Source organism: Burkholderia sp. L27(2015) (assembly GCF_009765705.1).
GTDB lineage: Bacteria > Pseudomonadota > Gammaproteobacteria > Burkholderiales > Burkholderiaceae > LMUX01.
Map to the genome: position 1 here is coordinate 27,607 of NZ_LMUX01000021.1, position 57,671 is coordinate 85,277.

Sequence of the window (57,671 nt, forward strand, 5' to 3'; positions counted from 1 at the left end):
ATGGAAGGGCTGTTCTTCTACGTCGGTTTCACCCAGATTTTGGCGTTGGGTCGCCAGAACAAGATGACCGGCGCCGCGGAACAATACCAATACATCCTGCGCGACGAATCGATGCACTGCAATTTCGGCATCGACCTGATCAACCAGATCAAGTTGGAGAATCCGCATTTGTGGACCTCGGAGTTCCGTGCCGAAATCCGCGAAATTTTCCAGCAAGCTGTAGAACTCGAATATCGTTACGCCGAAGATACAATGCCGCGCGGCGTGTTGGGTCTTAACGCTTCGATGTTCAAATCGTATTTGCGCTTCATCTGTAATCGGCGCTGCCAGCAGATCGGTCTCGATCCGCTGTACCCGAATGAGGAAAATCCATTTCCATGGATGAGCGAGATGATCGACTTGAAGAAAGAACGTAATTTCTTCGAGACGCGAGTGATCGAATATCAGACAGGCGGCGCGCTCAGTTGGGAATAACGTGCGTCGTTAATGCATGCAGTGGTGATGATGCATTTGACAAGTAGAGGAGTCTGACAGGTCGGATGGCCGGCATCGAAATGATGCCGCACATATAGAGTGGGAGAGCGGGTCGCCTGATGCACAGCACGCTGATGAATTGCGAGCCCAAAACGAAAAGCACTTTGCGAGCCCTGTTGCAGGGCTGGGTAACTACTCTTCCAAAAAAACCGACACACCTTATCGACGTATGCCTCCCTGCCGTTATCGGCAGGCTGGCGCGTAACCCGGGCAGAGCGCGCAAGGCGTGCTCTGCCGCGCAGGGAAACGTCGATGTTTCGACCAAACGACTACCGGTTCGATTGCCTGAGCGGTTGCAATCGCCGGCGAATTTTTTCGGCGCGTGCGCTCCATTTAGAGGGGTGCGCGCGCCTTGCCGTATTCATTAGCGTAAGCAAGCAGGAACCGCGTACGCCGATGAATGGCCCGCTTTGTACCGGATTGCTGGCAACAGCTTCCGGGGAAAGCGGGTTTTGACGAAAAGGTGTTGTTCGGTTCGACTCTCATCTGAAACCTGAAGGAGAATATGATGGCAACTGCCACGAAGAAACCCGTAGCAAAAAAAGCAGCCGCTAAACCGGCAGCAAAAAAGGCCGCTCCGGCCAAGAAAGTCGTAGCTAAGAAAGTCGTAGCGAAGAAAGCTCCGGCCAAGAAAGCGGCTCCGGCAAAGAAAGTTGCTGCCAAGAAAGTTGTAGCCAAGAAAGTCGTAGCGAAGAAAGCTCCGGCCAAGAAAGCGGCTCCGGCAAAGAAAGTAGCAGCGAAGAAAGTCGCCGCGAAGAAAGTGGTAGCCAAGAAGGCAGTCGCCAAGAAGGCTCCGGCAAAAAAGGCAGCACCGGCTAAGAAAGCGGCAGCCAAGAAAGCCGTAGCAAAAAAGGCCCCGGCCAAGAAAGCAGCCCCTGCTAAGAAAGCGGCCGCCAAGAAAGCTGCGCCTGCAAAGAAAGCCGCCCCGGCTAAGAAAGCAGCGCCTGCGAAGAAAGCCGTAGCTAAGAAGGCTGCACCGGCCAAGAAGGCCGCTGCACCTGCGAAAAAGGCTGTCCAAAAAAAAGTGGTAGCACCGGCACCTAAAGCTGCGCCGCAAGCTGCTCCGAAGAAAGCTGCGCCGAAGAAGGCTGCACCGAAGAAAGCTGCAGCACCCGCTGCAGCACCTGCGACGACCGCCGCTTCGGTAGCCCCGGCCGCTGGCGTCAAGACGGCGCTGAACCCGGCAGCTGCATGGCCGTTCCCGACCGGCAGCCGCCCGTAATCGTCGAGCCGCCAGTACTGCAGCCAGACGTACGGCCGCAGGGCGAGCAGGCGCTTTTGCGCGTTGCTTTGCCGGCAGCATCTTGACGGGCTTTAGCCGGCATCCGCCGGGCTGTCGCAGCTAGCAGTACTCGAAGCAGTAGTTGGAAATCCCGCCACCGGACCTTCGCTGGCGGGATTTTTTTTGAGCTTTTTTTTGCGAAGGGACAAAAAAACGGCCACTGAAGGGCCGTTCATTTCCTACACTCGGATGGGCATGATCGCAAAACGATCAGCGGTGTTTCTCGTCGAGCTAGTGAGTCACGCGGGTGCTGCCATCGCCAGACAACACACGTACCCGGTCGCCGGCTTGAAACGTTTCGCCGTTGGCGAGCTGGTCGATAGCGCTCAACTCGCCGCTGTCGAGGCGCACCGTAATTTCCAGACCGTCTCGGATGGCGACGCCGTTTTCGACCGCGTTGCCGGCGACGGCGCCAGCGATGTTACCGACCTCTCCGGTTACGAGCGCAGTCCGCCCCGCACTGATCGGACCGCCTGCGAGCCCGTTTTCGGAGCCTGTGGCGCTCGAACCGAAGCCGCTGGACTGCGTGCCGTTCGCACTGATCTGCGTGGGCCTGGCGTTTTGCACGACGCCCAGGCGCACGATCACCTGCTGCTGCGGCTGGGCAGGCGTGCTGCCGCTGGACGCCTGCGACGGCGAACTGCTCGTGCTCATGTTGCTACTCATGCTGCTACCTACACAGCCTTGCAAACCCAGTGCGAGAAGTAACGTTGCCGCCGCAACCGGTAACGTTGCCGCCGCGACTGGCAAACGCACCGCCGCTGTCCTAGCCGCTGCGTTAGCCACCGCATTAGCCGAACCCTCAGCCGATCTCTTAGCCATGACCGCTCCCGTTACTGGAGTTTAAAACCGAACGCCTGACTAAACTTCTCGTCGATTTGCGCACGCGTGAGCACGTAGTTTTGGGGACCCTGTTCCGCTATTTTCAGCGAACCGAGCAGGCTGGCAAGACGCCCGGTAGTTGCCCAGTCGAGCCCGTTTTCGAGGCCGTACAGCAGGCCTGCACGGAATGCATCGCCGCAGCCGGTGGGGTCCATGATGCGTTGCGGGGGTACTGCCGGAATCTCCTCCACACCGGTGCGCGTGTGGATCTCGGCACCGTGCTCGCCGCGTGTGACGATCACGGCTTGCACTCGCTCAAGCATCTGAGCAAGCGACCAGCCCGTTTTGTTCTCAAGCAATTTCGCTTCGTAATCGTTGACCGCGACGTACTGGGAGAGTTCTATCATGCGCTGCAGTGCCGGACCGTCGAACAGCGGCAGGCCCTGGCCCGGATCGAACACGAACGGGATATCCGCCTGCGCGAACTGCTCGCAGTGTTCGCGCATGCCGACCGGACCATCGGGTGCCACGATGCCCAAGGTGATTCCGGAGGCGTCCGCTACGCGGTTCTGATGCGATTCCGACATGGCGCCCGGATGAAACGCCGTGATCTGGTTATTGTCGAGATCGGTCGTGATCATCGCCTGCGCCGTATAGGTGTCGGGCAGCACGCGCACGTTCGCATTCGAAATACCCAGCGCCGCCAGCCGGTCCAGATAGACCTGGGCATCGACCGCACCCAGTGTCGCCATGATGCGCGGATCGCCGCCGAGTAGTTTCAGACCGTAGGCGATGTTACCCGCGCAGCCACCGAATTCCCGGCGCATGGTCGGCACCAGAAAACTCACGTTCAGGATATGAACCTGGTCCGCAAGGATGTGCTCGCGAAACCGCCCTTCGAACGTCATGATGTTGTCGTATGCAAGTGAACCGCAAATCAGCGTAGCCAAAAGAATGTTCCTCGTTCAAAAGTGAAATCCGGACCTACAAATAGAATGGGACCGAAGCATACGGTTTCAACCAGGTCCTGAGCTCCATGAGCATGGACTGCATGAGGCCTGCATTGCAATCGTATGAGCCGGTAGTGTGGCAAAACGCCGTGCCACTCCTGTACCGAACGCATCCTGCTGCGGCCTATGCGACGGTCGCGACAGGATCGCTTGGGACTCACCTTGGGACTCGCATACTCGCAAGTCCCAAGCGCGCCAACTTACTTGACTGCAGCCAACGCCGCGTCGTAATTCGGTTCGTTTTTGATTTCCGTCACCAGCTCCGCATGTACCACCTTGTTGTCGGCATCCAGAACCACCACGGCGCGGGCGGTCAGGCCGGCCAACGGGCCACTGGTGATATCCACGCCATAGCTGCGCGCGAACTCGCGACCGCGGAACGTCGACAACGACACCACGTTCTCCAGCCCTTCCGTCGTGCAGAAACGCGACGCCGCGAACGGCAGATCGCCTGAGATCACCAGCACAACCGTATCTTTCAGCGCGCTGGCAGCTTGGTTGAATTTGCGTGTCGACGTCGCGCAAGTCGGCGTATCGAGGCTAGGAACGATGTTGAGCACTTTGCGTTTGCCGGCGAAATCGGCGAGCGACACCTCCGCCAGCTTGCTATTGACCAACTTGAAATCGCTGCCCGGCTGACCGACGGCCGGGAACGAACCTTCTACATTGATCGGATTTCCACCCAGGGTAACTTGAGTCATATCATCTCCAGACAGGCGTCGCATTGCGACAGGTGAGTGAGGGGTAGCGGATGCGGGCTACCCGGTGAGCTGTGTCAAATGCGTGTTGCAACGAAGACTGCAAAGCGAAGGCTGTAAAACGCAGGGATCAAAATGAAGCCTGCCAGATGCAGATTGCCAAATGAAGGCGGTGAATCGAAAAGGCCGTCACGGATAGAAGATTTTGACACGGTAATTGCTGGCGGGTACGGTCGTGGTGTCAACGCGAATACCGACTAACACCTGCGCACGTGGGCCGATGCCATTGTCCTGCAGCGACGGATCGCTTAGATATTGGGCGGGCGCTATCACTTTGCGGATTGCCGCCTGGTTGTGATTGTCCGTCAAGGTCAGCTCGACAGACGGGTAGGCGAGCGTGAGGCCGACACGGTTGCGTATCGTCAGCGCCAACGCAAGGTGGTGCGGGTCGTCGATTTCGCGCAGCGACATGTCGGCGATTTGCAGCAGGTCGATATCGTGCACCGGCGTGAGCTTGCAACCGCTTATCCGGCAGACCGCCTCATAGGCCACCTGGCTGGGTGGCCAGACCACGCGAAAATACTCGCGTTGCCACCAGGCATACTGAAGCGCCGCGCCCAGCAGCAAAATAATAAGCAGCAGGCCAAGTAGCGAGCTGCGCACTGCGCGCCCGCGCGAGGCCGGTTTGCGATCGGATGCTGCAACCGGGGTGTGCGACGGAGGTATTGCTGCAGATCGCGCAGCCGTGCCCTCCCGAAGGGCGGATTGGGGGTTGGACAACGGGTCGGACAACTTCCGCAATGGCGGTTCAGCGGGGCTCAGCGCTGGATTAAGCGCCGGCTCGCGAGCGTTGCGCCTGGCCAGCAACGAGCGACGGGCGTCGGCCGCGTCATCCGCGGTTGAAACACTCGCCGGCGCTTTACCGGCGCTCGGCTCAACGGGGAGATCAATCTGGTTGCGGTTGCCGTCGAACACGGCGTTGCAGTGCCCGCAGCGCACCTGACCGCCGCTGACGGCGAGCTGATCGGGCGCGAGGCGAAACACAGTCAGACAATTCGGACAACGGGTAGCGAGCACGATAGCAGGGCAGAGTCGAGCGAATAAGGTGAAAGTACGGTTAAGCACGCCGCCTGTGCGCAACGCTGATTGCGTCAAGCATGACCTGGCACTGGCGCGCCATTCGGTTGACCCCGGCTAGACTCGGGGCAGACCCTGTTGACCGCGCTCGACCTGGGCTGTCCTGCGTTGCCAGCATCATCCCAGGTTGGCCGGGGTTGAGCTCCCATCAGTTCCCATAGGCTCTCAGCCGCCCGAACGAGTCCCGGACAGGCAGACCCAGCCATCGTGCTCGCGCCAGACCGACATCGGGATCCAGGGTTGATACGCGCGTGCGACTTCTTCCGCTTGCCGTGCAAGGATACCCGATAAAGCCAGTTTCCCACCGGGCCGTACCCGTGCGCACAGCATCGCGGCCATCAGTTTAAGCGGATTCGACAGAATATTGGCGACCACGATATCAAATTCGCCCGCCGGACAAGCATCGGGCAAACCATAACTCACGTCCGCCTGGTTGCGCAGGCTGTTCTGGCGCGCCGATTCGACCGCTTGCGGATCGATATCGATGCCTATCACGGGCTGCGCGCCGCATTTGTGCGCGAGTATGGCCAGGATGCCCGAGCCGCAACCGTAATCGAGTACGGACGCATGGGGCCAAACATTCTGTTCGAGCCATTCCATGCAAAGACGTGTGGTCGGATGGCTACCCGTGCCAAACGCGAGGCCCGGGTCGAGCTCCAGAATCAGGGCATCCGGGTCCGGCGCGTCGTGCCAGGAGGGCACCACCCAGATACGCTCGCCGACCTGGATCGGATCGAATTGCGATTGCGTCAGGCGTACCCAATCCTGATCCTCGACTTCGCGAGTCCGGCTGCTCGGCACCTCGGGCAACGCCAATTGGTTGGTCGCCGCCGCCAGCAACAATGCCGGATCATGCTCGGCCCCGAGCAGCGCGATCACTCGCGAGCGTTGCCAAGCGGAGCGTTCCGGCGTCAGCCCCGGCTCGCCGAACAAAGGCTGTTCATCCGGCGTGTCGGCATCGGCATCTTCCACCGAAACCGACAGCGCGCCGAGATCCATCAAGGCGTCGGAAAGCGGCTCCGCGTACTCGCGGTCGATTTCAACGATCAGTTCGCGAAAGCTCATGGTGACGGTGTCGATGCGCTCAAGCCTTGCTCGGAGCCGATTGCTGCTTGGCTGCCAGTCGGTTCTCGAGATAGTGAATACTGGTGCCGCCCTCGACGAATTTCGCATCCAGCATCAATTCGCGGTGCAGCGGGATATTGGTCAGAATGCCCTCGACCACCATTTCCGACAGCGCAATGCGCATGCGCTTGATAGCCTGCTCACGGGTTGCGCCATAAGCAATCAATTTGCCGATCATCGAATCGTACGTAGGCGGGACGAAATAACCATTATAGGCGTGTGAATCGACGCGAATTCCCGGGCCGCCCGGCGCATGCCACGACGTAATCCGGCCTGGCGAGGGCGTGAATTTGAACGGATCTTCGGCATTGATTCGACATTCGATCGCATGACCGCGGAATTCGACGTCGCGCTGGCGCAGCAGCAATTTTTCGCCGGCGGCGATCTTGATCTGTTCCTGCACGATATCGACACCGGTAATGAGCTCGGTGACCGGATGCTCGACCTGCACCCGCGTATTCATCTCGATAAAGTAGAACTCGCCATTTTCGTACAGGAATTCAAACGTACCTGCGCCGTGATAGCCCATTTTTTTGCAGGCGTCAGCGCAGCGATCGCCGATCCGATCGATCAGGCGGCGCGCAATATGCGGTGCCGGCGCTTCCTCTATGACTTTCTGATGGCGGCGTTGCATCGAGCAATCGCGCTCGCCCAACCAGATCGCGTTCTTATAGTGATCGGCCAGGATCTGAATTTCGATGTGCCGCGGGTTCTCAAGGAATTTCTCCATGTAAACCTGCGAGTTGCCGAATGCCCGGCCGGCTTCTTCGCGCGTCATATTGACGGCGTTGACCAGGGCGGCCTCGGTATGTACCACCCGCATGCCGCGCCCACCACCGCCGCCAGCCGCCTTGATGATGACCGGATACCCGATCTGGCGTGCAATCCGCACGATCTCCTTGGGATCGTCCTCGGGCAGCGCGCCTTCCGAGCCGGGTACGCACGGCACGTTCGCCTTGATCATGGTCTGTTTGGCAGAAACCTTATCGCCCATCAGGCGTATGGTATCGGGCCGCGGGCCGATGAAGGTGAAGCCGGATTGCTCGACGCGCTCCGCGAAATCGGCGTTTTCGGACAGGAAGCCGTAGCCGGGGTGGATCGCCTCGGCGTCGGTGACTTCCGCGGCGCTGATAATCGCCGGCATATTCAAATAACTCAGATTCGAAGGTGCCGGGCCGATACAGACCGCTTCGTCCGCCAGCCTCACGTATTTGGCTTCCTTGTCGGCTTCGGAATAAATGACGACAGTTTTAACGCCGAGCTCACGGCAGGCGCGCTGAATCCGCAGGGCGATTTCACCGCGGTTGGCAATCAGGATTTTTTCAAACATATTGAATTCGAACCATCGAGAGTGCGCGCCCGTGCGTTAATACATTGCGTGGCGCGATCTGAATCACTGTGGCAGGAGCGCCGGTTCATTGCACAAAACAGTGCACAGAACCGACAGCCAGTTTGGGCCGCAAGCCGAACCTCGGGGTGCGCTGCGGCCATACCTTCGCTGAGTTTGGGCGTGCGGCGCACTCAGCATCGCGCTAGATCAGCCGACGATGAACAGGGGCTGGCCGTATTCGACCGCCTGGCCGTTTTCAACCAAGATTTCTTTGACCATGCCGTCCATATCGCATTCGATTTCGTTGAGCAATTTCATCGCTTCGATAATGCAAATGGTCTGGCCTTCCTTGACGGAGTCGCCGACTTGCACGAATGCCTCGGCGCCCGGGGACGGTGCGCGATAGAACGTACCGACCATCGGCGATTTGACGACGTGGCCGGCGACGACTGCCGGGGCCAGTGCCGCGGCGGGCACGTCTGCGCCGGCGAGGGGTGCCGCCGCCGGAGCCATTCCCATGGGCGGCTGCGCGTATTGCGTCGGAGCCTGCTGCACATAAACTGGCGGCGCGTTTTTGACGATCCGAACCTTCCCTTCACCCTCGGTCACTTCAAGTTCGGAGATGCCCGACTCGGAAACGAGGTCGATCAAGGTTTTCAGCTTACGTAGATCCATCGGAAACTCCCTTTAATTCGGAAAACAGCGGGCTCTGGCTTCAGCACTGGCTTTAAAGCGCATCGCCCGCGGAGAAAAGTCAATAAATGGGGTACTGCGGCCGTCGTGCTCGGTTGTTATGCTCGGGCGGTGGTGCCCAGCACGTAGTCCACGGCGTACAAATAACCTTGCGCGCCGAATCCGCACACGACTGCCTGCGCGAGATCTGAAAAATACGAGGTATGACGAAACGCCTCGCGACGGTGGACATTGGACAAATGTACCTCGATGAACGGGATATCCACACCCGCCAATGCGTCCCGTAATGCCACGCTGGTATGGGTAAACGCGGCGGGATTGATGACGATGAAATCCGTTTGTTCATCGCGCGCCGCGTGTATCCGGTCAATCAACGCGCCTTCATGGTTGCTTTGGAACGTCGCCAGCACAGCACCTGCTGCGGTGGCTCGCTCGATCAGCATTTGGTCGATTTCCGCCAATGTCGTGTGTCCGTACACAGCCGGTTCCCGCGTGCCGAGCAGGTTCAGGTTGGGTCCGTGCAGCACTAGCAGTCTTTGAGTCATGAGAGCGTGATTTCCGCGAATTTGAGCGAACTTTAACGCTGATTACGCGCATGTGTCCAGTTGGACAATAGTTTTAGCGTGGTACCACCATCGCAGCGAACCTTATTTTTCGTCTATTTTACGGATACTTCGCTGAATCCCGCGCGAATTTATCTCGAATGTCGGGTAATTGGCTTTCTTCGAAAAGCCCGGGATCGGCTCTTTACGCCATATTTACGAGTTTTGCCCCTGATTTTTTTATCGTCATTTCGGCGGCTGTGGTGGCCTCTCGCGGCGGCGTCGGCGGTCTATAAGCGCGCTAGAACTTGCTTTAATTCGGCTTCATCAACCTTACCCAACTTGCTGTAACGGACAACCCCGGCGCGGTCTATCACAACCGTATACGGCAGACCGCCCGCGGCGTCACCCAGATTGCGGCTGATGTCGGCACCGCCGAAGCCGGCCACGTAGACCGGGTATTTGACAGGAACCTTACTCAAGAACGTAGCAATGTTGCCCGCCGTATCTACGCCGATACCGATAAATTGGATGTTTTTGGGAGCATATTGTTGACTCATCGCCGAGAGCGCCGGCATCTCCTGTACGCAGGGCGCGCACCAGGAGGCCCAAAAATTCACGACGACGGGCTTGCCTCGATAGCGGGCCAGTGCCTGATTGGTGCCGGTCGCGTCCGGTAGCGAGCTGGCCCATAGCCTCTGCACAGCGGCAATCGGATCGGTACTTTGCGCAAAGGCGCTTGGTGCCGGCCCCGCCAGCAAAAAGGTGGTCAGTAGCAGCCTTGATAACGGCGAGCGGCAAAGCTCAAGAGCTAAGCGGCGGCTCAACGGCGCCCACGCGGCACAACGGAGAAGCGACATGAATATCCTCATGATGAAAACGGCCCGTTAATTTTGCATACCCGTTACATACCCGTTTGCAGATCCGCGCGGGCTGCCCCGCTTGGCCTGTTCCGCTGGTCTGCGTTTACACGCCCGAAGGCGCCGCCTCGGCAAGCAAAACTTGCAACGCCGCCACGTTTGCCCGCGGCGTGCGGCCGCGCAAGTCAGTGCGCAAAGCGCCACGCAAATCGTTAGCGTCATAAAGCGCCAGATGTATGCCCACGCGCATGGACAGCCGATCATCGCGCGTCAGAAAGCTCAACGTTTCGACCGGCCCGCGCCCCGCAAAGTGCCGGGTCTCGTGAACTTCATACTGGATACCGGTATTTAGCAGGAAAATGGCGACATCTTTCGAATTATCGTTGAATAATTGCAGGTGAATGTCCGAGTGCTCTCCTGCCGTCCCGTTCAATACCGCGCCCGTGAGAAACGGCTGAAAATCGGCCAGTTTCTGCATCCAGTCGAGGGCGATGGTCCGCAAGGTGTGCAATAACGCCGGCTGAGTATCGCTTTGGAAGATCGCCTGGTATTGGCGTATTTCCTCTTCGAGCTGATCGTTGTCGGGCAGCCACTCGCCGGCAATGCGCACATCGCCGACCACCTGTTTGGCGGCCTTGCGTTTCGCATTGGCATAGTCGAGGCCATCTTCGGCGATCAGCCGGGCCGCCGCGATCGCGATTTCTTCGCGAATCCGCTGGGGATCTAAAGATAGTTTTCGAGACATGATGGAATGATACCTGAACCGATCAGCCGACCCCGACGCCCGGGCGTCGTCGCCGACCTCGAACGGGCGTCGCCACCGACCTGGCACGGGCGTCGCCGCCGACGTGATCGATTACGAGGCCGGCCGACGCGCGACGTCCTTCACAGCACCGGATGCGGCACGGTGCTCGGGTACAATGTGACAATTCTACGATGCGGTTTTATCACGTACGGTCCGGCTCTCCAGCACGACACAACGGCGGGCGAGTCGCGCAGTGATACGTTAGGCGCTTATGCATATTCACATACTTGGTATCTGCGGTACTTTCATGGGCGGTCTGGCGGTGCTGGCGCGCGAAAGCGGTCATCGGGTAACCGGCTGCGACGCGGGCGTCTATCCCCCGATGAGCACGCAGCTCCAGGCCCAGGGTATCGAGTTGATCGAGGGCTATGATGTCGACCAACTCGATTTGAAGCCTGACCTGTTCGTGATCGGCAACGTGATCAGCCGCGGCAATCCGCTGATGGAAGCGATTCTCGATCGGGGCCAGCCTTACACCTCCGGGCCTCAGTGGCTGGGGGAGCACGTGCTGGCGGGGAAATGGGTGCTGGCCGTGGCCGGAACCCATGGCAAAACCACCACTTCGGCCATGCTCGCGTGGCTGCTGGAAGATGCGGGTCTCAATCCCGGCTTCTTGATCGGCGGCGTACCGCTGAACTTCGGCGTGTCGGCGCGTCTGACCGATTCCAGTTTTTTTGTAATCGAAGCGGATGAGTACGACACCGCTTTCTTCGACAAACGCTCGAAATTCGTTCATTACCGACCGCGCACGGCCGTGCTGAATAATCTCGAGTTCGATCACGCGGACATCTTTCCGGATTTAGCCGCGATCGAAACCCAGTTTCACCACTTGGTGCGTACGGTGCCGCATGTGGGGCGTTTGCTGGTCAACGGCCGCGAAACGGCGCTGGAACGTGTGTTGGCGCGGGGCTGCTGGAGCGAGGTGGAACACTTCGGTGTGGCGACCGGCTGGCATGCGAGCGCACAAGGCGAGCAGTCGTTGGAAGGGCGTTTTGATGTAGCTTGGCAGAACCAAGTTGTCGGCTGCGTGGATTGGGACGTACAGGGCGAGCATAACCGGCTCAATGCGCTGGCCGCGTTGGCTGCCGCCCGCCATGTCGGCGTGCCGCCCGAGCAGGCCGCCGCCGCGTTGGGCCGTTTTCGCAACGTCAAACGCCGCATGGAAGTGCGCGGGCGGGTCAACGACATCACGGTCTACGACGATTTCGCGCATCATCCGACCGCCATCAAAACCACGCTCGATGGCCTACGCGCGCGATTGCGCGACGCGGCCGATGCGCCGTCCACGGCGTCCAAGGTTGACGCGCAGCAGTCGAATGCTCGAGCGCCACGCATTCTAGCGGTACTCGAGCCACGCTCGAACACCATGAAGCTGGGGGTCATGAAGGCGGCCCTTTCGGACAGCCTGAGCGGCGCGGACCTGATTTTCGGTTACGGTGCGGCGAGCGGGCGCGACGCGCTGGGCTGGAACCTGAGCGAAACCCTGTCGCCGCTGGGTCAGCGCGCAGCAGCATTCGACGATCTCGATACCTTGGTTAGCGCGGTATGCGCCGCGGCGCGTCCGGGCGATCAGATTCTAGTCATGAGCAACGGTGGTTTCGGCGGCGTCCATCAGAAGTTGCTCGACGCGCTCGCCGGGTCGGCTGCCGTATCGGCTGCAGTTCGGGCGCATCCCGCATGATTCTCTATTTGCACGGGTTTCGTTCGTCGCCGCAGTCGTTTAAATCGCGTCTGCTGGCGGCCAAGCTTGAGGCGCTCGGGCTGGCCCGCGATTGGTGCTGCCCGGCGTTGCCCGTGGCGCCCCTCGCGGCCATCGCGCTTGCCGAACAAACGGTCGCAGAGGCGCTCGCGCGATCGGGGCCGCAGCCCGTCACCGTGATCGGTAGTTCGCTGGGCGGCTATTACGCCACGTGGCTTGCGCAGCGGCATGGCTGGCGTGCGGTGCTGCTGAACCCGGCGACCATGCCGCAAGACGATTTGCATCAATATCTGGGCGAGCAACCGCTATGGCATGGCGGAGGGTCTATCGTGGTCGAGCAGGTGCATCTGGATCAGTTGCGTACGCTGGCGGTACCGACGATCACGCAGCCGCAACGCTATTACCTGATCGCCGCGACCGGTGACGAGGTGCTCGACTATCGCGATATGCTGGCGAAGTACGCGGGTGCGCAAACCGTCCTGATCGACGGCGGCGACCATGGCTTGAGCGACTTTGCACGATATATGGACGGGGTGCTGGAATTTTGCGGCGTGAGCGACGAAACTGTGGCCACGACCGATCAGAGACCAAGTAGGGGCATGGCCCACGACACGTAATTGAAACCTGCGCCGATTTCCGTTGCGCGGCCCGGTGGGTGATCCGGGTAAGCGTGCAGGCGGAGGGGCAGGCAAGACGAGACCGGCGGTAACGGAAACCTTTCGATGCGCCGGGCTTCAAATCATTAACACCAAGCAGCATTTTGAGTCGAGTGACGCGTGAACGTTTTTTTTGAGGAATCGGGTAGTTTCAAGGCGGGGACCGTACTGTCCCGCCAGACTGACGCTTTGCAGGTCGAGTTGCCGGGCGGGCGGCGCGTGAAAGTAAAGGGCCGCGATGTCCTGATTGAATTTGAGAAACCGTTGCCTGCAGAACTCATGCAGCAGGCCGACGCGCAAGGTCAGGAAATCGACCTCGGTTTTCTGTGGGAGTGCGCCTCCGATGAGGAGTTTGCGTTCGCCACGTTAGCGACCGAATATTTCGGTGCGAACCCGGGCGCCGTCGAGCGTGCTGCGCTGGTGTTACGCATGCATGGGTCGCCGGTCTACTTCCGGCGCAAGGGGCGCGGTCAGTATCAGCGCGCGCCAGCCGAACAGTTGCAGGCCGCGCTGGCCGGGCTCGAACGCCGTCGCCAGCAGGCGCTGGTGCAAAGCACGTACGAAGAAGAACTGAAACAGAAAAAACTGCCGGCGGCGCTTGCCGGGCGCGCGCTCGCGTTGCTGACCAAACCGGATAAAAATTCGATCGAATACAAGGCGCTGGAAGCTGCGGCTGCCGCACTCGGCATTTCGATGCAGCAATTGATGCTCGATTGCGGCGGGATCGAATCCGCGCGGGCGCTGCACGAAGCCCGCTTCCTGTCCGAACATTTTCCGCATGGGACCGGTTTCCCGCCCGTGAGCCTGCAAGTCGCATTCGACGATTTGCCGCAAGCCGAGGGCGAAGCGTTCTCGATCGATGACATTACCACTACGGAAATCGACGACGCCATTTCGGTGCAATGGCTCGATGACAATCGCTTGCGAGTCGGTATCCACATCGCGGCGCCGGCACTGGGCATCAAGCCGGGCGACGCGGTCGATACGATCGCGCGCGACCGCCTGTCGACCGTGTACATGCCTGGCGACAAGATCACCATGCTGCCCGGCGAGGTCGTCGATATCTTTACGCTGCAAGAGGGCAGCTTGCGCCCGGCGCTATCGCTCTACATCATCGTCGACGCCACTACGTACGAGATCGTAGCCACTGAAACGCGGGTTGAGCGGGTTTTTATCAAAAGCAATCTGCGCAACAATCTGCTCGACGCGGTCGTCACCGAAGAGGCGCTGGCCGAAGGCAGCGGCGAATATGCGCACAAGGCCGAAATTGCAGCGCTCTGGCCGTTGGCCCAGGCGCTCTTCGAAAAGCGCCAGCAAACGCGACAGAGCTACGGCTTGAAGCGCGAAGTGCAGCGCAACCTCGACTACAACTTTTATCTCGACGGCGATCACATCACGATCCAGCCACGCCGACGCGGCTCGCCGCTCGATCTGATCGTGGCGGAACTCGCGATTCTCGCCAACAGCAGTTGGGGCGGCCTGCTCGCCGAATATGGCGTGCCCGGCATTTATCGCGCGCAGCGGGCGTTCGGACCGGTGGCCGGCCCCAAACGGACTCGCATGCAAACCACGCCGGCCCCGCACGAAGGGCTGGGTGTCGCTCAATACGCGTGGAGCACTTCGCCGTTGCGCCGCTACGTCGATCTGGTGAACCAATGGCAGTTGCTCGCCTGTTGCCAACACGGTGTGGCCGCCAAACTGGTTGCGCCATTCAAGCCCAAGGACGCCGACCTGTATGCCGTGGTGCAGGGCTTCGACGATACCTATTCCGCCTACGCCGATCATCAAAATCGGATGGAGCGTTTTTGGTGTCTGCGCTGGCTGCAACAGGAGAAGCGCGAACGCGCCGTGGCTTCGGTGATCAAGGGAGATCTGGTACGGCTCGACGAAATTCCGCTGATGATGCATGTGCCGGGGCTGGGCGTGCACGCGCGCGGCACCAAGCTGCTGCTGGCCATCGCCGACTTCGACGAGCTGATGATCGAAGCGTCCTGCCGCGTGGTGCAAGTGCTCGATGCGCCGGCTGCGACGAACGAGGCGCTTGAGGAGGCAGCTGAAGAAGCACTTGAGGAGGAGGCGCAAGAAGAAGCACAAGAGGGCGATCGCGATGGGGCAGACGCCGAAGGCGATATCGCCACCGATGCCGATGCAACAGCGCTGGAGCCCCTGGAAGGCGGGCACGGCGCCGATGCTCCGCAGGCCTGTAGCGGTGACGGCATTAACGCCGCAGACGGTGCTCAGGGCGCGTCCGGTGCGTCGGGCGCGTCGGATTCCTCGGCAGACGAGCCAGTGGCACAAGCGTGAAGCCCGCTGCGGATCGTTACGCCGTCATCGGCAACCCGGTTGCGCACAGCAAATCGCCGGGCATCCACGCCCGCTTCGCGGCGCAGACCGGCGAGCGGCTCACCTATGACAGGCTGCTGGCACCGATCGAAGGCTTCGAAGCGACGGTGCGCGCATTTATCGCCGCAGGCGGCCGCGGCTTGAACGTGACGGTTCCGTTCAAGCTCGAAGCCTTCAGGCTGGCGGACACGCTGTCTCCCCGAGCCCAGGCCGCGGGTGCAGTCAATACGCTGGTGTTCAGCGAATCGGGTATTCATGGCGATAACACCGACGGCTATGGCCTGGTGCGCGATCTCGAACATAATCTGGCGACTGCGTTGGCCGGTCGCCGTATCTTGCTCTTGGGCGCGGGGGGAGCCGCCCGAGGCGTGATGCTGCCCTTGCTTGAGCGCAAGCCGACCGAGCTTGCGATCGTCAACCGCAGCGCTGCCCGAGCCACCGAATTGGCTGCGGGATTTGCCGCGGCGGCGCAGATCGCCGGATGCGCGCTGTCGGGAGGGGCGAGCGATATCGCGCATGGCAGGTACGACGTGGTGATCAACGCCACAGCGGGCAGCCTCGACGAGCAACTGCCGCAATTCGATGCAAGCGCACTGGGTCAGTCCACGCTTGCTTATGACATGATGTATGCCGCGCAGCCGACGATCTTCATGCGGCATGCCGCGCAACACGGTGCGCGCTGCGCGGATGGCCTGGGCATGCTCGTCGAGCAGGCCGCGGAATCGTTCTACGTATGGCGTGGCGTACGCCCGGACAGTGCGAGCGTGCTAGCCGAGTTGCGTGCGCAGTTGTGACAAAAAACACGATGTTCCCGATGCCGACGTGAACAAGGTCAGAGCATGATCAAATGGATTAAATCGAGTCGGCTAGCCTATTTCGTGGCGCTGCTGATCATCGCGTGGCTTGCGACACAGCTGTTTTATTTGCTGCAAATTGGCGTGTGGACCTTTGTCAATCCGTCCGACACTGCGTATATGCGCACCACCGAGTGGCGGCTGCGCGGCGAGCAACCCACGATCGCACTACAGCACATCTGGGTGCCTTACGACCAAATTTCGCGCAACCTGAAGCGCGCGATTATCGCCTCGGAAGACGCCGACTTCGCCAATAATAATGGCGTTGAGGTCGACGCCATTTTGCAGGCTTGGGAAAAAGACAAGCGTCGCGGACGTCCCGTGGCAGGGGGCTCGACCATTTCTCAGCAACTGGCGCGCAATCTGTTTCTATCGACGGAAAAATCGTATATCCGCAAAGGGCAAGAGCTGATCATCACGCTCATGCTCGAAATGGTGATGAGTAAGGAACGCATCTTCGAGATTTACCTCAATTCCGTCGAATGGGGCAACGGCATTTACGGCGCGCAGGCGGCAGCGCAACACTACTATCGAACCAACGCGAACAACCTCAGTGTGGGGCAGGCGGCGCGCTTGGCGGTCATGTTGCCGCGGCCGCGCTACTACGATCAGAATCGCAATTCAGCTTATCTGGCGCAGCGCTCGAGCGTGATCGCCGGGCGCATGGGTGGCGCCGAATTGCCCAAGGCCAAATAAGATCATCATCCTCTTCAGGAAATCATGTCCTTTATCCAGACTCTCAACGCCGCATGGCAGAAAAGCAATTCCCTGTTATGCGTCGGCCTCGACCCCGAGCCCGCGCGTTTTCCCGCCGGGCTGGCCAATCGCGCCGACGCGATTTTCGATTTCTGTCGTGCCATTGTCGATGCGACCGCGCCTTACGCATGCGCCTTCAAACCGCAGATCGCTTACTTCGCCGCGCACCGAGCCGAGGCGCAGCTCGAGCAATTGATTGCTCACATACACGATGCCCACCCGGGTATTCCCGTGGTGCTGGACGCCAAGCGCGGCGATATCGGCAGCACCGCGGAGCAATATGCGCGGGAGGCTTTCGAACGCTATAACGCCGATGCTGTCACGGTAAATCCGTATATGGGCTTCGATTCAATCGAACCCTATCTCGAGCATGCAGGTCGCGGCGTTATCGTGCTGTGCCGCACTTCGAATCCGGGTGGCTCCGACCTGCAGTTTTTGCAGACCGGCGATCGGCCGCTCTATCAGGTCGTGGCGCAATTGGCCGCCGAGAAATGGAATGCCAGCGGGCAGTTGTCGCTCGTGGTCGGCGCTACTTTCCCGAATGAAATCGCGCAAGTGCGCGCTATCGTGGGCGACATGCCGCTGCTGATTCCCGGCGTGGGCGCGCAAGGCGGGGATATCGAAGCCACCGTAAGGGCCGGACGCACCGATAGCGGCGCCGGCATGATGATCAATTCGTCGCGCGCGATTATTTTTGCCGGCAAGGGCGACGACTTCGCTGAAGCCGCGGCCCAGGCAGCGCGGCAAACGCGCGATGCGATTAATGCGTTCAGATGATGCGTGCATGAGCTTCGTATTGAGCTCTTGTTTGTAGCTGATGTACTTGGCTCATGTGTGTAGCAGATGCACCTGCACCTGGCTCATGTGTGTCGCTGATGCACATAGCTCATGCCGCTACCTCATGCAACCTGATGCAACCGCCTGATGCAGCCAACTCACGCTTTCAGTTTTCGTTTTCGTTTTCTTCCAGCATGGTCAGCACGCCGCGTAACGCGTGGGCACTGGCCTGCAACCGGATTTGGCGGCGATCGCCCTTGAATACGCGGGTTTGACACAGCGTATGCACCCGATTCGACCACGCAAAACACACGGTGCCGACTGGTTTTTGCGGGGTGCCACCGCCCGGTCCGGCGATGCCTGTAATGCTCAGCGACAACTGCGCACGGCTGTTGCGCAGCGCGCCTTCGGCCATTTCGCGGGCGATCGACTCGCTGACCGCGCCATGCTTTTCAAGCATATCCGCCGGTACACCGATCATCTCGGTCTTGGCCTGATTCGAATATGTCACGAAGCCGCGCTCGAACCAGCCGCTACTGCCTGATATATCGGTGATCGCGCTGGCGACCATGCCGCCCGTGCATGACTCGGCCGTGGTGATCAGCAGCCGTTGTTCGCGTAGCCGGTTGCCGAGCCGGATCGCCAACTGCTGCAGTGTATTTTCTGAATCCATGACAAGAACGTAACGATGATGAAAAGCGATTGATGAAAAGGATGAGTGGGTTCGACCGCGCACACGCGCACAGGTTCAGGCATTGCGCCAAAGCGCGATCACAATCAGCGTAAAAAATGCCGCGATCATGTCGTCGACCATGATACCCATGCCGCCCTTGAGTGGACGATCGTAAAAGTCTAGCGGTGGCGGCGTCACCATGTCGAAGAAGCGGAACAATGCGAACGCCGCGAATTGCGCCGAAAACGAAGCCGGGGTCACCATCAGCAATACCACCCAGAATGCGACGATCTTGTCCCAGACGACGAGGCGTGTATCGGCAAGCCTGAGCGTGCGTGCGGTGAAATCGGTCGCCACGAGGCCCACGAAAAAACCGATCGCGATGAGCAGGCCCCATGCCACCGGATTCAGATAACGGTCCAGCAACGTGAACGCCAGCCATGCGAACAGCGTGCCCATCGTGCCGGGCATCATGGGCGACAGTCCGCAGCCCGCGCCTAGCGATATCGCATGCAGAGGATGCGACCACATGAAGCGCGCATCGAGCCGAGTTGGGGCCGCAGCGATAGCGAAAAAGGACGGGGAGCGCTGCTGGCTCGGTTGCGATGTCTGGCTCAGATCAGGGTCGGTCTGCATTGAAATGATCGAATCCGTGGAAGGTGCCGGCAAGGGGCCGACCGTCTGCGTCGGTCCAATGTTGCTGGGGTTGCGGGGCGGTGAGGGCTACTATTGTACCGATATGCGTCAAAGGAAGCGCTAACTGTTCGGCGATTGTGGCGATGCGTTGGCGCATGGCCGGGGCCGCGGTAAAACATAGCTCGTAGTCGTCGCCGCCGGCAATCGTGCACTGGCGTTGAATGGCGAGCGGCTGCTCGCGCAGCGTCGCCGACCTGGGCAATGCGTCGGCATCCAGTCGTGCGCTGCAGCCCGAACGTTGCAGGATATGCATCAGGTCGCCGGCCAATCCATCGGAAAGATCGAGCGCTGCGCGGGCTACGCCGAGTAACGCCTGGCCAAGTGCGATGCGCGGCTCGGGGCGTTCGAGTGCTGATCGCAGCTCGGGCAGCGCCGCAGCGCTCACCGTCCACTCGCCGCGCAGCGCGCCTAACGCGAGACGCGCGTCACCTAGCACGCCCGAAACCCAGATGTCGTCGCCCGGTTGTGCACTCGCTCGGGTCAGTGCCTGGCCCGGAGCGATCTCGCCGAGCACGGTAATGCTGATGTTCAACGGGCCGCCGGTTGTGTCGCCGCCGATCAGCTCGCATCCGTAGCGGTCGGCGAGCGCGAACAGGCCGCCGCTGAATTGCTCTAGCCAGTCGGGATCAGCTTGCGGCAGCGCCAGCGAGAGCGTGAAGGCACGTGGCGTGGCGCCCATCGCTGCGAGGTCCGAGAGGTTGACCGCGAGCGCTTTATGGCCGAGTGCGTCGGCTGCGACATCGTCGAAAAAATGGCGCCCTGCAACCAGCATGTCAGTCGAGATCGCCAACTGCATGCCGGGTGCGGGCGCAATCAGCGCGCAATCGTCGCCGATGCCGAGCACGGCGCGCGAGGGCGCGTGGGGACGTGTAAAGTACTGGGTGATCAGGCTAAATTCGGTCAACATGCTGCAAACCCAAAAATCCCATTGTAGCTGCGGGACCGACTCGGGATGATCTCGACGTAATCGGCCAAACGATTAGCGCTACAATATACGAATAGGCTTTTTCTTAAAACGTGTCTCGATAGTGCCCAACCAGGGTGCCTAGCCAGCACGACGAGCCGCGCGTTACCTTGCGCGCGTTTCCTTGCACGCATTTCTTTGTGCGCATTTCCTTGCGCTCATTTCCTTGTATTTTCGCAACCACCGCCAATCACCCGCAGACAAGACAAATATGTCCACTCCAGTCAACACCAAACTACGCGAAGCCGCTCTCGATTATCACGAGTTCCCCGTACCGGGAAAAATTTCGATTGCTGCGACCAAACAAATGATCAACCAGCGCGATCTCGCGCTCGCGTATTCACCCGGTGTTGCGTTTGCTTGCGAGGCCATCGTTGAAGACCCGCTCAACGCCGCTCGTTTCACCGCGCGCAGCAACCTGGTCGGCGTCGTGACCAATGGCACGGCGGTACTCGGGCTGGGCAATATCGGGCCGCTCGCTTCCAAACCTGTGATGGAAGGCAAGGCCGTTCTATTCAAGAAATTCGCCGGCATCGATGTGTTCGATATCGAACTCAACGAAAGCGATCCCATGAAGCTGGTCGATGTGATCGCGGCGCTCGAGCCGACCTTCGGTGGCATCAACCTCGAAGACATCAAGGCGCCCGACTGCTTCGTGGTGGAACGCGAATGTCGCAAGCGCATGAAGATTCCCGTGTTTCACGACGATCAACACGGTACCGCGATCGTGGTGGCCGCGGCGATCACCAATGGATTGAAAGTTGTTGGTAAGGATATCGGCAAGGTCAAGCTGGTGGCGTCCGGTGCGGGTGCGGCGTCGCTGGCGTGCCTGGATCTATTGGTCGATCTGGGCCTGAAGCTGGAAAATATTTTCGTCACCGACTTGGCTGGCGTGGTCTATAAAGGCCGCGTCGAATTGATGGACCCGGATAAAGAACGCTTCGCGCAAGAAACCCCTGCGCGCAAGCTGGCCGACGTGATGCCGGGCACCGATATTTTCCTCGGCCTGTCTGCTGGCGGCGTGCTCAAGCAAGAGATGCTGGCGCAAATGGCCGAGCGCCCGTTGATTATGGCGCTGGCCAACCCCACGCCTGAAATCCTGCCGGAGTTGGCACTCTCGGTGCGTCCCGACGCGATTATCGCGACCGGCCGTACCGACTATCCCAACCAGGTCAACAACGTTCTGGTGTTCCCGTTTATTTTCCGCGGTGCGCTCGATGCGGGCGCGAGCACCATTACGCGCGAGATGGAAATTGCCGCAGTGCACGCCATCGCCGATCTGGCGCGTCAGGAACAAAGCGATGTGGTGGCGACAGCCTACGGCATCCAGGATTTGTCGTTCGGCCCGGAGTATTTGATTCCCAAGCCTTTCGATCCGCGCCTCATCGTCCAGGTCGCGCCGGCCGTTGCACAGGCCGCGATGGATTCCGGCGTCGCCACGCGCCCGATCGAAGACATGGAAGCGTATCGCCAGCACCTGCAACAATTTGTCTATCGCAGCGGCACCATCATGAAGCCGATCTTCACGGCTGCACGTGCGTGCGATGCATCGCGCAAGCGCATCGTGTTCGCCGAGGGCGAGGAAGAACGCATCTTGCGTGCGGTTCAGATCATCGTTGACGAAAAACTGGCGCGACCGATCCTGATCGGGCGCCCTGAAGTGATCCAGGCGCGTATCGCCAAATTCGGCCTGCGTCTGACGGCCGAAGTCGATTTCACGATGGTCAATACCGAACATGATCCGCGCTATCGCGATTACTGGCAGACCTACCACACGATGATGTCGCGCAAGGGCATCACCGAGCAACTGGCCAAACTGGAAATGCGCCGCCGCTCGACGCTGATCGCGGCGATGCTGCTGGAAAAGGGCGAAGCGGACGGGATGATCTGCGGCACGATCAGCACCACGCACCGTCACCTGCATTTCCTCGATCAGGTGATCGGCAAGCGCGAAGGGCGCTGCGTTTATGCCGCGATGAACGGCCTGATTTTGCCGGGCCGACAGATTTTCCTGGTCGACACGCACGTCAATTCGGATCCGAATCCCAATGAGCTCGCCGAAATTACGATCATGGCGGCTGAGGAAATGCGGCGTTTCGGGATCGAACCCAAGATTGCGCTGCTGTCGCATTCGAACTTCGGTTCGAGCAACGTCGCGTCAGCGCAGAAGATGCGCGATACGCTCGCCCTGCTGCGCGAACGCGCTCCTGAGCTGGAAGTCGACGGCGAAATGCACGGCGATCTTGCGCTCGATGCGAAGTTGCGCGCGGAAATCCTGCCCGATTCGACGCTCACGGGCGAGGCCAACCTGCTGGTACTACCCAATATCGACGCCGCCAACATTGCGTACAACCTGCTGAAGGTCGCGGCTGGCGATGGTGTCGCGATCGGGCCGATCCTGCTGGGCGCGGCCAAGCCGGTGCACATTCTGACCCCATCTGCGACCGTGCGTCGCATTGTCAATATGACGGCATTGACCGTAGCGGATGTCTGCGCGACGCGCTAAGGTGTGCGCTTGAGAATGACCGCTTGAGCGCCTACGGTCGGGCCTCGCAGGCCGATCGAGACAACTGAAAAGCACCCCACCATGGTTGGAAAGCTAGCCATTGTGGGGTCGCACCCATTTCATATACCGAAACGAGGATTGATTCGTGGGCGGTATAGCGATAACCTTACATCTTTGGTGATTCCGGGAAAACCGGGGACCGACGTATCGAATCAAGGCTGTAACCATGGCTTTTGGCGTGATGCGTAAGCCGCCGCAATGCGGTGCCACCGTGTTTTGGCTCGCTGCACTGGTCGTCGCGGCGGCCAGCGGCTTTTCGGCGCCGGCACAGCCTGCGCAAGCCGAGGAGCGTACCGGCGGTGCAGAAATTCCGGTGGTTTTGGCGGCGACGTTGCCGTTGGAGGCGAGTCGTACCTTGGCGCTGATTCGTCGGGGCGGCCCCTTTCCTTACGACAAAGATGGGATAGTGTTCCGTAACCGCGAGCGCCTTCTGCCTTTGGCGCCTAACGGTTTTTACCACGAATATACGGTGCCCCCGTCCTATGGCGCCGGCGAAGAACCCGAGCGCGATCGCGAGTCATTGCGCTCACGTGACCGGGACTCGGGACACGACCGTGGGGCGCGCCGCATCGTCTGCGGCAGTAATTCGGCTGGCGGGGTGTGCTATTACACGCCCGACCATTACTCCAGTTTTCAACGCATTGTGGGATGACTACGGTATGAGCGGTAATGTTTACGCACAAGACGCCGGGGTCGCAGGTGATCCGTTCGCAAGCGGCGAAGGTAACGTATTTCAAAGAGTGGTGCTGATGCAGAGCGAATCTCGCAAGGCGGCACAGGCACGCGCATCGGCCAAGAGCGCGGGCGAATCTCAGGCTGCGCCGGCGAGTGGGCCAACTGACGGGCCACCGCATGCGGCACCTCATGGGCCAACTACCGCGCCAACTGATGAGCTATTGAGTGGCCCAGTCGCGGGTGCGCTCGCCGGCTCAGTTGCCAGTGCCACTGCTGGTGCGGCCGATGAGCCCGGAGCCGCGACGACTGGGAGCGCAGCCGACCCCGGACAACAAGACCGACCGGCCGCTGCCGTAGAACCTGCGCTTCAACCGACGGGTCTGTCGGCCAAACACGAGGCGAACATGAATCTGTTCAAGACGGTACGACCGAACATCGTGCAGTCGATTCGTGCTTTTCGAGTGGTCGATCTCGCTGACGAGGCGGCTCGCCTCGGGCAGCATTTCCTGTACGCAAGTTGCGGCCACGCCCAGACCAAGGGCGAGGTGCTGGAAATTATTGCGAACTCGTTCTTATTTCCGCGCCACTTCGGCAAGAATTTCGACGCCTTGTTCGACTGCCTGACCGATCTGGTGGCCAAGGCCGGACCTCAGCCTGGTTTCGTGGTGGTGCTGGAAGCGCTGCCTGTGGTGACGAAATTCGACAAGGATGCGCGCGAAACCCTGCTCGACGTGTTTCGTGAAGCGGCGGAGTTCTGGGCTGAGCGTAAGGTGACATTCCGCGTTTTCTATTCGTTCGCCTGATTCGATTGCCTGAGCCGTCTGGCTGAATCGATCGGGCCGTGCTCGTTCGTGGCTTATCGGTCGCTTATCCGTCGCTTCGTCGCTTATTTGTTTTTGCCCGTCTTCCCCCATCGCTTACCAGCCCCCCCAGCGCGCGGCCAGCGCTGCCAGCAAAGCGATTCCCGCCGTTTCAGTTCTCAGAATGCGCGCGCCCAGTCCGAGCGGCGTAAAGCCGTAAGTTGTGGCGAGCGCTTCCTCGCTGTCCGACAGGCCGCCCTCCGGTCCTATCAATATCGTTATCGGCGCTTCGGGAGCGGTCAGCGGCAGTGTATCGAAGCGCTGCCCACCTCGCGGCGACAACATCAGACGCAAGCCGTGCTGCTCTTCCAACCCCGACAACCAGCCTGCAAGATCCGAGACCGGATCGACCGGCGGTACGCGGTTGCGTCCGCACTGTTCGCACGCAGCCTCAGTCAGCGCTTGCCAGTGGTCGCGACGCTTTTGAGCGCGTTCACCTTGAAGCCGCACCACGCTTTTTAGCGCGGTGAGCGGCGCGATTCGGGTCACGCCGAGTTCAACGGCTTTCTCGATCAGCCAGTCCATTTTGTCGCCACCGGCAATGCCCTGCGCAAGCGTCAAGCGATAGGGCGTCTCGAGTTCACGAGCGACGAAAGTGTCGAGTTGAGCGAACGCGTGTTTTTTACCTAGCTCCAGGAGCGTCGCGTTGTATTCGCCGCCTTCGCCGTTAAACAGTGTGATGGGGTCGCCGCTTTGCAGGCGCAGCACTTGAATATGGCGCGCGACCGGCTCGGGAAGCGAGCAAGAGGTGCCGGCGATTAGCGGCATCGAAACGAAAAAACGCGGCATCGGAGTCGTCAAAGAGATCTGGTGAGCAGGTGCAGCAGTGTCAGGAGCCGGCGACCTTATACACGCACTGATGCACGCAGCTTCGCGTGCACCTTCGTATGCAGCTAGACATTGAGCAGATCCTGAATATACTGCGGCAGCGAAAAAAGCGCGGCGTGCAGTGCGGGGTGATAGTAACGCAGGTCGTGCAGGCGACGTTCGGCAAACCGACCGGCGAGCAAGCACAACGGCAATGCTCTGGGGTCGCACGCATCGCTGGCCACGGCCATCGCCCATAGACCGCCGTACAACGGTATGGCGGCAGTCGATATGGCGACGTGTCGAAATGCGAGACGCAAAACGTCGACGAGTTGGCGGACCCGTGCCTGTTGAAAAAACGGCGCGCCCAAGTGCAGAGAAATCAACGCCTGCGGTGTAAGGATCTGCTTGAGCTGGGCAAAAAACGCGGGTGTGAACAGTCCGCGCGCCGGCGAATCGGGCGGTGTCAAATCGAATATCACGAGATCGAAGCGCGCAGGTTCGCGCAGTGCCAGTTGTTCGGCGACGAAATCGGCCGCGTCGCCGATGACAAGGCTCACACGCGGATCGTCGAGCGCGCCGCGATGCACTTGCGGCAGGCATTGGCGCGCCAGCGCAACCACCGCCGCATCCAGTTCGGCGACGACGACTTCCTCGATACCCGGATGCTTGAGCAATTCGCGTGCGGCGGCGCCATCGCCGCCGCCCAAGACGAGCGCACGGCGTGGTGCCGGATGAGTCAGCGCGCACGGATGAACCATGCACTCGTGATAGATAAACTCGTCGCCGGTTGCCGTCATCGGACGGCCGTCGAGCAGCAGGACGCGTCCCAGTGCGGGCGTGTCCACGATTTCGATGCGTTGATGGCGGGATTGGATTTGAATAACCCTGCGGCTGATCGATAGACCGTAGGCTGCGGTCTCGTTAAGCCAGTGCTGCAGGGCGAGGTCTTTCATAGGCGCTCCGGGGCGTGTCGACGATGGCAAGTCCAAGGCCCGGGTCTAAGGCCCGAATCTAAGGCCCGGGTGATCGGCCGCGGTCATAGACCCATTGCGCAAGCCCCATCTCCCGTGGCGCGGCACCGTCGCTGCGTTTTGCTCAAGGCCATTATGCCACTCGGGACGAGGCCCGCAGCGCGTCGCGCGTCTCATAGTGCCGAGCTTGGCGAGAGGCTATGACAGAGGCAATCGTCCTATTCTGTTAGAATATCGACCTTCGCCGCCCTGGCGTCGCGGGATCAAAACCGGCTTCCTCAGTCAGGGTTTCGGGTTCGAGGCGCCGGCTGAGCTGGTGCCGAGCGAGCCCGGTCGATACTCATTCGTTGCTGCTTCGGGGGCCGCTTTGGTGGCTAGCGGGGCGGCTTCCATGACGGTTAATGCAGCCGCTGTATTGTTAAGCGCTGCTACACAGAACGCATGCCTTCGGATTCATATGACGACCCCGCCTATCAGTCAAACTGCGAATGAAACTGTGACCCAAACTGTGACCCAACCCGCGAGTCAAACCGCGCTCATGGCCAATGCAATCCGCGCGCTCGCGATGGATGCGGTCCAGCAAGCCAATTCCGGCCACCCCGGTATGCCCATGGGCATGGCTGAAATTGCTGTTGCGCTTTGGCACCGCCATCTCAAGCATAATCCGGTCGATCCGCACTGGCCCGATCGCGATCGGTTCGTTTTGTCCAATGGTCACGGTTCGATGCTGTTGTACTCGTTGCTGCACCTGACGGGCTACGATCTGCCGCTCGACGAGTTGAAGAATTTCCGCCAGATGCATTCCAAAACGCCGGGGCATCCGGAGTTTGGCATGACGCCGGGCGTGGAAACCACCACCGGGCCGCTGGGCCAGGGGCTGGCGAACGCGGTCGGGATGGCGCTTGCGGAGGCGCTGCTGGCCAAGGAGTTCAATACCGAGCGCCTGAAGATCGTCGACCACCACACCTATGTCTTTCTCGGCGATGGTTGCCTGATGGAAGGCATTTCGCACGAAGCGTGTTCGCTGGCCGGCACGCTCAAGCTCGACAAACTCATCGCGCTGTACGACGACAACGGCATTTCGATCGACGGCCACGTCGAGCACTGGTTTGCCGACAACACCCCCCAGCGGTTCGAAGCCTATGGCTGGCATGTCATCGCGAACGTCGATGGCCACGATGTCGAGGCGCTGGACGCCGCGATTGCCGCCGCGAAATGCGCGGGCAAGCCGACGCTGATTTGTTGCAAGACGGTTATCGGTAAAGGTTCGCCCAATAAGGCCGGCACTCACGATGTGCACGGTGCTGCGCTGGGCGCCGCGGAAATTGCCGCAACGCGCGCGGCACTGGGCTGGAGCGCCGAGCCGTTCGTGATCCCGGCCGAAGTCTATCAAGCATGGGATGCCAAAGCCGCAGGGGCCACGGCCCAGGCGAGCTGGCAAAAAACGTTCGACCAGTACCGCGAAGCGCACGCCGAGAAGGCCGCGGAATTCGAACGCAGGATCGCCGGAAAGCTGCCGCAGCGCTGGTCGCAGGCCGCGGCCGAGATCATTGAAAGCGTCAACCTGAAGGCCGAGACGGTCGCTACACGCAAGGCCTCGCAACAAGCGATCGAAGCGATTGCCGCGGTGCTGCCCGAGTTGCTCGGCGGCTCGGCCGATCTGACCGGCTCGAACCTGACCAACTGGAAAGCATCCAAGCCCGTGCGCGCAGGCCAGGACAGCCTCGAGTGGGGCAATCACATCAACTTCGGCGTGCGTGAGTTCGGCATGAGTGCGGCGCTGAACGGAATCGCACTGCATGGCGGCTACATCCCGTTTGGCGGCACGTTTTTGACCTTCTCCGATTACAGTCGCAATGCGTTGCGCATGGCCGCGCTGATGAAAATCCGCTCGCTGTTCGTGTTCACGCACGACTCGATCGGACTGGGCGAAGACGGCCCGACGCACCAGTCGGTAGAGCATGTTTCCAGCTTGCGCCTGATTCCGCATCTCGACGTCTGGCGTCCGGCCGACACGGTCGAGTCGGCGGTGGCCTGGACCGAAGCCGTGGGGCGTCAAGGTCCGAGCTGCCTGATCTTCAGTCGCCAGAATTTGCCGTTCGTGCCGCGTAGCGACGCGCAGATTGCGGGTATCAAGCGTGGCGGCTACGTGGTGCGCGACTGGAATGACGACATCCCGGCTCGCAAGATCATCCTGATCGCCACCGGTTCCGAATTGGAGTTGGCGATGGCCTCGATCGAGCCGCTGGCTCGCGTGGGAATCGGCGCACGCGTCGTGTCGATGCCGGCCACCACCGTATTCGATCGGCAGGACGCGGATTGGCGCGAACGGGTATTGCCGCGCGGCGTGGCTCGCGTCGCGATCGAAGCGGGTGTAAGCAGCTTCTGGCACAAATATGTAGGTCTGGACGGTGGCCTGGTTTGCCTCGATACATTTGGCGAATCGGCGCCGGCTGGCACCCTGTTCAAGCATTTCGGCTTCACCGTCGAACACGTGGTAGCGACGGCCAAGAAGACGCTCGGCTAATTTAGGTAACGGTTCTACTGAGTTAATACTGGAGATGACATCATGACGGTACGCATTGCAATCAACGGCTATGGCCGGATCGGACGTAACACGCTGCGCGCGCTTTACGAAGGCGGCAAAAAGCACGATATCGAAATCGTCGCAATCAACGATCTGGGCGATGCGTCAACCAATGCTCATCTGACGCAATACGACACGGCGCATGGCCGTTTCCCCGGCACGGTGACCGTCGACGGCGATTATATGGTGGTCAACGGCGACAAGATCCGCGTGCTGGCCAACCGCAACCCGGCCGAACTGCCGTGGGGTGAACTCAAGGTCGACGTGGTGCTTGAGTGCACCGGCTTTTTCACCACCAAGGAAAAGGCCAGCGCCCATTTGAAAGGCGGCGCAAAGAAAGTACTGATTTCGGCCCCCGGCGGCAAGGATGTCGACGCGACCATCGTGTACGGTGTCAATCACCACATCCTGAAAGCCAGCGATACGGTGGTTTCGAACGCATCGTGCACCACCAACTGTCTGGCGCCGCTGGTCAAGCCGCTGAGTGACAAACTGGGCATCGTCAACGGGCTGATGACCACCATCCATTCCTATACCAACGACCAGGTTTTGACCGACGTTTATCATGAAGACTTGCGCCGCGCTCGCTCGGCCACGCACAACATGATCCCGGCCAAAACCGGTGCCGCGGCGGCGATTGGCCTGGTGTTGCCGGAACTGAACGGCAAGCTCGACGGTTTTGCGATTCGCGTGCCGACGATCAATGTGTCGTTGGTCGACCTGTCGTTTATCGCTGAACGCGACACCACGGTCGACGAAGTGAACGCCATCATGAAAGAAGCCGCGGACGGCTCGCTCAAAGGCATCCTCGCTTACAATACCGCGCCGCTGGTTTCGGTCGACTTCAACCACAATCCGGCTTCGTCGAGCTTTGACGCGACCCTGACCAAAGTGTCGGGCCGCCTGGTCAAGGTGTCGAGCTGGTACGACAATGAGTGGGGCTTCTCGAACCGGATGCTCGATACGGCGGTGGCGCTGGCGACAGCCAAGTAAGCTCGGCCAAGTAGAGGGGGCAAGGTAAAGCTGGCGAAGTAACGCCGGCCAAGTAGAGCGCGGTCAGCGAAACGCAGCAAAACGCAGCAGGCGCAAAAAAGCCGCGAGCGGGGGCCATCCCCACTCGCGGCTTTTTAATGATCTCGATTCTGCTTGGCCGCTTAGTGCTTGCGATTGGGACAGTTTTCCCGGCGGCATGAGCCATACAGTGCGAGCGCGTGCTCATGCAGTTCGAACCCGCGTTCTTTCGCGATCGACTGCTGGCGTCGTTCGATTTCGGCGTCGTAAAATTCTTCGACCACACCACAATCCAGGCACACCAAGTGATCGTGGTGGGTTCCTTCGTTGAGTTCGAACACGGCCTTGCCCGATTCGAAGTTGCTGCGGCTGAGCAGGCCCGCTTGCTCGAACTGAGTCAGAACCCGGTAAACGGTGGCGAGCCCGATGTCGAGTTCCTCCTGCAGCAAGTGACGATAGACGTCTTCGGCTGTCAGATGCCGGACACTGCTGTTCTGGAAAATCTCGAGGATTTTCAGTCTGGGCAAGGTCGCCTTTAGACCAATATTTTTCAGATCCGAGGGATTAGTCATCGTGGGGCAAGCCTAGAGTACAATACGAAGCCCCAATAATAATGGGTTTTAGGCTTTTACTGTCAGAATCAAATCAGCGCATCTAAACGCGGCAAGTGGGTGAAATGACATCAAAATTCTTGTTCGACTTGACTGGACGCCTGGCTGCGCGGCGCACCGGCCATCGCATTGCTGTACTGGCCCTGGCCGGCGCGGTCGGTACGCTCAGCCTCGGGGCGTGCTCTACGTATAACAGTTTGACGCAGAGCATTGCACAACGCATAACCCCGTATCGCATTACGATCGTGCAAGGCAATTTTGTCTCAGCCGAAGCGGCCGCCAAGCTCCAGGCGGGCATGTCGCGCAACGACGTGCGTCTGGTGTTGGGTACGCCGTTGCTCACTGACATGTTCCACAGCGATCGCTGGGATTACATCTTCTATTTTAAACGGGGCTCGACCGACGTGGTCCAGCAGCGCGTACTGACGGTCTATTTTGACAGTGACCGGCTCATGCGTTGGACCGGGGCCGAAGATCTGCCGTCCGAGCAGGAACTGTTGGCGCAAATCGACGGCGATCGCAAGAGCGCCAGGTCGCTGGAGACGGAGCGCAAGGCTGCGGCGGCTGCTGCTGCCAGTGCAGCGGTGGCTGCCAGTGCCGCGGCCGCAGCTGCGCCAGTGACGGCGCCAGCGCCGAGCGCTGCAGCCAACGTGCCCGCAGCACCGGTGGGCGACACCTCCGGTGGCAGCTACGGGCTACGGGCGCCGGCTGCGCGCAACACCTCGCAGCAGTTCACGCTGCCCACGCCGACCTCGGTGGCGACGCCGCTGGACGCCGCGTCGGCCGCGAAGTAACAGGCTTGCCCTCTACGCCGTTGTGGTGACGTTATGAAAATTGCTATCGCAGGGGCATCCGGCCGCATGGGCCGGATGCTGATCGAAACCGTGTTGGACGACCCCGATGCGCAGCTCACGGGGGTGCTCGACCGGCCCGGCAGCCCTTTGCTTGGGCAGGACGCCGGCGCGCCGCTGGGCCGACAAACCGGCGTGTTGATCACCGATGACACCGAACAGGCACTCGTCAACTCCGAGTTCTTGATCGATTTCACCCGTCCGGAAGCGACGCTCGCGTATCTGAAGGCGGCGCGTCGTCACGGGGTCAAATTGATCGTCGGCACCACCGGCTTTAGCGACGCGCAGAAGGACGAGTTACAGCAGGCCAGCCAGACGGTGGCGATGGTGGTCGCGCCCAACATGAGCGTGGGCGTCAACGTTACCTTCAAGCTGCTCGAAATCGCCGCGCGTTATTTAGCGACCGGCTATGACATCGAGGTCATCGAAGCCCATCACCGGCATAAGGTCGATGCGCCGTCAGGCACGGCCTTGAAAATGGGCGAAGTGCTGGCGCAAGCGTTGGGACGTGACTTGGCGCAGTGCGCCGTCTATGGGCGCGAAGGCGTTACCGGCGAGCGCGATCCGTCGACCATCGGGTTCTCGACGATACGCGGCGGCGACATCGTAGGTGATCACACAGTGCTGTTCGCCGGCATCGGCGAGCGCATCGAGATCACCCACAAATCGGCCAGCCGCCTCAGTTATGCACAGGGCGCGCTGCGCGCAGCCCGCTTTCTCGCGACCCGCACGAGCGGCTGCTTCGATATGCAGGACGTGCTCGGGCTGCGTTGAACGCAGGGTTGGCGTCGAGATTGGGCGTATGGCTGCATGGCGTTGCACGTCGCTGCATGCGGCATCCCTCGGCTAAATCAAAGGTCCTGAATGGCAACCACTGGCGTACTCCATTATCTAGAAGCCGGCGACACGGTGACTCACGGCGTCGCATGGCTTTTGGCTATCATGTCCGTGGCCAGTTGGTGTTTCCTGTTGGCTAAGAGCTGGATGCTCAGCCGTACCCGTCGGCAGGCGCCGCGCGCTCTGGGCGTGTTCTGGCAGGCGCCTTCGCTGTCCGAGGGGGTGCTGGCGATGCGCGGCGTCGAACGCGAACGGGTTTTCACGCCGTTGGCCGAGGCGGCCTTGCAGTCGGCCGAGGCCGACATGCCTGCGGCGATGCTGGCGCGCGTCGAACTCGATGAACGGGTGCTACGCAGTCTGAGATTTGCCTTGCACGCATCGCAACGCCGACTCGAATTCGGCCAGGTGCTGCTCGCCTCGATCGGCAGCACGGCGCCTTTCGTCGGTTTGCTGGGGACGGTGTGGGGCATTTATCACGCGTTGGGAAACATCGCCGTAAGCGGCCAGACTGCGCTCGAGAATGTCGCCGGCCCGGTCGGTGAAGCGCTGATCATGACGGCGTTCGGCCTGGTCGTGGCAATTCCGGCTGTGCTGGCCTACAACGTGCTGGGCCGCATGATACGGCAGCTGGGCGAAGACCTCGACGGGTTTGCGCACGACCTGCATGTGTACGTATGCGCGACGCGCACCGACGTGTAAATGGCGCGGAGCACGGTACAAAGCGGGCGTAACCCGGCGGGCGTAACCCAGCGGACGTAAGCCGCCAAAGCCGACCTGGGCGCCCAAAGCACGGACCTAGGGACCGAAGCGGATCAACCCGACAGGAGCACTCTCATGGCGTTCGGTGGATTTGACCCACATGGCGCAGGCCGATCCAAAGCGGCGCCGATGTCCGATATCAACATGACGCCGCTGATCGACGTGATGCTGGTGCTGTTGGTGATTTTCATCATCACCGCGCCGTTGCTGACGCACGCGATCCGACTCGATTTGCCGCGCGTGGCGGCGGCCAGCGCGCCTGAAACGCGTCGCACCGTTACCGTTACCGTCGACGCCGCGGGTAAGCTGTACTGGAACGATAAAGCGATTTCGCTGACCGACCTGCGCACGCGTATGACTGATGAAGGGCGTAGTCCAGAGCCGGCCGAACTGCATCTGCGCGCCGATCAGGCCTCGCGCTATCAGGTGATCGCCGCGGTTATGTCCGCCGCTCAGCAGGCCGGATTGTCGCGGATCGGCTTCGTTACCGAACCGCCGAGCGCGAACGTGACGCCCCAAAATGTAACTCCGCCTAATTGAGCCAATAGCGTGACCGCTTAGCGCTCCGTTGCGGCTCGTCCAGCCGGTATAATCAAGGACTTTGGTTGCAGGCAAGTGCCACACTAAAGCAGCCCCAAACCCTGTACCCAGTACCCAGCCAAGACTATGCAAGATAAATACGTACCCGCCGAAATCGAAACCGCAGCGCAAGCGCAGTGGCACGCGACCGATGCCTATAAGGCGGTCGAGCGCGCCGACAAGAAAAAATTCTATTGCGTCTCGATGCTGCCTTATCCGTCCGGCAAGTTGCACATGGGGCACGTGCGCAACTACACCATCAACGACGTGATGTATCGCTATCTGCGTATGAACGGCTACAACGTGCTGATGCCCATGGGCTGGGACGCGTTCGGGATGCCCGCTGAAAATGCGGCGATGGCCAACAACGTCCCGCCGGCCAAGTGGACCTACGACAACATCGCGTACATGAAAAAGCAGATGCAGGCGATGGGTCTGGCGATCGACTGGTCGCGCGAATTCGCCTCGTGCAAGCCCGAATATTACAAATGGAATCAGTGGCTGTTTCTCAAGCTGCTCGAAAAAGGCATCGTCTACAAGAAGACGGGCACGGTCAATTGGGATCCCGAAGACCAGACTGTGCTGGCCAACGAACAGGTGATCGATGGACGCGGCTGGCGCTCCGGCGCGCTGATCGAAAAGCGCGAGATTCCGATGTACTACATGCGCATCACCGATTACGCCGACGAGTTGCTCGGCGACCTCGACGCGCTGGGCTGGCCCGAGCGGGTCAAGATCATGCAGCAAAACTGGATTGGCAAAAGCTACGGCGTCAACTTCGGTTTCCCGTATGAGCTCGATGGCGAGCGTGCGCTGCTGCGCGTGTTTACCACTCGTGCCGACACCATCATGGGCGTCACCTTCTGTGCCGTCGCGGCCGAGCATCCCCTGGCCACCCGCCTCTCGCGCGACAATCCGGCGTTGCAGAGCTTTATCGACGAGTGTAAACGCGGCGGTGTGGCCGAAGCCGACATGGCGACGATGGAGAAGAAAGGCGTCGCCACGGGATTTTTCGTCAATCACCCGCTCAGCGGCGAACCGGTTGAAGTCTGGATCGGCAATTACGTGCTGATGAGCTACGGCGAAGGGGCCGTGATGGGCGTGCCGGCGCACGACGAGCGCGATTTCGAGTTCGCGAATAAATACGGGCTGCGGATCAAACAAGTGGTCGACGTTGAAGCACAACCCTATTCGACCGAGCAGTGGCAGGAATGGTATGGCGACAAAGCGCGCGGCACGCTGATCAACAGCGGTGCGTATGACGGGCTGACGTTCGAGGACGCCGTCGATAAAATTGCGGAGCAGCTCAAAGCGCTCGGACTCGGCGAGAAACAGGTCACATGGCGCCTGCGCGATTGGGGCATTTCGCGCCAGCGCTATTGGGGCACGCCTATCCCCATCATTCATTGCGACACCTGCGGCGACGTGCCGGTGCCCGAACAGGATTTGCCGGTGGTGCTGCCCGAAGACCTGGTGCCGGACGGCAGCGGCAATCCGCTGGCCAAATCGGCCGCATTCGTCAATTGTGTGTGCCCGAAGTGCGGAGCGCCTGCGCGTCGCGAAACCGACACGATGGACACCTTCGTCGACTCCGCATGGTATTTCTCGCGCTACGCCTGCCCTGATGCCACCACCATGGTGGATGAGCGTGTCGAATACTGGATGCCGATGGACCAATACATCGGTGGTATCGAGCACGCCATTTTGCATTTGCTGTATTCGCGTTTCTGGACCAAGGCCATGCGCGACCTGGATCTGATCAGCTTTGCCGAGCCGGCCAAGAACCTGCTCACGCAGGGCATGGTGCTCAACGAGACGTTCTATCGCGAGAGCGATAGCGGCAAGAAGACCTGGTTCAATCCGCTCGATGTCGCAGTCACCCACGACGAACGCGGTAGGCCGGTGGGCGCGGTGTCGAACGCCGACGGCAAACCCGTCGTGCTCGGCGGCATCGAAAAGATGTCGAAGTCGAAAAACAACGGCGTCGATCCGCAATCGCTGATCGATCAATACGGCGCTGACACCGCACGCTTGTTCACCATGTTTGCGGCGCCCCCGGAGCAGCAGCTCGAATGGTCGAGCGCCGGCGTCGAAGGCGCAAGCCGGTTTTTGCGGCGCGTCCACCAGTTCGGCTATGGGTTGCTTGCACGCGTGGGCCAGTATGGCGCCCCGCTCGATGCAAAAGCTGATCTGAGCACCGCGCAGAAAGCGCTGCGTCGCGAAATCTATCTGGTGCTCAAGCAAGCCGATTTCGATTACCAGCGCGTTCAATACAACACAGTCGTCTCGGCTGCCATGAAAATGCTCAACGCCATCGACAGCGCCAAGAATCTCGGCGACGGTCCGGTTGCAACGGCTGTTTTGCACGAAACGTACGGTATCTTGTTGCGGGTGTTATACCCGGTCGTGCCGCATTTGACGCACCAGTTGTGGGATGCGCTCGGTTACGCCGCCAGCTTCGGATCGTTGCTCGATGCCCCGTGGCCCAAGGTTGACGAAACCGCGCTCGAACAAGCGCAACTCGAATTGGTGCTGCAAATCAACGGCAAGGTTCGCGGTAGCGTTAGCGTGGCCAGTGACGCCAGCCGCGAAAGCATCGAAGCGGCTGCGCTGGCGCACGAAATGTTCGTCAAGTTCAGCGATGGGCAAGCACCGAAAAAAATCGTGGTCGTGCCGGGACGGCTGATCAATATTGTGGTCTGAAGATTCATAGATTTCGTCGATAGGAAGCACAGTGATGCGCAGACTCTGGTTAATCCTCGCAAGCAGCATGTTGCTGCTGTCCGCTTGCGGCTTTCATTTGAAAGGGGAGCAGGATTACGCGTTCAAGCGGCTATACATCGTCGCCCCGGCTGACATGCAGGCGCGCATGCGCCGCTTGATCGAGGGGGGCAGTGATACCGTCGTGGTCGAGGACAAAAAGGACGCGGATGCGATTCTTACCGTGACGGAATCGAGTAACCAGAGAACGCTGACCTTGAATCTGCTGGGGGTCGCGCAGGAGTATGAATTGGTCTCCTACTTCTCTTATCAAGTCAGTGCGAAAGACGGTCACGTACTGATTGCTCCGAGCACGATCCGGCTGAACCGTTCGCTCACGTATAGCGATCAGTTTTATCTGGCGAAATCGACCGAGGCCGATTTGCTTTACGCGGATATGCGCAGCGACGCCGCCGATCAACTGGTGCGGCGCCTGTCGGTGGTGCGCAGCTTCAACTCCACGGTGCCGGGCATCAATCCGCACGGCCCGTTACCCACGCCGCCGCTGTAAGTGGGCGACGCGAGTGTCTTCGAGGGTGCATTGCGAGGTGGGATTAAATACGCACAGTTTCCGGAGCTGCGATGCAACTGCGTGCTGATGGGCTAGAACCCCACCTGGCCAAAGGGTTGGGGCGCTGCTACACCGTTTTTGGGGACGAGCCGCTGCTGGTTCAAGAGGCGGTCGACCGGATTCGGGTGGCCGCGCGTGCCGCGGGCTTTACCGAGCGTTCGGTCTTTTCGGTCGAGCGTGGTTTCGACTGGAGCGTGCTGCTGGGCGCCAATCAGTCGATGTCTTTGTTCGGCGATCGGCAACTGATTGAATTGCGCATCCCCACCGGCAAGCCGGGCAAGGAGGGTGGCGAGGCACTGCGTACGCTGGTGGCCACGGACAATCCTGACAGCATGCTGCTGATCACCTTGCCACGGCTGGACGCCGCCACGCAGAAGGCCGCCTGGTTTTCGGCGCTGGCGGAGCGTGGCGTGAGCGTGCGCATCGATGCGGTCGAGCGGGCGCACCTGCCGAACTGGATTGCACAGCGCTTGGCCACGCAAGGGCAAAAGTTCGCTGCCGGCGAAGAAGGTCGCCGAGCGCTGCAATTTATCGCAGAAAAAATCGAAGGCAATTTGTTGGCGGCACATCAGGAAATCCAGAAACTGGGTTTGCTGTATCCGAGCGGCGTGCTGAGTTTCGAGCAGGTGCAGGATGCGGTTTTGAACGTGGCCCGTTACGACGTCTTCAAGCTCAACGAGGCCATGCTCGCCGGCGACGTGTCGCGTCTTGCCCGCATGATAGACGGCTTGCGCGGGGAGGGCGAAGCCGCCGTGCTGGTGCTGTGGGCGGTCGTCGAAGAGATACGCATGCTGTTGCGCGTGAAGCGCGGCGTGGCAGCGGGCAAGCCGGTCGCTACGCTGTTACGGGAAAACCGCGTGTGGGGGCCGCGTGAGCGGCTCGTCGGTCCCGCGGTGGCGCGACTGAGCGAAGCGGTGCTCGAGCGCGGCCTGTCACTGGCTGCGCGGCTGGATCGCCAGGTCAAAGGACTCAGCGGCGCGGTGCCCGGCAACAAGCTCAGCGAGCCGCCGGCCAATCCCTGGGATGGCCTATTCGAATTGGCGATGACGGTAGCGTTGGACGGCCGCCGCTAACTTTCACACGAACGTTTTACAATGGAAGCTCAGCCGACTGACCGCGCGGGTTGCGCAGCGGGGCGATTGAGCGAATTGGCCAACCGGATTGGCTGAACGCGTGGCTAAAGAACTCGATAAAGAACACGATGGATATCGAACAAAGCATGAATCAGTTGGGCCAGCGTGCGCGTGCCGCATCGCGGGCGATGGCACGCGCTTCGAGCGCCGCAAAAAACCAGGCGTTGGATGCGATCGCGCATGCGCTTGAACGCGATGCGGCGCGTCTGAAGGCGGCCAATGCGCGTGACGTCGCGCGCGCTACTGAAAACGGCATGGACGCAGCGTTCATCGACCGCTTGACACTGTCCGACAAGGCGCTCCACAGGATGATCGTCGGGCTGCAGCAGGTGGCCGCGCTCGCCGATCCGATCGGCGAGATCAGCAACCTCAAGTTTCGTCCGAGCGGGATCCAGGTCGGGCAGATGCGCGTGCCGCTGGGCGTGGTCGGCATCATCTACGAATCGCGTCCCAACGTCACGATCGATGCTGCCGCGCTATGCCTGAAATCGGGCAATGCGACCATCTTGCGCGGCGGCTCCGAAGCGATTGAAAGCAACACCGCGCTTGCGCTCCTGATCGGCGAGGGGCTGGTGGCTGCCGGCTTGCCGGCCGACGCCGTGCAAGTGGTGGCTACTACCGATCGCGCGGCGGTAGGCAAGCTCGTCACAATGACCGACTATGTCGATGTGATCGTGCCACGCGGTGGCAAAGGGCTGATCGAACTACTGATGCGCGAAGCGCGGGTGCCGATGATCAAGCATCTGGACGGCATCTGTCATGTGTATATCGACGACTCCGCCGACCTGAACAAGGCAGTAACCGTAAGCGACAACGCCAAGACGCACCGCTACGGCACCTGCAATACGATGGAAACGTTATTGGTGGCGCGCGGTATAGCGCCGCGCATCCTGCCGCAATTGGCGATGATCTACCACGGCAAGCACGTCGAACTGCGGGTCTGCGCCGAAACGCGCGTGCTGTTGCAAAACGCTGCCGCAGAACACGGTGCGGTATTCGGTTCCTTGGTCGACGCGACCGAGGCTGACTGGAGCACCGAATATCTGGCGCCGGTACTCGCCATCAAGATCGTCGACGATCTTGATGCGGCGATCGAGCACATCAACCACTATGGCTCGGCGCACACCGACGCGATCGTCACCGAGAACTACGACCATGCGATGCGCTTCTTGCGCGAGGTCGACTCGGCAAGCGTGATGGTCAATGCCTCCACACGTTTTGCCGATGGCTTCGAATTCGGGCTGGGCGCCGAGATCGGCATCTCCAACGACAAGCTGCATGCGCGCGGCCCGGTCGGGCTGGAGGGGCTGACTTCGCTGAAATATATCGTGCTCGGGCATGGCGAGGCGCGCCAATAGTGCATCCGGTCTGGCCGTTCGGCCAGCTATCCGCTCCTTCTCGTCACAGGTATCCTGATGGCCTATTTGTGGGTTAAAGCAATACACATCGTGCTGGTGGCGTCGTGGTTCGCCGGGCTGTTTTACCTGCCGCGCATCTACGTCAATCTGGCGATGGAAACCAACACCGCGGCCGTGCAGCGCTTGCTGCTGATGGCGCGCAAATTGTTTCGCTTCATGACGGTCATCGCTGTTGCGGCGATCGCCTGCGGCCTTTGGCTTTGGCTTGCGTTGGGCATCGGCCGTGGCCAGGCATGGATGCATGCCAAGCTCGGCGTCGTGATTTTGCTGCTGTTCTATCACGTGTATTGCGGCGTGCTGTTGCGTACGTTCGAGCGAGGCCGCAATACGCGTAGCGATCGCTGGTATCGCTGGTTCAACGAATTTCCGGTGTTGGGTATGCTGGCAGCAGTGGTGTTGGTCGTGGTCAAACCGTTCTAATCGAAGGTGGGAAAGATGGCGAAAGTTTGCGAGTATTATTTCTCACCGGTGTCGCCGTACACCTATTTGGGGCACGCGGCATTCGTCGCGTTGGCTAAGGCGCATCATGTCCAGATTGTGCTCAAGCCCTTCGATCTCGGGCGCGTGTTCTCGGTCTCGGGCGGTTTGCCGCTGGCGCAACGCCCGGTTCAGCGCCAGAACTATCGACTGGTCGAGTTGCAGCGCTGGAGCGAGTTCCGGCAGATCCCACTGAATGTGCATCCGAAGTTTTTTCCGGTCGCGGCCGATCCCGCGTGTCGCTTGCTGGTTGCCGCGCAGCTGGCGCACGGCACCGAGCGTACGCAACCGCTGATCGCCGCGATCACCCGTGCGGTTTGGGCCGACGAATTGAATATCGCCGATGAGGCCACGCTGATCGGGCTTGCCCAAGCGCTGGGCCTGGACGGCACGTCGCTGATGAAGGCCGCCGATGGCGCAGGCGCCCAGACGACGGTCGCGCAGCACACCGATGACGCGATCGCAGCCGGCGTATTTGGTTCGCCGTGGTTCGTTTATGACGGTGTGTCGTACTGGGGGCAGGACCGCCTCGATTTTCTCGAGCGCGCGTTCACCGCGCCTACGAAGTAAGCCGGCGCCGGTTCAATACCTCCTTGGCGCGTGCCAGCTTGCCCGCAAGCTCCGGGCCGCGCTGCAAGGCCACGCCAACCGCCAATATGTCGCCGATCGCCAGATGCGAAATGCGCGACGTCATCGGCGCATAAATATCGCTGTCCTCGTCGAGATTGGCCATTAGCGCAACGCTGGCCAACCGCGCGAGCGGCGAGTGCCCATGCGTGATCGCAATCACGCTGGCGCCGCAGGCGAGCGCCGATCGGGTTGCATCGATGACGTCGCGTGTGCGGCCCGTGTTCGATACCGCCACCATCACGTCGCCGGCATCGAGCAAGGCGGCCGACATCGAGAAGGTGTGCGGGTCGCTATAGGCGACGCTCGGTACGCCGAGTCTGAAAAACTTATGCTGGATATCGAGCGCCGCAACACCCGAGCCACCAGCGCCATAGAACTCTATCCGGCGCGCATGCACGAGTAGTTCGATCGCGTGGGCCACGCTGTCAGTCGACAAGTTGTTGCGTACGTCCATCAAGGCCATGATGGTACGGTCGAACACTTTGGCCGCTATCCCCGCCGCCCCTTCATCGGGCAACACATCGCGATACACCACGGGCAAGGTCGACGCGATGCTTTGCGCCAGTCTGATCTTGAACTCACGAAAACCGCTGCACCCGAGCGCATGGCAAAAGCGCGCGATGGTCGGCTGACTGATGCCGGCACGGGCCGCCAATTCGATCATCGACAGGTCGACCACTTCGCGCGGCGCAGCGCTGATGTAGTCGGCAAGCTGGCGTTCCGAGGGGCGCAACTGAGGGCGGATCTCATCGATACGATTCAACATAGGCGTGGGCTTGTAGAGGAATGGGTGCGCATGACGCGGTGTGAGTGCGGGGACGTAGAGAATTCTAGTAGAAAAACTACGGATTATGTGAAGAACTATGTGAGGAATAATGTTGATGAGTTTCCGCAACTGTCGGTAATTCAGTCTGCTAGGGAGGAGTTATAAGCAAACTAAGGCATGCGTGATGATCCCTGTGGATTGGGCGAGGATGCGACAATACGACAACAAGAGATTTGCCAGCGTGTAGTTTTTCTACTAAACTGGCTTGACTCAGCTTCCTTCATCGCGTCGTACAGATCGGTCCGCGGGCTCGGGGCTATCGATTTGTCCGCGCGTAGTCCCTAGCGTCCGCACGAGGTCTTTTGATGGTTTCTCTACACCCCCAACTCGAAACAGTGACCGCCCGTGTGGTGGCGCGCAGCGGCAAGAGCCGAGCTGCCTATCTGGCGGGTATCGCGCGCGCGCAAGGGCAATTTCCGTCGCGTACCGCGCTGTCGTGTGCCAATCTGGCGCACGGTTTCGCCGGCGTCGAAGGCCACGACAAGATCGCGATCAAAGCGCTCAAGCAACCCAACATCGGCATCGTGTCGTCCTATAACGACATGCTGTCGGCACACGCGCCGTACGCCGGCTATCCCGAGGTGATCAAGCGCGCAGCGCGTGAAGCGGGGGGCGTGGCGCAGGTCGCCGGGGGCGTGCCGGCCATGTGCGACGGCATCACCCAGGGCAATCCCGGCATGGAGCTCTCGCTGTTCTCGCGCGAGGTGATCGCCATGAGTACCGCGGTCGCACTGACGCACAATATGTTCGATGCAGCGCTATGCCTGGGCGTTTGCGACAAGATCGTGCCGGGCCTGTTGATCGGCGCTTTACAGTTCGGCCATCTGCCGACCATTTTCGTGCCGGCCGGCCCGATGACCAGTGGGCTGTCCAACGGCGACAAAGCCAAAGTCCGCCAGCAGTACGCAACCGGCCAACTCGACCGGGAAGCCTTGCTGGAAGCCGAGTCGGGCGCCTATCACGCACAGGGCACCTGCACGTTTTACGGCACGGCCAACAGCAATCAACTGCTCATGGAGGTGATGGGGCTGCATCTGCCTGGCTCGGCGTTCATCCATCCCTACACACCGTTGCGCGAAGCGCTGACCGCTCAGGCCGCACGGCGCGTGCTTGAGCTGACCGTCGATCGAGGCGAGTACACACCGATCGGCCAGGTCGTCGATGAGCGCGCGATCGTCAATGGCATCGTCGGCTTGCTGGCAACCGGTGGGTCGACCAATCACACGCTGCATCTGGTCGCGATTGCGCGGGCCGCGGGGATCCTGATCGACTGGGACGATTTCGACCAGCTTTCGCAAGCCGTGCCTTTGCTGGCACGCATCTATCCGAACGGCAGCGCCGATATCAACCACTACCATGCGGCCGGTGGCATGGCGTTTCTGATTCGCGAACTGCTCGACGCCGGTTTGCTGCATGAAGAGGTGAATACGGTGGCCGGCCGCGGTCTGCGCCGCTACACCGAGGAGCCGAAATTGCTCGACGGCAAGTTGAGCTGGGTGGCCGGTACGCCCCACAGCCTGGACACGACGGTATTGCGGGGCGCGGCCGATCCGTTTGCTGCAGATGGCGGTCTACGGTTGATGCAGGGTAAGCTGGGGCGTGGTGTCATCAAGATTTCGGCGGTTGCGCCGCAACATCGCAGAATCCAGGCGCCCGCGCTCGTGTTCGATTCGCAGGAGGCCGTGCAACGCGCGTTCGACGCCGGCGAACTGAAACGCGATTTCGTCGCCGTGGTGCGGTTCCAGGGCGCACGCGCCAATGGCATGCCGGAACTTCATCGGCTTACGCCGCTGCTGGGGGTGTTGCAGGATCAGGGCTTCCAGGTCGCGCTGGTGACCGACGGCCGTATGTCGGGGGCATCAGGCAAGGTTCCGGCAGTCATCCACGTTTCGCCGGAAGCGCTGTTGAATGGTCCCTTGGGCAAGCTGCGTAGCGGCGACACGGTGGTAATCGACGCCGAACGAGGCATACTGGATGTCCAGATCGACCCGCAACTTTGGGCGCAACGCAGCGTCGAACAGCCTGATGATGCCGTTGACCACGCAGTCGGCTTTGGCCGCGAGTTATTCGGTGTGTTTCGGCGCTCGGCCGCCCCTGCCGAGGCTGGCGCGTCGATATTCGGTCCGTTAATCGGCGAATGAGCGGCGAATGAGCGGCGAATGAGGTGTCGGAGTGATGTGTTGACCCGGTCGCCAAGCCAGCCCTCACGCCAGTGGCCAAACAACTCGGCAAGCAGATCGCCAAACAGATCGGCAAAGCAAGGAGTATGAAATGACTGCAAATGAAACGATTGCCCATGTGGTGAATATCGGACCGGTCATTCCGGTGCTGCAATTCGACGATGTGGCGCAGGGCGATGCGGTGTGTCGCGCGCTGTATGCGGGTGGCGTCAAGGTGATGGAAATCACGTTGCGAACCGATGCTGGTTTGCAGGTCATCGAGCGCGCGAGCAAGATTGCCGACGACATCGTCGTGGGTGTGGGCACCTTGACTCAGCCGGGCCAGTGCGCGGCGGCTGTCAAAGCGGGGGCGACGTTCGGCGTTTCGCCGGGGCTTACCCGGGGACTCGATCAGGCTGCCAAGGATGCAGGTTTGCCTTTGCTGCCCGGTGTCATGACGCCCAGCGAAATCATCGCCGCGCTCGAGGCCGGGTACGAAATCGTCAAGTTCTTTCCGGCTCAACAAGCGGGCGGTCTTGCCATGTTGCAGGCGTTCCAGGGGCCGTTTCCCGGGCTCAAATTCTGTCCCACCGGCGGCATCACTTACGAGAACGCACCGAACTACCTGGCGTTGCCCAATGTCGTTTGCGTTGGCGGTTCATGGCTGACACCGAAGACGTTGATGCAGGCGCAAAACTGGCAGGAAATTACGCACTTGGCGCATGTTTCAAGCGAACTGGCGCGTCATGCTCGGTGAGCTTGAGTCGGCTTCTTTTGAAGCGACAACACTGAGTGACAGTCGCGAATGACAGCCGCGAGTGACAAAAAGAAGTCGCCAAAATAAAAGGAAAAATAAAAAAGCGCCGCTCGGAATTTCCGGCGGCGCTTTCTTTTGCGGGTCACGCGATTTTTCGAGACTCAATACTCAACCGCGGCTCGACCCTTCGAACGCGCGCAACGCAGCGGATGATCATGGCGTCATCGATGCGCCTGGTCGACGTTCATTGACTCCGCTTATTTGATCCGCTTAGCCAGCGCCACAGCCTGCCCCACATACGAAGCTGGCGTCATCGCCATGAGCCGCGCCTTCGCATCATCGGGGATCGCCAAACCGCCGACGAACTTCTGCAGCGCTTCACGCGTGATCCCTTTGCCGCGCGTCAGCTCCTTGAGCTGCTCATACGGATTCTCGATGCCGTAACGGCGCATGACGGTTTGCACCGGCTCAGCCAATACTTCCCAGCAATCGTCGAGGTCCTCGTCGAGGCGTTGCGCGTTGAGCTCGAGCTTGTCCAGACCGCGCAAGCACGAATCGTAGGCAAGCAGGCTGTAACCAAACGCCACGCCGATATTGCGCAGCACGGTCGAGTCGGTCAGATCGCGTTGCCAGCGTGACACGGGCAACTTGTCCGCCAAGTGGCGCAGCATCGCGTTGGCCAGGCCCAGATTGCCTTCCGAGTTTTCGAAATCGATTGGATTCACCTTGTGCGGCATCGTCGACGAACCGATTTCGCCGGCTTTGGTTCTTTGCTTGAAATAACCGACCGAGATGTAGCCCCAGATATCGCGGTTCAAATCGAGCAATACGATGTTGGCGCGTGACACCGCATCGAACAGTTCGGCCATGTAGTCGTGCGGTTCGATCTGGATCGTGTACGGATTGAAGGCCAGGCCCAGCCGGGTTTCGACGACTTCGCGCGAAAAGGCTTCCCAGTCGAGATCGGGGTAGGCCGACAGATGCGCATTGAAATTACCGACCGCACCGTTCATCTTGCCGAGCAACTCGACGGCCGCGATGCGCTCGATGGCGCGCGACAAACGTGCTGCCACGTTGGCCAGTTCCTTGCCCAGCGTAGTCGGGCTGGCCGGTTGGCCGTGCGTGCGCGACAACATCGACTGTTCGGCATATTGATGAGCGAGTGCCACGAGCTTGTCGCGCAGCGCACGCAGCGCCGGCAGCATGACATGCTCGCGAGCCCCCTTGAGCATCATCCCGTGGGACGTATTGTTGATATCTTCGGAGGTGCACGCGAAATGGATGAATTCGCTGGCGCGTTCGAGTTCCGGCTGTCCTTTGACGGCTTCCTTCAACCAGTACTCGACCGCTTTCACGTCATGGTTGGTGACGCGCTCGATATCCTTGATGCGGGCCGCATCCTGGGTGCTGAAGCGCTGCGCGAGGTCGAGCAGAAATTGCTCGGAGGCAGCGGAGAAGCGCGGCACTTCGGCCAAGCCGGCCTGCGAGAGCGCGATTAGCCAGTGAATTTCGACCTTGACCCGGTGCCGCATGAACGCCGCTTCCGACAACCATTCGCGCAGCGCTGAGGTTTTGGTAGCATAACGGCCATCCAGTGGAGAGAGCGCGGTCAGCGCATTGAGGGGTTCGGTAGAGGGGTCTGTACGGGTATCTGACATGGTATCGGCCTATGAACAATACGGGATTTTATCACTCGCGCTCGCGGCGGCGTCGTGAACTGCGTGCGCGCCTGTCATCGTGACGTGCAATGGTGTCGTGTAATCATGACGTGCAAGCGGCTGGCGACAGGGCAATGGCAGTCGATGGCATTCGGTCATACGCGATGCCGGGAAGCGGTTGGGGCGAACGTCCTAAAACAAATCGTGCGGATTCGTCAAGCACTCGCGGTCAAGAAAAGGCGTGGTTGCGGGGTGGTTGATTGGGTCTTAAGTGTGGGCCCGCACGGTGAGATTCTTATCGGTGAGTAATTTTCTTCAGATGTTGTAATACGGACACAGAGCATCATCCATTCAGTCTAATATTGATGCGAGCCGTTTTACCATCTCGTTAAAAGGTTTGTTAGTTCGCTTGGAAAATAGGGTAATGATGAAATTGATCGGATCGCTCGCAAGTCCTTACGTGCGCAAAGTGCGGATCGTGATGGCCGAAAAAAAGGTCGAGTATCACCTGCAGCTGGAAGACGTCTGGGCCGATGACACGACGATTAGGGATTTCAACCCGCTGGGTAAGATACCCTGCTTGTTGCTTGAAGACGGCGAGGCCGTATTTGATTCGCGCGTGATCAGCGAATATCTCGACACGCTCACGCCGGTGGGTAAGCTGATACCCCCGTCGGGCCGCGAACGTGTGGAAGTGCGTTGCTGGGAAGCGCTTTGCGACGGCGTGATCGACGCCGGCATGCTGATCCAGCAGGAAAATAGCATGCGCGCGAGCGCGGAACGCAGCGCGGCATGGGTCGCGCGGCAGCGTCGCAAGGTCGTGGACGGGTTAGCCGCAATCGCTCATGGTCTTGCTGAAAAGCCGTGGTGTGCGAGTAATCACCTCACACTGGCCGACATTTCGGTGTGTTGCGCGCTGGGTTGGCTCGCGCTTAATCTGCCCGAGATCGATTGGCGAACCGATTACCCCAACCTCGATCGCCACTACGAAAAACTGATGCAACGTCAGTCGTTTGCCGATACCGCGCCGCAACTGTAGGCGGGTTGCATTCGAACAGCACTACGAACCCGTAGAGGTGTAAGGGCGCCTGACGCAATCGCAATCATCAGGGCGCCCGCAATCCGCTTCGTGCTCGCTTCGTACGTTAGACGGCGAAACTATCGGCACGCGCGAGCGGCCACCATTTCTCGTAGAGCTGGAAACGATAATTGCCGGTGAGCAGGTCGCCGGGTTCGAGGTATTTCAGCAGGTCCGACATCAGCCGTACTTCATACGACGAAATCCGTCGCACGATGTGATGCGCGCGCAGCTCCGAAGGGCTGTGCAGGCCGGCGGCTTGCACGAGCTCTTGCAACGCGTGCAACGTATTGCGGTGGAAGCTCGCGACGCGCTCGGATTTATCGGGCACCACGAGCGCGCGCTGGCGCACCGGATCCTGAGTGGTGACACCGGTCGGGCAGCGTCCCGAGTGGCAGGTCTGTGCCTGGATGCAGCCCAGTGCAAACATGAAGCCGCGCGCGGCATTGACCCAGTCGGCGCCGATCGCCAGCGTGCGTGCGATATCGAACGCCGTGATGATCTTGCCGCTCGCGCCCAGGCGTATCTTGTCCCGCAGATTCAAGCCGACCAGCGTGTTGTGGACCAGCAGCAGGCCTTCCTGCAACGGCACGCCTACATGGTCGGTGAATTCGAGTGGGGCTGCGCCCGTGCCGCCTTCGGCGCCATCGACCACGATGAAGTCGGGCAGGATGCCAGTCTCCAGCATGGCCTTGGCGATGCCGAAAAATTCCCAGGGATGACCGATGCACAGCTTGAATCCGGTCGGCTTGCCCCCGGACAGCGTGCGCAAGCGTTCGACAAATTCGAGCAGTCCGCGCGGTGTTGAAAATTCGGAATGGGTGGCCGGAGAGATGCAATCCTGACCCATGGGCACGCCACGCGTTTGCGCAATCTCGGCGGTGATCTTGGCCGATGGCAACACGCCGCCATGGCCGGGCTTGGCGCCCTGCGACAGCTTGATCTCGATCATCTTGATCTGTGGCGACTTGGCTTGGCTTGCAAATTTCTCCGGATCGAAACGGCCATCGTCGCGCCGGCAACCAAAATAACCGGACGCCACTTCCCAGATGATGTCGCCGCCATGTTCGCGGTGATACTGCGAGATCGATCCTTCGCCCGTGTCGTGGGCAAAATTCCCTTTCTTGGCACCGAGGTTGAGCGCGCGGATTGCATTGGCCGACATCGAGCCGAAGCTCATCGCGGAGATGTTGAAGATCGATAACGAATAGGGCTGAGCGCGCTGCGCACCCACGACGATGCGGAAATCGTGGTGCTGCAGGTGAGTGGGCGCTAGCGAGTGGCTGATCCACTCATGGTCGATCGCCTTGACATCCACTTCGGTGCCGAACGGACGGCTGTCGACATCGTTCTTGGAGCGCTGATAAACGATACTGCGCTGCGCACGCGAAAACGGCTTTTCGTCGGTATCGCCTTCGACAAAATACTGACGGATTTCCGGGCGGATAAACTCGAAAATAAAGCGCATATGCCCCCACAGCGGGTAATTGCGCAAAATCGAATGACCGCTCTGACGCAGATCGTAGGCGCCCAGCAGGACGAGCAACAGCGGCGGCAAGAGCCACGGCCAACTGAGTTGATGGCGGCCGTCGAGGACGGCCACGACAGCGAGCAAGACAAGGCTAAACCAGACCGCTATAAAGCGTCGCGAGAACATCGGGGACTCCAATCGTGAGAGCAGCGCGTGGCGGTTTTTTTTAGACCGCCGCCATTGTAACTTCGTCATGCGACGCTTCTGTGCCAGTAATGATTCCGCCGCCCAGACAAACATCGCCATCGTAAAGCACGGCTGATTGACCGGGCGTAACGGCCCACTGCGCTGATTCGAACGCGAGTTCGAAGTGGCCGGGGCGTACGTCCTGCGCCATGGTGAAACGGCACGGTGCGTCGCTTTGCCGATAACGCGTCTTGGCGGCGCATTGCAATCCGTCCACTGGCGGCTCACCGGCAACCCAACTGGTGTTTTCGCTATCCAGCACATGGCTGAGCAACCACGGATGGTCATGCCCCTGCACGACATACAGCGTATTGGCAGCGATGTCCTTGGCCGCGGCAAACCACGGTTCGCCGCTACTGTCGCGGCTACCCCCGAGGCCTATGCCCTTGCGTTGCCCGAGCGTATAAAACGCCAGCCCGATATGTTCGCCGACGATCCGGCCATCCGGCGTTTTCATCGGCCCCGGTTGAGTGGGCAGATAGCGGTTTAGAAAATCGCGAAACGGCCGCTCGCCGATAAAGCAGATTCCGGTCGAATCCTTTTTCTTCGCGTTTGGCAAACCGATGCGCTCGGCAATCGCCCGCACTTCGGTTTTCGGCATGCCGCCCAACGGAAAAATCGTCCGCGACAATTGTTGCTGATTGAGCCGGTGCAGGAAGTAGCTCTGATCCTTGCTCAGATCGGCGGCCTTGAGCAACTGAAAGCGGCCGTCGGTATCCTGTTGCACGCGCGCGTAGTGCCCGGTTGCGATGGTCTGCGCGCCCAGTTCCACGGCGTGATCGAGGAAGGCCTTGAATTTGATTTCTGCATTGCACAGCACGTCGGGGTTCGGCGTGCGGCCGGCCGCATATTCCCGCAGGAATTCGGCAAACACGCGATCTTTATATTCGGCGGCAAAATTGACCGCTTCCACATCGATGCCGATCAGGTCGGCCACCGAGACGACGTCGATCCAGTCCTGCCGCGTTGAGCAGTACTCGCTATCGTCATCGTCTTCCCAGTTCTTCATGAACAGACCGACCACATCGTAGCCCTGTTCCTTGAGCAGCCACGCGGTCACCGACGAATCGACGCCTCCGGACATGCCCACTACGACGCGTTGTTTTTTCATAGTCTTAAAAGCTTTCCACTATTGCCTGGGTGATGACTTCGGGGCCGACGGGCGCGGGGCGCCGACTGACTCCGTATGTATCAGATCGAGCGCAAAGCGCCGTCCCGCCAGATAGTCTTCGACGCACTGCATGACCAATGGCGTGCGATGACGCTGCGGGCATGCACGCAATTCGTCGGCGCTTAACCACAACGTGCGTACGATGTCCGCGTCCAGCGCACGCGCCGGGTGGCCTACGCCCACGTCGCCGCAAAAGGTGAAGCGCAGATACGTCACGTCGTCCTGGCCCGGTCGCGCAAAATGCGTCATATAGACGCCTACCAGCGCCGTCGGGGCAAAATCATGCGCCGTTTCCTCGAGCGTTTCGCGGCTCACGGCCTGCGCGAGCGTTTCGCCGGCCTCCAGATGGCCGGCTGGCTGGTTAAGGCGCAAGCCATCGACGGTCTGTTCCTCGACCAGCAGGAAGCGGCCGGATTTTTCGATCACGGCGGCGACCGTGACGTGAGGTGTCCAGATCTCTGATTTCATTGCCTGCCCGTGTCAAAGCGCGTCAAATGACCGGGCGTATTGTACCGCTGACGCGGATCAGCCGCTTTTTAGCCGACGCCATGCGCGAAAAGGCGCTCAGCGCCTGAGCAGCTTAATGCGCAGGCCTCATGAGTACTGTTCTATCCCGTTTTTTCCAGTTAGGGTAAGCTCACACCTCGCCGGCAATTTGCTAAGCCCTGGCGGCCGGTTTCGATCTTAATCAGCGTATTGGGAGATTCACATGCATATCGGAGTACCTGCAGAGACGCGGCCCGGGGAGGCGCGGGTAGCCGCGACCCCGGAGACCGTCAAGAAATTCGTCGCGCAGGGCCATCGCGTGACGGTGCAACAAGGCGCGGGAGCCGGCGCATACTTCACCGACGAAGCCTATGGTGCCGCGGGTGCCGAGCTGGTAACGGCCGAGGTGGCGCTGGGTGCGCAGATCGTGCTCAAGGTGCATGCACCGAGCCCGGCTGAGCTGCGCAGTTGCAAAGCCGACAGCGTGCTGATCGGCATGCTCAATCCGTTCGACCAGGAAAACATCGCGCGCATGGCGCAAGCCGGCCTGATCGCTTTCTCGCTAGAAGCCGCGCCGCGTACGACGCGCGCGCAAAGTCTCGATGTGCTGTCATCGCAGGCCAATATCGCTGGCTATCGCGCCGTGCTGATGGCAGCAGGCCTGTACCAACGCTTTATGCCCATGCTCATGACCGCCGCGGGTACCGTCAAGGCGGCACGCGTGCTGGTACTGGGCGCGGGGGTGGCTGGCCTGCAAGCGATTGCGACGGCCAAACGCCTGGGCGCGGTGGTCGAGGCGTCCGATGTGCGACCGGCCGTGAAAGAACAGATCGAATCGCTGGGCGCGAAGTTTGTCGACGTCCCGTTCGAAACCCAGGAAGAGCGCGACGCTGCCGAAGGCGTGGGCGGTTATGCCCGTCCCATGCCGCAGAGCTGGCTGACCCGCCAATCTGCATTGGTGCACGAACGTGCCAAACAGGCCGATATCGTGATCGCCACCGCGCTGATTCCGGGGCGTCCCGCACCGATGCTGCTTAGCGAAGACGCCGTCAAGGCGATGAAGCCCGGTTCGGTGATCGTTGACCTGGCGGCTGGGCGCGGCGCCAACGGCGGCGGCAACTGCCCGCTGACCGAAGCCGACAAGACGGTGACCAAGTACGATGTGCAGATCGTCGGCCACACCAATCTGCCCTCGACCGTGGCGACCGATGCGTCGGCGTTGTACGCACGCAACCTGCTCGACTTCATGAAGCTTATCGTGGACAAGGAAGGCCAGCGCGTCATCGACATGCAGGACGACATTGTGGCGGCGACGTTGTTGTGCCGCGACGGCCAGGTGCTGCGCGCGGCAAGCTAGGGCGCTCAAGACGAGGCCAATGCATCGACTAATGCGTCGACTAATGCATCGTTAGAGCGGGAGGGGGGCGCAGATAAGGCCTAGCCAAAGCGCACTCACCCCGGCGCATTCGAACCTATTTTTTTGCTTAATTCCGGATTCAAGGAGACTGCGATGGATATCATCAGTCATACCACGATCAATCTGATCATCTTTGTGCTGGCGATCTACGTCGGCTACCACGTTGTATGGACCGTCACCCCGGCCCTGCATACCCCGCTGATGGCGGTTACCAATGCGATCTCGGCAATCGTGATCGTGGGCGCGATGCTTGCGGCCGCGCTGACCGTGGGCGATACCGGCAAGGTGTTCGGCACGCTGGCGGTGGGGCTGGCTGCGGTGAACGTGTTCGGCGGCTTTTTAGTGACTAGGCGAATGCTGGAAATGTTCAAGAAGAAAGAGCCCAAGGCCAAGGTGGCCCAAGCGGCGGCGGGGGAGGCATAAATGAGTCTTAACCTCGTCACGCTGTTATACCTGGTCGCGTCGGTGTGTTTCATCCAGGCGCTCAAAGGCCTGTCGCATCCCAAGACCGCTCGTCGGGGCAACGTGTTCGGCATGGCCGGGATGGCCTTGGCGATCCTCACTACGCTCGCGCTGATCTATAAACAGGCGCAAGGCGACATTGGCCTGGGCTTGGGCCTCCTGCTGGCCGCGCTGGTGGTGGGCGGCTCGATCGGCGCGGTGGTGGCGCGTCGGGTTGAAATGACCAAGATGCCCGAGCTGGTGGCGGCGATGCACTCGCTGATCGGTCTGGCCGCGGTGTGTATCGCCTATGCGGTGGTGTCGGAGCCGTCGGCGTTCGGCCTGGCTGCGGTAGGCGAAGCGCTGCCGTACGGCAACCGCATCGAGCTGTTCATCGGCACCTTCGTGGGCGCGATCACATTCTCGGGCTCGATCATTGCGTTCGGCAAGCTCTCGGGCAAATACAAGTTCCGCTTGTTCCAGGGCGCGCCCGTGACCTATCCGGGTCAGCATTGGTTCAACCTGGCGTTGGCGCTGGCGATGGTCGGTTTCGGCATCGGCTTCTACCTCACGCAAAGCTGGACACCGTTTATTGTGATGACGGCGATCGCCTTTGTGCTTGGCGTGCTGATCATCATCCCGATCGGTGGCGCGGACATGCCGGTGGTGGTGTCGATGCTGAACTCGTACTCGGGATGGGCGGCGGCCGGCATCGGCTTCTCGCTGAACAACCCGATGCTGATCATCTCGGGTTCGCTGGTGGGCTCGTCGGGTGCGATCCTGTCGTACATCATGTGCACGGCGATGAACCGCTCGTTCATCAACGTGCTGTTGGGCGGTTTCGGCAACGACCCGAGCGCGGCGTCGGGACCGGCCAAGGAGCAGCGGCCGGTGAAATCGGGCTCGCCCGATGACGCGGCGTTCATGCTCTCCAATGCCGAGTCGGTGGTGATCATTCCGGGCTACGGGTTGGCGGTGGCACGCGCGCAGCACGCACTCAAGGAACTGGCCGAGAAGCTCACCGAGAAGGGCATCCAGGTGCGCTACGGGATCCACCCGGTGGCGGGACGCATGCCAGGGCACATGAACGTGCTGTTGGCGGAAGCCGAAGTGCCATACGACCAGGTGTTCGAGATGGATGACATCAACTCGGAGTTTGGCCAGGTCGATGTGGTGCTGGTGCTGGGCGCCAACGACGTGGTGAACCCGGCGGCCAAGACCGATCCGAAATCGATCATTGCGGGTATGCCGATTCTGGAAGCGTACAAGGCGCGCACGATCATCGTGAACAAGCGTTCGATGGCGGCCGGTTATGCCGGGCTCGATAACGAACTGTTCTACATGGACAAGACGATGATGGTGTTTGGCGATGCCAAGAAGGTCATCGAAGATATGGGCAAGGCGATCGAGTAGCGGTGGCGTTACGGTGTAACGATAAAGCGAGGCGAGGCAAGGGGATTGCGCCTCGCGATAGCAGAATCGGCCACTGAGTCTGAGCTATGAGTCCGATGCCGTTCAGTCAAGAGCTGAACGGCATTTTTTCGTCCGTGAAAATTAATTAGTATGGCTAAATTCATAAGAATCCGTATCGGTGCAAGAGTGCCGCATAGTCCGTGGCCGCCGCCGTTCCGGGCCTCAGTCGAAAATGTCTGATTTTCACAGTTCCACAACGGCGACGGCGATTTCACGCCTATAAAGGTGCGTGAATATCCACCGCGAGAAAGGACGTCATGGACCACCACACCGAACAACGCCCGTGGCGAGGTAAGGCCGCTCAGCGAAGCAGCATGAATCGCTTGATAGAAGAGCGCTTCAAAAACTACCTCGATGAATTGAATACCCGAAACGGATACTCCCTCGGGTATCCCATGGCCAAAGATTTCAGCTATGACTTCCTCGTGGATTTCCTCGGCCTTCCGCTCAATAACCTCGGCGATCCCTATATTGCAGGGCACTACGGCATTAACACCAAAACATTCGAACGTGAGGTCATCGAGTTCTTCGCTGCGCATTTTCGCGCTCCGCCCGATGATTATTGGGGATATGTCACGACGGGCGGTACCGAAGGCAATTTCTTCAGTCTTGCGATCGCACGTGAACTCTACCCGGACGCCGTCGTTTTATTCTCAACGGCAACGCACTACAGCGTGCCGAAAAGCTGCCACTTGCTGCGCATGGAATTCCAGACGGTCGCGGTGCAGTCGAACGATGAAATCGACTACGCCGATCTGAGGGCACGCATCGGCACGCTAGGTACGCGCGCTATCATCGTAGTAGCGAATATCGGCACCACGATGGCCGAGGCTAAAGACGACGTGAAGCGGATTCGGACACTGTTGCATGAAGCCGGGGTCGAACGGCATTTTATTCACTCGGATGCGGCCTTATGCGGCGCTTTCCTGCACCTCAGTGAGTATCAAGGCGGTTTCGATCTGGCAGATGGCGCGGACAGTGTCGCGATCAGCGGTCACAAGTTCATCGGGGCGCCCATGCCTTGTGGTGTCGTGATCACCCGCAGGAGTTTGAGCGAAAAAGCGCGTCGCGAAGTGTCCTACATCGGCGGCACGGATTCGACCTTGGGGGGATCGCGTAACGCGTTGACGGTGCTATGCCTTTGGTATGCGATCCATCAACTGGGCGTAGTGGGCCTGGCGAGCCGCTTTAGGGATGCAGAAGCCAAAGCACGCATGTTGCAAGTCGCCTTACGCGACGCGGGAATCCCTGCTTGGCGCAATCCCCACGCATTGACTGTTGTGTTCCCGCCGGCGCCCCCCGAAGTCCAGAAAAAATGGCAACTCGCCACCGACGAACGCTATTCGCATCTGATCGTGATGCCCAATACCCCGGCGCCCGCGCTGGACGAATTCGTCGCCGATATGCGCCGCTGTGCAAAGTGCGAGTAGCCGGCGCGTGACTGGGTTGGCCAACCCCGTTGGTTGACCCTGTTACCCAACCGAGTTGCCCACCCTGCGCCCGTAAGGGCTCCGCTCAAACTCAGGCCGGCGTATCGCCGCTCACTGCCGGGCGCTGCCGCACCGAACCGGCGATCAGATCGAACTTGAACAATCGGCATTCCAACGCACCGTTGAAGAGCGGTGTTTTGAGCGCCTCGCGCAAACGCAACTGGCCCGGCAGCGTACGATCTGTGGTCAGAATAAACGCCTGCCATCCGGTGAAACGCTGCTTGAGCGCGTCGCCGAAGGCCTTGAAAAACGCCGCGTCGGTCTGATCCGTCTGAGTCCGGTGAAAGCCCTGGTCGTCGTCGCCCGGCAGTTCGTCGCGGTGAATTTCCTGACGCAACTCGCCGCGCGGCCCACGGATCTCGATACGCTCGCCATACGGCGGATTCGCAATCAGGATGCCGGGCGTGCTCGACGGCGCCACCATGTCGCGCGCATCAAGTTGCTTGAGCGCGAAGGCGGGCACGCCGGCGCGTTCGAGATTGCTGCGCGCCTTGATCAGCATGTCGCCGGAGATATCACTGCCGTAAATGCCGAGATCGGTGCTCGCGCCCTGAGCCGCACGGTGGGCTTCAAGCGCGGCCGCCTTGAGCGGCTTCCATGCATCGCGGTCATAGCGCTTGAATTTCTCGAAGCCAAATTGGCGGTGCGTACCCGGCGCGATGCCTAGCGCCATCTGCGCCGCTTCGGCGATGAACGTGCCGCTACCGCACATCGGATCGTATAGCGCCGTGCCTGGTTTCCAGCCGGTGAGGCGCAAGATCCCTGCGGCGAGATTTTCCCGCAGCGGGGCGGCGCCCTTGTCCAGACGCCAGCCGCGCTTGAACAGCGGATCCCCGGAGGTATCGAGGTACAGCGTGCAGTCGGTGGCCGTCAGAAACGCATAAACGCGCACGTCCGGGTTTGCCGTGTCGATGTCGGGGCGGTCGCCGCTTTTCTCGCGCAGGCGGTCGCAAATCGCGTCCTTGACCCGCAGCGTGACGAATTCGAGGCTGCGTAGCGGCGATTTGATCGCCGTCACATCGACCCGCAGCGTTTTGCTATGGTCGAACCAATGTTCCCACGGCTGTTCCAGCGCGAGCGCGAAAATATCGTCTTCCGAGCGGTAGCCGCGCTTGCCGATTTTCATCATCACCCGGCTGGCAACGCGCGAATGCAAGTTGGCCGCCATGATGGCCGGCCAACCGCCGCTGAAATGGACGCCGCCGGGCACGCTGGCGCCGACCTTCAGCGGCACTTGGGCGGCGAGTTCACGGAGTTCGTCGGAGAGCGGCGCTTCGAGGCCGCGCGGGCAAGGCGCAAATAATTCAAATGAGGACATGGGCGGGCGCAGAGAGGCTGCAGCGTATCGCAGCGTATCGATGCGGATGCCATCGATACGCAAACGAGCTTACGCAGATTAGGGATTACGAACCGCTGAACACGCGCGCAGGGCGCAGCACGCTCAGCCGGCGCCAAACCCGTATTGTACGCGGCCCGCGCTCAGTGATCGGCCGGGCACGCCGGCAGATTCACGGTTTTACTGTCCGCCGGCAATCGTTGGAGGCTACGCACTGCCATGCCGATCTGTAGTGCGAGGCCGGCCAGCACCTGCCGGTGGCTGGCGACGAGCGCGTCGTAGCCGTCGCCTGCCGGCGCGCTTAGTGCGCTACGGCAGGTCAGCGTCAGCGATTGCGGCAGGCGCGTGACGCTCCACACCGCCTCGAGCGAGGCGTGGTTGCCCAGCACCGACTCGAAGCGCTGCACATTGACCGCCACGCGATATACCGTCTGCGTCGGCTCGTGCGTCGAGCGGTACACGTCCACCGCGGGCAAGGCGTGCGTCAGATCCCCGGAGAGTGCCTGTCCGATCTCGTCGCCCAGCGGTTGCGACCAGCGGCGCTGCTCCAGCACGTCGACCTGACCCGGTCCGGTGCCGAGCACCATTTGCGGCCGCTGGAGTTGCGGCGGGATGCTGGCTGGCAAGACTTCGATAAGCAGCGGGCTTGCATACGTCTGCGAACCGGCGTTCACCACCGGGGAAACCGTCGCCGTCGCGGAGCCGCTCGCATTGCCGCCACCGGTCAGCGTATAAAAATAGGTGGGCTGCGAGCTGGCGCACGCGGCCAGCGTCAGCAGCGCGCCAGCGCTAACCAGACGCCTGCACGGCGTAGGCCAGCCGATCACGCTTGATTTGCGTGGTTTCATGGGTTTTTGTGAGGCGCAGCCGCCGCCGTCGCGATAACTCATTGTTTGTCTCCCTGATTACCGCGCAGTAACGATTCCGGATGGCGTTCAAGATAGTCCGCCAACGAGTTGAGCGATTGCAAGGTGCGGTTAAGCTGCTCCAGCGCCTGCTGCAGATTGTTCTGCAGCGGCGAATCCTGGCTCAATGCCTGTTGGGCCGCGCCGAACGTCTTCTTGGCTTGCTCAAGCGTGTCTTTGGCCTCCGGCGCCACCTGCGTATCGAGTTGACTGAACAAACTGTTCGCGCTCTTCAACGCGGTGTTCAGGTTGTTGCCGATCTGGTCGAACGGCACCTTGTCGAGTTTCTTCGCAATATCTTCGACCTGGTTTTGCAACTGATCGAGCGTATTGGCTTCGGTCGGCAGCTCAATGGGCAGCTTGTTCAGGTCGAGCTTGGCCGGTGCCGCTTTCGG

The 57,671-nt window shown here is 60.6% G+C and carries 52 protein-coding genes and 2 pseudogenes (1 of these 54 running past the window's edge); 30 read left to right on the top strand and 24 right to left on the bottom strand.

Features of this window, described 5'->3' with window-relative positions:
• Both GSQ77_RS29600 and GSQ77_RS18580 read left to right on the top strand, forming a co-directional pair.
• Nucleotides 1-474: ribonucleotide-diphosphate reductase subunit beta (locus GSQ77_RS29600; RefSeq protein WP_254067697.1), on the top strand; the 474-nt coding region annotated here is incomplete at its 5' end.
• Between the two features lie 568 nt (nt 475-1,042).
• A complete protein-coding gene (locus tag GSQ77_RS18580) occupies nt 1,043-1,756 on the top strand; it encodes a histone H1-like DNA-binding protein (protein WP_158906327.1) in 714 nt (237 codons plus the stop codon).
• A gap of 291 nt (nt 1,757-2,047) precedes the next feature.
• On the opposite strand, the gene GSQ77_RS18585 is transcribed toward GSQ77_RS18580, so the two are convergent.
• The 10 genes from GSQ77_RS18585 to GSQ77_RS18630 form a co-directional block, all read right to left on the bottom strand.
• Nucleotides 2,048-2,638, bottom strand: a complete 591-nt coding sequence (locus GSQ77_RS18585) for a hypothetical protein (RefSeq protein WP_367889681.1) — start codon at nt 2,636-2,638, stop codon at nt 2,048-2,050.
• A gap of 11 nt (nt 2,639-2,649) precedes the next feature.
• A complete protein-coding gene (locus GSQ77_RS18590) occupies nt 2,650-3,588 on the bottom strand; it encodes a carbohydrate kinase family protein (RefSeq protein WP_158904266.1) in 939 nt (312 codons plus the stop codon).
• Nucleotides 3,589-3,848: 260 nt separating this feature from the next.
• Nucleotides 3,849-4,349 carry a thiol peroxidase gene (gene tpx, locus GSQ77_RS18595; RefSeq protein ID WP_158904267.1) on the bottom strand — a complete coding sequence of 167 codons (501 nt, stop codon included), beginning with the start codon at nt 4,347-4,349 and terminating at the stop codon, nt 3,849-3,851.
• Between the two features lie 186 nt (nt 4,350-4,535).
• Nucleotides 4,536-5,501, bottom strand: coding sequence for a zinc-ribbon and DUF3426 domain-containing protein (locus GSQ77_RS18600; RefSeq protein WP_158904268.1), 966 nt, complete (start codon nt 5,499-5,501; stop codon nt 4,536-4,538).
• 147 nt (nt 5,502-5,648) lie between these two features.
• Nucleotides 5,649-6,548, bottom strand: coding sequence for a 50S ribosomal protein L11 methyltransferase (gene prmA / locus GSQ77_RS18605; RefSeq protein ID WP_158904269.1), 900 nt, complete (start codon nt 6,546-6,548; stop codon nt 5,649-5,651).
• Between the two features lie 19 nt (nt 6,549-6,567).
• Nucleotides 6,568-7,938, bottom strand: a complete 1,371-nt coding sequence (gene accC / locus GSQ77_RS18610) for an acetyl-CoA carboxylase biotin carboxylase subunit (RefSeq protein ID WP_158904270.1) — start codon at nt 7,936-7,938, stop codon at nt 6,568-6,570.
• A 207-nt stretch (nt 7,939-8,145) separates the two neighbouring features.
• Nucleotides 8,146-8,613: an acetyl-CoA carboxylase biotin carboxyl carrier protein gene (gene accB / locus GSQ77_RS18615; protein WP_158904271.1), complete on the bottom strand. Its 468-nt coding sequence runs from the start codon at nt 8,611-8,613 to the stop codon at nt 8,146-8,148.
• 116 nt (nt 8,614-8,729) lie between these two features.
• A complete protein-coding gene (aroQ, locus tag GSQ77_RS18620) occupies nt 8,730-9,176 on the bottom strand; it encodes a type II 3-dehydroquinate dehydratase (protein ID WP_158904272.1) in 447 nt (148 codons plus the stop codon).
• Between the two features lie 287 nt (nt 9,177-9,463).
• A complete protein-coding gene (locus GSQ77_RS18625; protein WP_158904273.1) occupies nt 9,464-10,033 on the bottom strand; it encodes a TlpA disulfide reductase family protein in 570 nt (189 codons plus the stop codon).
• Between the two features lie 106 nt (nt 10,034-10,139).
• Complete coding sequence (locus GSQ77_RS18630; protein ID WP_158904274.1) at nt 10,140-10,778, bottom strand: UDP-N-acetylmuramate--alanine ligase; 639 nt, start codon at nt 10,776-10,778, stop codon at nt 10,140-10,142.
• Nucleotides 10,779-11,049: 271 nt separating this feature from the next.
• On the opposite strand from GSQ77_RS18630, the gene mpl reads away from it, so the two are divergent.
• From mpl to pyrF, 6 genes are all read left to right on the top strand, one after another.
• Complete coding sequence (gene mpl, locus GSQ77_RS18635) at nt 11,050-12,519, top strand: UDP-N-acetylmuramate:L-alanyl-gamma-D-glutamyl-meso-diaminopimelate ligase (RefSeq protein WP_158904275.1); 1,470 nt, start codon at nt 11,050-11,052, stop codon at nt 12,517-12,519.
• On the top strand, nt 12,516-13,154 hold the full coding sequence (locus tag GSQ77_RS18640; protein ID WP_158904276.1) for a YqiA/YcfP family alpha/beta fold hydrolase: 639 nt from the start codon (nt 12,516-12,518) through the stop codon (nt 13,152-13,154). The genes mpl and GSQ77_RS18640 overlap by 4 nt, the downstream gene beginning before the upstream one ends.
• 159 nt (nt 13,155-13,313) lie before the next feature.
• The gene (locus GSQ77_RS18645; protein ID WP_158904277.1) at nt 13,314-15,497 is read left to right on the top strand and encodes a ribonuclease catalytic domain-containing protein; all 2,184 of its coding nucleotides are present in this window, start codon (nt 13,314-13,316) and stop codon (nt 15,495-15,497) included.
• The gene (aroE, locus tag GSQ77_RS18650; RefSeq protein WP_158904278.1) at nt 15,494-16,330 is read left to right on the top strand and encodes a shikimate dehydrogenase; all 837 of its coding nucleotides are present in this window, start codon (nt 15,494-15,496) and stop codon (nt 16,328-16,330) included. The genes GSQ77_RS18645 and aroE overlap by 4 nt, the downstream gene beginning before the upstream one ends.
• Before the next feature lie 45 nt (nt 16,331-16,375).
• Nucleotides 16,376-17,086 (top strand): monofunctional biosynthetic peptidoglycan transglycosylase, encoded by a 711-nt coding sequence (mtgA, locus tag GSQ77_RS18655; protein ID WP_158904279.1) that lies wholly within the window; start codon nt 16,376-16,378, stop codon nt 17,084-17,086.
• Nucleotides 17,087-17,107: 21 nt separating this feature from the next.
• Nucleotides 17,108-17,923 (top strand): orotidine-5'-phosphate decarboxylase, encoded by an 816-nt coding sequence (pyrF, locus tag GSQ77_RS18660; RefSeq protein ID WP_174246498.1) that lies wholly within the window; start codon nt 17,108-17,110, stop codon nt 17,921-17,923.
• A 166-nt stretch (nt 17,924-18,089) separates the two neighbouring features.
• Here the strand turns inward: pyrF and GSQ77_RS18665 are convergent, their stop codons facing one another.
• The 3 genes from GSQ77_RS18665 to thiL form a co-directional block, all read right to left on the bottom strand.
• Nucleotides 18,090-18,596 (bottom strand): CinA family protein, encoded by a 507-nt coding sequence (locus GSQ77_RS18665; RefSeq protein WP_158904281.1) that lies wholly within the window; start codon nt 18,594-18,596, stop codon nt 18,090-18,092.
• 75 nt (nt 18,597-18,671) lie between these two features.
• Nucleotides 18,672-19,232 carry a phosphatidylglycerophosphatase A gene (locus GSQ77_RS18670; RefSeq protein ID WP_158904282.1) on the bottom strand — a complete coding sequence of 187 codons (561 nt, stop codon included), beginning with the start codon at nt 19,230-19,232 and terminating at the stop codon, nt 18,672-18,674.
• A complete protein-coding gene (thiL, locus tag GSQ77_RS18675; protein WP_158904283.1) occupies nt 19,216-20,199 on the bottom strand; it encodes a thiamine-phosphate kinase in 984 nt (327 codons plus the stop codon). The genes GSQ77_RS18670 and thiL overlap by 17 nt, the downstream gene beginning before the upstream one ends.
• Before the next feature lie 268 nt (nt 20,200-20,467).
• Between thiL and GSQ77_RS18680 the strand changes: the two genes are divergently transcribed.
• From GSQ77_RS18680 to GSQ77_RS18690, 3 genes and pseudogenes are all read left to right on the top strand, one after another.
• Nucleotides 20,468-22,762 (top strand): NADP-dependent malic enzyme, encoded by a 2,295-nt coding sequence (locus GSQ77_RS18680; protein WP_158904284.1) that lies wholly within the window; start codon nt 20,468-20,470, stop codon nt 22,760-22,762.
• A gap of 226 nt (nt 22,763-22,988) precedes the next feature.
• The gene (locus GSQ77_RS18685) at nt 22,989-23,474 is read left to right on the top strand and encodes a ribonuclease domain-containing protein (protein WP_158904285.1); all 486 of its coding nucleotides are present in this window, start codon (nt 22,989-22,991) and stop codon (nt 23,472-23,474) included.
• Nucleotides 23,475-23,868: 394 nt separating this feature from the next.
• Nucleotides 23,869-24,300, top strand: a pseudogene (locus GSQ77_RS18690) (barstar family protein); the annotation flags it as partial.
• Nucleotides 24,301-24,414: 114 nt separating this feature from the next.
• Here the strand turns inward: GSQ77_RS18690 and GSQ77_RS18695 are convergent.
• Nucleotides 24,415-25,146 carry a 16S rRNA (uracil(1498)-N(3))-methyltransferase gene (locus GSQ77_RS18695; RefSeq protein ID WP_158904286.1) on the bottom strand — a complete coding sequence of 244 codons (732 nt, stop codon included), beginning with the start codon at nt 25,144-25,146 and terminating at the stop codon, nt 24,415-24,417.
• A gap of 104 nt (nt 25,147-25,250) precedes the next feature.
• Nucleotides 25,251-26,120, bottom strand: a complete 870-nt coding sequence (gene speE, locus GSQ77_RS18700; RefSeq protein ID WP_158904287.1) for a polyamine aminopropyltransferase — start codon at nt 26,118-26,120, stop codon at nt 25,251-25,253.
• 514 nt (nt 26,121-26,634) lie between these two features.
• Between speE and tkt the strand changes: the two genes are divergently transcribed.
• Together tkt and gap are read left to right on the top strand one after the other, a co-directional pair.
• Nucleotides 26,635-28,665 carry a transketolase gene (tkt, locus tag GSQ77_RS18705; protein ID WP_301951173.1) on the top strand — a complete coding sequence of 677 codons (2,031 nt, stop codon included), beginning with the start codon at nt 26,635-26,637 and terminating at the stop codon, nt 28,663-28,665.
• A gap of 42 nt (nt 28,666-28,707) precedes the next feature.
• Nucleotides 28,708-29,718, top strand: a complete 1,011-nt coding sequence (gap, locus tag GSQ77_RS18710; RefSeq protein WP_158904289.1) for a type I glyceraldehyde-3-phosphate dehydrogenase — start codon at nt 28,708-28,710, stop codon at nt 29,716-29,718.
• 161 nt (nt 29,719-29,879) lie between these two features.
• Here gap and fur read toward each other — a convergent pair whose 3' ends face one another.
• Nucleotides 29,880-30,308 carry a ferric iron uptake transcriptional regulator gene (fur, locus tag GSQ77_RS18715; protein ID WP_158904290.1) on the bottom strand — a complete coding sequence of 143 codons (429 nt, stop codon included), beginning with the start codon at nt 30,306-30,308 and terminating at the stop codon, nt 29,880-29,882.
• Between the two features lie 104 nt (nt 30,309-30,412).
• Between fur and GSQ77_RS18720 the strand changes: the two genes are divergently transcribed.
• The 10 genes from GSQ77_RS18720 (at nt 30,413) to GSQ77_RS18765 (ending at nt 40,302) form a co-directional block, all read left to right on the top strand.
• A complete protein-coding gene (locus GSQ77_RS18720; protein ID WP_158904291.1) occupies nt 30,413-31,141 on the top strand; it encodes an outer membrane protein assembly factor BamE in 729 nt (242 codons plus the stop codon).
• A gap of 33 nt (nt 31,142-31,174) precedes the next feature.
• Nucleotides 31,175-31,972, top strand: a complete 798-nt coding sequence (gene dapB, locus GSQ77_RS18725) for a 4-hydroxy-tetrahydrodipicolinate reductase (RefSeq protein WP_158904292.1) — start codon at nt 31,175-31,177, stop codon at nt 31,970-31,972.
• A gap of 90 nt (nt 31,973-32,062) precedes the next feature.
• Nucleotides 32,063-32,734, top strand: coding sequence for a MotA/TolQ/ExbB proton channel family protein (locus GSQ77_RS18730; RefSeq protein ID WP_158904293.1), 672 nt, complete (start codon nt 32,063-32,065; stop codon nt 32,732-32,734).
• 135 nt (nt 32,735-32,869) lie between these two features.
• Nucleotides 32,870-33,334 carry a biopolymer transporter ExbD gene (locus GSQ77_RS18735; RefSeq protein ID WP_158904294.1) on the top strand — a complete coding sequence of 155 codons (465 nt, stop codon included), beginning with the start codon at nt 32,870-32,872 and terminating at the stop codon, nt 33,332-33,334.
• A 126-nt stretch (nt 33,335-33,460) separates the two neighbouring features.
• Entirely contained in the window at nt 33,461-36,076 is a 2,616-nt protein-coding gene (gene leuS, locus GSQ77_RS18740) for a leucine--tRNA ligase (RefSeq protein WP_158904295.1), read from the top strand.
• A gap of 31 nt (nt 36,077-36,107) precedes the next feature.
• Nucleotides 36,108-36,644, top strand: a complete 537-nt coding sequence (lptE, locus tag GSQ77_RS18745; RefSeq protein ID WP_158904296.1) for an LPS assembly lipoprotein LptE — start codon at nt 36,108-36,110, stop codon at nt 36,642-36,644.
• Between the two features lie 71 nt (nt 36,645-36,715).
• Nucleotides 36,716-37,777, top strand: coding sequence for a DNA polymerase III subunit delta (gene holA / locus GSQ77_RS18750; protein WP_158904297.1), 1,062 nt, complete (start codon nt 36,716-36,718; stop codon nt 37,775-37,777).
• A gap of 128 nt (nt 37,778-37,905) precedes the next feature.
• Nucleotides 37,906-39,195, top strand: a complete 1,290-nt coding sequence (locus GSQ77_RS18755) for a glutamate-5-semialdehyde dehydrogenase (protein ID WP_158904298.1) — start codon at nt 37,906-37,908, stop codon at nt 39,193-39,195.
• A 57-nt stretch (nt 39,196-39,252) separates the two neighbouring features.
• Nucleotides 39,253-39,675 carry a CopD family protein gene (locus tag GSQ77_RS18760; RefSeq protein WP_158904299.1) on the top strand — a complete coding sequence of 141 codons (423 nt, stop codon included), beginning with the start codon at nt 39,253-39,255 and terminating at the stop codon, nt 39,673-39,675.
• Between the two features lie 15 nt (nt 39,676-39,690).
• On the top strand, nt 39,691-40,302 hold the full coding sequence (locus GSQ77_RS18765) for a 2-hydroxychromene-2-carboxylate isomerase (protein WP_158904300.1): 612 nt from the start codon (nt 39,691-39,693) through the stop codon (nt 40,300-40,302).
• On the opposite strand, the gene GSQ77_RS18770 is transcribed toward GSQ77_RS18765, so the two are convergent.
• Nucleotides 40,292-41,128: a MurR/RpiR family transcriptional regulator gene (locus tag GSQ77_RS18770; protein WP_158904301.1), complete on the bottom strand. Its 837-nt coding sequence runs from the start codon at nt 41,126-41,128 to the stop codon at nt 40,292-40,294. The two genes, GSQ77_RS18765 and GSQ77_RS18770, sit on opposite strands and share 11 nt — an antisense overlap.
• 365 nt (nt 41,129-41,493) lie before the next feature.
• On the opposite strand from GSQ77_RS18770, the gene edd reads away from it, so the two are divergent.
• Entirely contained in the window at nt 41,494-43,329 is a 1,836-nt protein-coding gene (gene edd / locus GSQ77_RS18775) for a phosphogluconate dehydratase (RefSeq protein WP_158904302.1), read from the top strand.
• Between the two features lie 130 nt (nt 43,330-43,459).
• Complete coding sequence (eda, locus tag GSQ77_RS18780) at nt 43,460-44,104, top strand: bifunctional 4-hydroxy-2-oxoglutarate aldolase/2-dehydro-3-deoxy-phosphogluconate aldolase (protein ID WP_158904303.1); 645 nt, start codon at nt 43,460-43,462, stop codon at nt 44,102-44,104.
• Between the two features lie 257 nt (nt 44,105-44,361).
• Here the strand turns inward: eda and purB are convergent, their stop codons facing one another.
• Nucleotides 44,362-45,762 (bottom strand): adenylosuccinate lyase, encoded by a 1,401-nt coding sequence (gene purB / locus GSQ77_RS18785; protein ID WP_158904304.1) that lies wholly within the window; start codon nt 45,760-45,762, stop codon nt 44,362-44,364.
• Nucleotides 45,763-46,186: 424 nt separating this feature from the next.
• Between purB and GSQ77_RS18790 the strand changes: the two genes are divergently transcribed.
• Nucleotides 46,187-46,801, top strand: coding sequence for a glutathione S-transferase family protein (locus GSQ77_RS18790; protein ID WP_174246468.1), 615 nt, complete (start codon nt 46,187-46,189; stop codon nt 46,799-46,801).
• A gap of 106 nt (nt 46,802-46,907) precedes the next feature.
• On the opposite strand, the gene GSQ77_RS18795 is transcribed toward GSQ77_RS18790, so the two are convergent.
• From GSQ77_RS18795 to GSQ77_RS18805, 3 genes and pseudogenes are all read right to left on the bottom strand, one after another.
• Complete coding sequence (locus tag GSQ77_RS18795) at nt 46,908-48,497, bottom strand: FMN-binding glutamate synthase family protein (RefSeq protein WP_158904305.1); 1,590 nt, start codon at nt 48,495-48,497, stop codon at nt 46,908-46,910.
• Nucleotides 48,498-48,585: 88 nt separating this feature from the next.
• Nucleotides 48,586-49,668: pseudogene (gene mnmA / locus GSQ77_RS18800) on the bottom strand (tRNA 2-thiouridine(34) synthase MnmA); the annotation flags it as partial.
• A gap of 18 nt (nt 49,669-49,686) precedes the next feature.
• Nucleotides 49,687-50,196, bottom strand: a complete 510-nt coding sequence (locus GSQ77_RS18805; RefSeq protein ID WP_158904307.1) for an NUDIX hydrolase — start codon at nt 50,194-50,196, stop codon at nt 49,687-49,689.
• A gap of 241 nt (nt 50,197-50,437) precedes the next feature.
• Between GSQ77_RS18805 and GSQ77_RS18810 the strand changes: the two genes are divergently transcribed.
• The 4 genes from GSQ77_RS18810 (at nt 50,438) to GSQ77_RS18825 (ending at nt 54,975) form a co-directional block, all read left to right on the top strand.
• Nucleotides 50,438-51,571: a Re/Si-specific NAD(P)(+) transhydrogenase subunit alpha gene (locus GSQ77_RS18810; RefSeq protein ID WP_158904308.1), complete on the top strand. Its 1,134-nt coding sequence runs from the start codon at nt 50,438-50,440 to the stop codon at nt 51,569-51,571.
• A 153-nt stretch (nt 51,572-51,724) separates the two neighbouring features.
• Nucleotides 51,725-52,054, top strand: a complete 330-nt coding sequence (locus GSQ77_RS18815; RefSeq protein ID WP_158904309.1) for an NAD(P) transhydrogenase subunit alpha — start codon at nt 51,725-51,727, stop codon at nt 52,052-52,054.
• Nucleotides 52,055-53,485, top strand: a complete 1,431-nt coding sequence (locus tag GSQ77_RS18820) for an NAD(P)(+) transhydrogenase (Re/Si-specific) subunit beta (protein ID WP_158904310.1) — start codon at nt 52,055-52,057, stop codon at nt 53,483-53,485.
• Between the two features lie 374 nt (nt 53,486-53,859).
• Nucleotides 53,860-54,975 (top strand): histidine decarboxylase, encoded by a 1,116-nt coding sequence (locus tag GSQ77_RS18825; protein WP_158904311.1) that lies wholly within the window; start codon nt 53,860-53,862, stop codon nt 54,973-54,975.
• A gap of 91 nt (nt 54,976-55,066) precedes the next feature.
• Here the strand turns inward: GSQ77_RS18825 and GSQ77_RS18830 are convergent, their stop codons facing one another.
• The 3 genes from GSQ77_RS18830 to GSQ77_RS18840 all read right to left on the bottom strand — a co-directional run.
• A complete protein-coding gene (locus GSQ77_RS18830) occupies nt 55,067-56,353 on the bottom strand; it encodes a class I SAM-dependent RNA methyltransferase (protein ID WP_158904312.1) in 1,287 nt (428 codons plus the stop codon).
• A 161-nt stretch (nt 56,354-56,514) separates the two neighbouring features.
• A complete protein-coding gene (locus GSQ77_RS18835; protein WP_158904313.1) occupies nt 56,515-57,219 on the bottom strand; it encodes a membrane integrity-associated transporter subunit PqiC in 705 nt (234 codons plus the stop codon).
• Between the two features lie 38 nt (nt 57,220-57,257).
• Nucleotides 57,258-57,671, bottom strand: partial view of an intermembrane transport protein PqiB gene (locus GSQ77_RS18840; protein ID WP_158904314.1) — the 3' end only. It continues 1,239 nt past the right edge of the window; only the last 414 of its 1,653 coding nucleotides appear in the window; its start codon lies off the right edge, out of view; its stop codon occupies nt 57,258-57,260.

Bases quoted from the DNA above. Each gene is read 5' to 3' on its own strand.
- aroQ (WP_158904272.1), bottom strand. From the start codon at position 9,176: ATGACTCAAAGACTGCTAGTGCTGCACGGACCCAACCTGAACCTGCTC.
- accC (WP_158904270.1), bottom strand. From the start codon at position 7,938: ATGTTTGAAAAAATCCTGATTGCCAACCGCGGTGAAATCGCCCTGCGG.
- GSQ77_RS18825 (WP_158904311.1), top strand. From the start codon at position 53,860: ATGAATCGCTTGATAGAAGAGCGCTTCAAAAACTACCTCGATGAATTG.
- GSQ77_RS18765 (WP_158904300.1), top strand. From the start codon at position 39,691: ATGGCGAAAGTTTGCGAGTATTATTTCTCACCGGTGTCGCCGTACACC.
- GSQ77_RS18805 (WP_158904307.1), bottom strand. From the start codon at position 50,196: ATGAAATCAGAGATCTGGACACCTCACGTCACGGTCGCCGCCGTGATC.
- thiL (WP_158904283.1), bottom strand. From the start codon at position 20,199: ATGTTGACCGAATTTAGCCTGATCACCCAGTACTTTACACGTCCCCAC.
- GSQ77_RS18625 (WP_158904273.1), bottom strand. From the start codon at position 10,033: ATGTCGCTTCTCCGTTGTGCCGCGTGGGCGCCGTTGAGCCGCCGCTTA.
- GSQ77_RS18630 (WP_158904274.1), bottom strand. From the start codon at position 10,778: ATGTCTCGAAAACTATCTTTAGATCCCCAGCGGATTCGCGAAGAAATC.
- GSQ77_RS18695 (WP_158904286.1), bottom strand. From the start codon at position 25,146: ATGCCGCGTTTTTTCGTTTCGATGCCGCTAATCGCCGGCACCTCTTGC.
- GSQ77_RS18795 (WP_158904305.1), bottom strand. From the start codon at position 48,497: ATGTTCTCGCGACGCTTTATAGCGGTCTGGTTTAGCCTTGTCTTGCTC.
- GSQ77_RS18735 (WP_158904294.1), top strand. From the start codon at position 32,870: ATGGCGTTCGGTGGATTTGACCCACATGGCGCAGGCCGATCCAAAGCG.
- GSQ77_RS18685 (WP_158904285.1), top strand. From the start codon at position 22,989: ATGGCTTTTGGCGTGATGCGTAAGCCGCCGCAATGCGGTGCCACCGTG.
- GSQ77_RS18760 (WP_158904299.1), top strand. From the start codon at position 39,253: ATGGCCTATTTGTGGGTTAAAGCAATACACATCGTGCTGGTGGCGTCG.
- mtgA (WP_158904279.1), top strand. From the start codon at position 16,376: ATGATCAAATGGATTAAATCGAGTCGGCTAGCCTATTTCGTGGCGCTG.
- holA (WP_158904297.1), top strand. From the start codon at position 36,716: ATGCAACTGCGTGCTGATGGGCTAGAACCCCACCTGGCCAAAGGGTTG.
- GSQ77_RS18770 (WP_158904301.1), bottom strand. From the start codon at position 41,128: ATGTTGAATCGTATCGATGAGATCCGCCCTCAGTTGCGCCCCTCGGAA.
- prmA (WP_158904269.1), bottom strand. From the start codon at position 6,548: ATGAGCTTTCGCGAACTGATCGTTGAAATCGACCGCGAGTACGCGGAG.
- GSQ77_RS18810 (WP_158904308.1), top strand. From the start codon at position 50,438: ATGCATATCGGAGTACCTGCAGAGACGCGGCCCGGGGAGGCGCGGGTA.
- GSQ77_RS18665 (WP_158904281.1), bottom strand. From the start codon at position 18,596: ATGGATTCAGAAAATACACTGCAGCAGTTGGCGATCCGGCTCGGCAAC.
- fur (WP_158904290.1), bottom strand. From the start codon at position 30,308: ATGACTAATCCCTCGGATCTGAAAAATATTGGTCTAAAGGCGACCTTG.
- GSQ77_RS18815 (WP_158904309.1), top strand. From the start codon at position 51,725: ATGGATATCATCAGTCATACCACGATCAATCTGATCATCTTTGTGCTG.
- tpx (WP_158904267.1), bottom strand. From the start codon at position 4,349: ATGACTCAAGTTACCCTGGGTGGAAATCCGATCAATGTAGAAGGTTCG.
- speE (WP_158904287.1), bottom strand. From the start codon at position 26,120: ATGAAAGACCTCGCCCTGCAGCACTGGCTTAACGAGACCGCAGCCTAC.
- GSQ77_RS18580 (WP_158906327.1), top strand. From the start codon at position 1,043: ATGGCAACTGCCACGAAGAAACCCGTAGCAAAAAAAGCAGCCGCTAAA.
- accB (WP_158904271.1), bottom strand. From the start codon at position 8,613: ATGGATCTACGTAAGCTGAAAACCTTGATCGACCTCGTTTCCGAGTCG.
- GSQ77_RS18720 (WP_158904291.1), top strand. From the start codon at position 30,413: ATGACATCAAAATTCTTGTTCGACTTGACTGGACGCCTGGCTGCGCGG.
- GSQ77_RS18640 (WP_158904276.1), top strand. From the start codon at position 12,516: ATGATTCTCTATTTGCACGGGTTTCGTTCGTCGCCGCAGTCGTTTAAA.
- GSQ77_RS18730 (WP_158904293.1), top strand. From the start codon at position 32,063: ATGGCAACCACTGGCGTACTCCATTATCTAGAAGCCGGCGACACGGTG.
- edd (WP_158904302.1), top strand. From the start codon at position 41,494: ATGGTTTCTCTACACCCCCAACTCGAAACAGTGACCGCCCGTGTGGTG.
- GSQ77_RS18830 (WP_158904312.1), bottom strand. From the start codon at position 56,353: ATGTCCTCATTTGAATTATTTGCGCCTTGCCCGCGCGGCCTCGAAGCG.
- leuS (WP_158904295.1), top strand. From the start codon at position 33,461: ATGCAAGATAAATACGTACCCGCCGAAATCGAAACCGCAGCGCAAGCG.
- GSQ77_RS18585 (WP_367889681.1), bottom strand. From the start codon at position 2,638: ATGGCTAAGAGATCGGCTGAGGGTTCGGCTAATGCGGTGGCTAACGCA.
- purB (WP_158904304.1), bottom strand. From the start codon at position 45,762: ATGTCAGATACCCGTACAGACCCCTCTACCGAACCCCTCAATGCGCTG.
- GSQ77_RS18820 (WP_158904310.1), top strand. From the start codon at position 52,055: ATGAGTCTTAACCTCGTCACGCTGTTATACCTGGTCGCGTCGGTGTGT.
- GSQ77_RS18755 (WP_158904298.1), top strand. From the start codon at position 37,906: ATGGATATCGAACAAAGCATGAATCAGTTGGGCCAGCGTGCGCGTGCC.
- gap (WP_158904289.1), top strand. From the start codon at position 28,708: ATGACGGTACGCATTGCAATCAACGGCTATGGCCGGATCGGACGTAAC.
- eda (WP_158904303.1), top strand. From the start codon at position 43,460: ATGACTGCAAATGAAACGATTGCCCATGTGGTGAATATCGGACCGGTC.
- GSQ77_RS18670 (WP_158904282.1), bottom strand. From the start codon at position 19,232: ATGCAGACCGACCCTGATCTGAGCCAGACATCGCAACCGAGCCAGCAG.
- mpl (WP_158904275.1), top strand. From the start codon at position 11,050: ATGCATATTCACATACTTGGTATCTGCGGTACTTTCATGGGCGGTCTG.
- GSQ77_RS18835 (WP_158904313.1), bottom strand. From the start codon at position 57,219: ATGAAACCACGCAAATCAAGCGTGATCGGCTGGCCTACGCCGTGCAGG.
- GSQ77_RS18790 (WP_174246468.1), top strand. From the start codon at position 46,187: ATGATGAAATTGATCGGATCGCTCGCAAGTCCTTACGTGCGCAAAGTG.
- dapB (WP_158904292.1), top strand. From the start codon at position 31,175: ATGAAAATTGCTATCGCAGGGGCATCCGGCCGCATGGGCCGGATGCTG.
- GSQ77_RS18680 (WP_158904284.1), top strand. From the start codon at position 20,468: ATGTCCACTCCAGTCAACACCAAACTACGCGAAGCCGCTCTCGATTAT.